The sequence below is a fragment of the Acinetobacter sp. A2 genome (assembly GCF_012371325.1).
In the GTDB taxonomy this organism is placed as follows: Bacteria; Pseudomonadota; Gammaproteobacteria; order Pseudomonadales; family Moraxellaceae; genus Acinetobacter.
The window spans coordinates 1-57,671 of sequence record NZ_JAAZQX010000012.1 but is presented as its reverse complement, the minus strand read 5'-3'; the positions used below and the strand labels follow the sequence as shown (position 1 = coordinate 57,671).

The 57,671-nt window shown below is 43.6% G+C and carries 38 protein-coding genes and 13 pseudogenes (1 of these 51 running past the window's edge); 32 read left to right on the top strand and 19 right to left on the bottom strand.

Going from position 1 to position 57,671, the window contains the following annotated elements:
* The 5 genes and pseudogenes from HHA43_RS06400 to HHA43_RS06380 all read left to right on the top strand — a co-directional run.
* Positions 1–574: the end of a TonB-dependent siderophore receptor gene (locus HHA43_RS06400; RefSeq protein ID WP_168542099.1), read on the top strand. 1,604 nt of this gene lie to the left of the window's left edge; 574 of the gene's 2,178 nt are visible here — the last part of the coding sequence; the start codon falls outside the window, past its left edge; the stop codon is at positions 572–574.
* 99 nt (positions 575–673) lie between these two features.
* Positions 674–949 carry a hypothetical protein gene (locus HHA43_RS06395; protein WP_168461656.1) on the top strand — a complete coding sequence of 92 codons (276 nt, stop codon included), beginning with the start codon at positions 674–676 and terminating at the stop codon, positions 947–949.
* A 98-nt stretch (positions 950–1,047) separates the two neighbouring features.
* Positions 1,048–1,200: pseudogene (locus HHA43_RS06390) on the top strand (transposase); the annotation flags it as partial.
* A gap of 131 nt (positions 1,201–1,331) precedes the next feature.
* Positions 1,332–1,439: pseudogene (locus tag HHA43_RS06385) on the top strand (formate/nitrite transporter family protein); the annotation flags it as partial.
* Positions 1,440–1,501: 62 nt separating this feature from the next.
* The gene (locus HHA43_RS06380) at positions 1,502–3,256 is read left to right on the top strand and encodes a bifunctional protein-serine/threonine kinase/phosphatase (RefSeq protein WP_168418664.1); all 1,755 of its coding nucleotides are present in this window, start codon (positions 1,502–1,504) and stop codon (positions 3,254–3,256) included.
* A gap of 121 nt (positions 3,257–3,377) precedes the next feature.
* On the opposite strand, the gene HHA43_RS06375 is transcribed toward HHA43_RS06380, so the two are convergent.
* Both HHA43_RS06375 and HHA43_RS06370 read right to left on the bottom strand, forming a co-directional pair.
* Positions 3,378–4,055 (bottom strand): type 1 glutamine amidotransferase domain-containing protein, encoded by a 678-nt coding sequence (locus tag HHA43_RS06375; RefSeq protein ID WP_168418665.1) that lies wholly within the window; start codon positions 4,053–4,055, stop codon positions 3,378–3,380.
* Positions 4,056–4,187: 132 nt separating this feature from the next.
* Positions 4,188–5,072: a LysR family transcriptional regulator gene (locus tag HHA43_RS06370; protein WP_104471333.1), complete on the bottom strand. Its 885-nt coding sequence runs from the start codon at positions 5,070–5,072 to the stop codon at positions 4,188–4,190.
* A gap of 176 nt (positions 5,073–5,248) precedes the next feature.
* Here HHA43_RS06370 and HHA43_RS06365 point away from each other — a divergent pair, with 176 nt between their 5' ends.
* The 6 genes from HHA43_RS06365 to HHA43_RS06340 all read left to right on the top strand — a co-directional run bounded on the left by HHA43_RS06365 (position 5,249) and on the right by HHA43_RS06340 (position 12,489).
* Positions 5,249–6,778, top strand: coding sequence for a CoA-acylating methylmalonate-semialdehyde dehydrogenase (locus tag HHA43_RS06365; RefSeq protein ID WP_168418666.1), 1,530 nt, complete (start codon positions 5,249–5,251; stop codon positions 6,776–6,778).
* An 11-nt stretch (positions 6,779–6,789) separates the two neighbouring features.
* Positions 6,790–7,680 (top strand): 3-hydroxyisobutyrate dehydrogenase, encoded by an 891-nt coding sequence (mmsB, locus tag HHA43_RS06360; RefSeq protein ID WP_168418681.1) that lies wholly within the window; start codon positions 6,790–6,792, stop codon positions 7,678–7,680.
* An 83-nt stretch (positions 7,681–7,763) separates the two neighbouring features.
* On the top strand, positions 7,764–9,416 hold the full coding sequence (locus HHA43_RS06355; protein WP_168395992.1) for an AMP-binding protein: 1,653 nt from the start codon (positions 7,764–7,766) through the stop codon (positions 9,414–9,416).
* A gap of 69 nt (positions 9,417–9,485) precedes the next feature.
* On the top strand, positions 9,486–10,613 hold the full coding sequence (locus HHA43_RS06350; protein WP_104470213.1) for an acyl-CoA dehydrogenase family protein: 1,128 nt from the start codon (positions 9,486–9,488) through the stop codon (positions 10,611–10,613).
* Positions 10,614–10,632: 19 nt separating this feature from the next.
* On the top strand, positions 10,633–11,406 hold the full coding sequence (locus HHA43_RS06345; RefSeq protein WP_168389937.1) for an enoyl-CoA hydratase: 774 nt from the start codon (positions 10,633–10,635) through the stop codon (positions 11,404–11,406).
* Positions 11,407–11,427: 21 nt separating this feature from the next.
* Entirely contained in the window at positions 11,428–12,489 is a 1,062-nt protein-coding gene (locus tag HHA43_RS06340; protein WP_168526016.1) for an enoyl-CoA hydratase/isomerase family protein, read from the top strand.
* Positions 12,490–12,571: 82 nt separating this feature from the next.
* Here HHA43_RS06340 and HHA43_RS06335 read toward each other — a convergent pair whose 3' ends face one another.
* Entirely contained in the window at positions 12,572–13,180 is a 609-nt protein-coding gene (locus HHA43_RS06335) for a MarC family protein (protein ID WP_005177911.1), read from the bottom strand.
* 12 nt (positions 13,181–13,192) lie between these two features.
* On the bottom strand, positions 13,193–15,229 hold the full coding sequence (locus tag HHA43_RS06330; protein WP_168542098.1) for a choline transporter: 2,037 nt from the start codon (positions 15,227–15,229) through the stop codon (positions 13,193–13,195).
* Between the two features lie 229 nt (positions 15,230–15,458).
* Between HHA43_RS06330 and betI the strand changes: the two genes are divergently transcribed.
* The 4 genes from betI (at position 15,459) to HHA43_RS06310 (ending at position 20,151) form a co-directional block, all read left to right on the top strand.
* Positions 15,459–16,043: a transcriptional regulator BetI gene (gene betI, locus HHA43_RS06325; RefSeq protein WP_034597681.1), complete on the top strand. Its 585-nt coding sequence runs from the start codon at positions 15,459–15,461 to the stop codon at positions 16,041–16,043.
* Between the two features lie 17 nt (positions 16,044–16,060).
* Positions 16,061–17,536 carry a betaine-aldehyde dehydrogenase gene (gene betB, locus HHA43_RS06320; protein ID WP_171065061.1) on the top strand — a complete coding sequence of 492 codons (1,476 nt, stop codon included), beginning with the start codon at positions 16,061–16,063 and terminating at the stop codon, positions 17,534–17,536.
* A gap of 16 nt (positions 17,537–17,552) precedes the next feature.
* Positions 17,553–19,220, top strand: coding sequence for a choline dehydrogenase (betA, locus tag HHA43_RS06315; RefSeq protein ID WP_168542097.1), 1,668 nt, complete (start codon positions 17,553–17,555; stop codon positions 19,218–19,220).
* A gap of 157 nt (positions 19,221–19,377) precedes the next feature.
* Complete coding sequence (locus HHA43_RS06310; protein WP_168418670.1) at positions 19,378–20,151, top strand: TorF family putative porin; 774 nt, start codon at positions 19,378–19,380, stop codon at positions 20,149–20,151.
* 23 nt (positions 20,152–20,174) lie between these two features.
* Here the strand turns inward: HHA43_RS06310 and HHA43_RS06305 are convergent, their stop codons facing one another.
* Positions 20,175–21,566, bottom strand: coding sequence for an ATP-binding protein (locus HHA43_RS06305; protein WP_168542095.1), 1,392 nt, complete (start codon positions 21,564–21,566; stop codon positions 20,175–20,177).
* Between the two features lie 2 nt (positions 21,567–21,568).
* Positions 21,569–22,239 (bottom strand): annotated as a pseudogene (locus HHA43_RS06300) (response regulator transcription factor).
* A gap of 109 nt (positions 22,240–22,348) precedes the next feature.
* On the opposite strand from HHA43_RS06300, the gene dsbD reads away from it, so the two are divergent.
* The 5 genes and pseudogenes from dsbD (at position 22,349) to HHA43_RS06275 (ending at position 27,326) form a co-directional block, all read left to right on the top strand.
* Positions 22,349–24,331 carry a protein-disulfide reductase DsbD gene (gene dsbD / locus HHA43_RS06295; protein ID WP_168542093.1) on the top strand — a complete coding sequence of 661 codons (1,983 nt, stop codon included), beginning with the start codon at positions 22,349–22,351 and terminating at the stop codon, positions 24,329–24,331.
* Positions 24,328–25,170, top strand: coding sequence for a TlpA disulfide reductase family protein (locus tag HHA43_RS06290; protein WP_168418673.1), 843 nt, complete (start codon positions 24,328–24,330; stop codon positions 25,168–25,170). Before dsbD ends, HHA43_RS06290 begins: the two co-directional genes overlap by 4 nt.
* Positions 25,171–25,182: 12 nt before the next feature.
* On the top strand, positions 25,183–25,923 hold the full coding sequence (gene dsbG, locus HHA43_RS06285; RefSeq protein WP_168418674.1) for a thiol:disulfide interchange protein DsbG: 741 nt from the start codon (positions 25,183–25,185) through the stop codon (positions 25,921–25,923).
* 272 nt (positions 25,924–26,195) lie between these two features.
* Positions 26,196–27,119: pseudogene (locus HHA43_RS06280) on the top strand (Abi family protein).
* A 3-nt stretch (positions 27,120–27,122) separates the two neighbouring features.
* Positions 27,123–27,326 (top strand): hypothetical protein, encoded by a 204-nt coding sequence (locus HHA43_RS06275; protein WP_127801575.1) that lies wholly within the window; start codon positions 27,123–27,125, stop codon positions 27,324–27,326.
* Positions 27,327–27,479: 153 nt separating this feature from the next.
* Here the strand turns inward: HHA43_RS06275 and HHA43_RS06270 are convergent, their stop codons facing one another.
* Positions 27,480–28,487 (bottom strand): OmpA family protein, encoded by a 1,008-nt coding sequence (locus tag HHA43_RS06270; protein WP_168418676.1) that lies wholly within the window; start codon positions 28,485–28,487, stop codon positions 27,480–27,482.
* A gap of 662 nt (positions 28,488–29,149) precedes the next feature.
* Here HHA43_RS06270 and HHA43_RS06265 point away from each other — a divergent pair.
* The 6 genes and pseudogenes from HHA43_RS06265 (at position 29,150) to HHA43_RS06240 (ending at position 34,201) form a co-directional block, all read left to right on the top strand.
* Positions 29,150–30,136 carry a DUF1852 domain-containing protein gene (locus tag HHA43_RS06265; RefSeq protein ID WP_168418677.1) on the top strand — a complete coding sequence of 329 codons (987 nt, stop codon included), beginning with the start codon at positions 29,150–29,152 and terminating at the stop codon, positions 30,134–30,136.
* A gap of 28 nt (positions 30,137–30,164) precedes the next feature.
* Positions 30,165–31,193 carry a methionine synthase gene (locus HHA43_RS06260; protein WP_168542091.1) on the top strand — a complete coding sequence of 343 codons (1,029 nt, stop codon included), beginning with the start codon at positions 30,165–30,167 and terminating at the stop codon, positions 31,191–31,193.
* Between the two features lie 109 nt (positions 31,194–31,302).
* Complete coding sequence (locus HHA43_RS06255; protein ID WP_160232475.1) at positions 31,303–31,794, top strand: flavin reductase; 492 nt, start codon at positions 31,303–31,305, stop codon at positions 31,792–31,794.
* Between the two features lie 41 nt (positions 31,795–31,835).
* Positions 31,836–32,636 (top strand): sulfite exporter TauE/SafE family protein, encoded by an 801-nt coding sequence (locus tag HHA43_RS06250; RefSeq protein WP_168418679.1) that lies wholly within the window; start codon positions 31,836–31,838, stop codon positions 32,634–32,636.
* 352 nt (positions 32,637–32,988) lie between these two features.
* Positions 32,989–33,765: pseudogene (locus HHA43_RS06245) on the top strand (TonB-dependent receptor plug domain-containing protein); the annotation flags it as partial.
* An 82-nt stretch (positions 33,766–33,847) separates the two neighbouring features.
* Positions 33,848–34,201 (top strand): alpha/beta fold hydrolase, encoded by a 354-nt coding sequence (locus HHA43_RS06240; RefSeq protein WP_075168280.1) that lies wholly within the window; start codon positions 33,848–33,850, stop codon positions 34,199–34,201.
* Positions 34,202–34,285: 84 nt separating this feature from the next.
* Here the strand turns inward: HHA43_RS06240 and HHA43_RS06235 are convergent, their stop codons facing one another.
* On the bottom strand, positions 34,286–35,221 hold the full coding sequence (locus tag HHA43_RS06235; protein WP_104492492.1) for an alpha/beta hydrolase: 936 nt from the start codon (positions 35,219–35,221) through the stop codon (positions 34,286–34,288).
* A gap of 250 nt (positions 35,222–35,471) precedes the next feature.
* Between HHA43_RS06235 and HHA43_RS06230 the strand changes: the two genes are divergently transcribed.
* From HHA43_RS06230 to HHA43_RS06220, 3 genes and pseudogenes are all read left to right on the top strand, one after another.
* Complete coding sequence (locus tag HHA43_RS06230) at positions 35,472–36,008, top strand: TetR/AcrR family transcriptional regulator (RefSeq protein WP_168542089.1); 537 nt, start codon at positions 35,472–35,474, stop codon at positions 36,006–36,008.
* Positions 36,009–36,426: 418 nt separating this feature from the next.
* Positions 36,427–37,752 (top strand): ISNCY family transposase, encoded by a 1,326-nt coding sequence (locus HHA43_RS06225; protein ID WP_001280601.1) that lies wholly within the window; start codon positions 36,427–36,429, stop codon positions 37,750–37,752.
* 146 nt (positions 37,753–37,898) lie between these two features.
* Positions 37,899–38,500, top strand: a pseudogene (locus HHA43_RS06220) (ISNCY family transposase); the annotation flags it as partial.
* 71 nt (positions 38,501–38,571) lie between these two features.
* Here HHA43_RS06220 and HHA43_RS06215 read toward each other — a convergent pair.
* Entirely contained in the window at positions 38,572–41,649 is a 3,078-nt protein-coding gene (locus HHA43_RS06215; protein WP_228284160.1) for an EAL domain-containing protein, read from the bottom strand.
* Positions 41,650–41,706: 57 nt separating this feature from the next.
* Positions 41,707–42,108 (bottom strand): annotated as a pseudogene (locus HHA43_RS06210) (IS30 family transposase); the annotation flags it as partial.
* Here HHA43_RS06210 and HHA43_RS06205 point away from each other — a divergent pair.
* Positions 42,099–42,644: pseudogene (locus tag HHA43_RS06205) on the top strand (type II toxin-antitoxin system HipA family toxin); the annotation flags it as partial. The pseudogenes HHA43_RS06210 and HHA43_RS06205 overlap by 10 nt on opposite strands.
* Before the next feature lie 17 nt (positions 42,645–42,661).
* Here the strand turns inward: HHA43_RS06205 and HHA43_RS06200 are convergent.
* The gene (locus HHA43_RS06200; protein ID WP_075167630.1) at positions 42,662–46,009 is read right to left on the bottom strand and encodes a DEAD/DEAH box helicase; all 3,348 of its coding nucleotides are present in this window, start codon (positions 46,007–46,009) and stop codon (positions 42,662–42,664) included.
* 298 nt (positions 46,010–46,307) lie between these two features.
* Positions 46,308–46,703 (bottom strand): annotated as a pseudogene (locus HHA43_RS06195) (DDE-type integrase/transposase/recombinase); the annotation flags it as partial.
* Positions 46,704–46,984: 281 nt separating this feature from the next.
* Here HHA43_RS06195 and HHA43_RS06190 point away from each other — a divergent pair.
* Complete coding sequence (locus tag HHA43_RS06190) at positions 46,985–47,839, top strand: hypothetical protein (RefSeq protein ID WP_168418680.1); 855 nt, start codon at positions 46,985–46,987, stop codon at positions 47,837–47,839.
* Positions 47,840–47,865: 26 nt separating this feature from the next.
* Complete coding sequence (locus HHA43_RS06185) at positions 47,866–49,293, top strand: hypothetical protein (protein ID WP_075695903.1); 1,428 nt, start codon at positions 47,866–47,868, stop codon at positions 49,291–49,293.
* Between the two features lie 43 nt (positions 49,294–49,336).
* On the opposite strand, the gene HHA43_RS06180 is transcribed toward HHA43_RS06185, so the two are convergent.
* From HHA43_RS06180 to HHA43_RS06155, 7 genes and pseudogenes are all read right to left on the bottom strand, one after another.
* The gene (locus tag HHA43_RS06180) at positions 49,337–52,213 is read right to left on the bottom strand and encodes a type I restriction endonuclease subunit R (protein ID WP_168542087.1); all 2,877 of its coding nucleotides are present in this window, start codon (positions 52,211–52,213) and stop codon (positions 49,337–49,339) included.
* A 115-nt stretch (positions 52,214–52,328) separates the two neighbouring features.
* Positions 52,329–53,144, bottom strand: coding sequence for a DUF6694 family lipoprotein (locus tag HHA43_RS06175; protein WP_143218049.1), 816 nt, complete (start codon positions 53,142–53,144; stop codon positions 52,329–52,331).
* Between the two features lie 77 nt (positions 53,145–53,221).
* Positions 53,222–53,968: pseudogene (locus tag HHA43_RS13340) on the bottom strand (restriction endonuclease subunit S); the annotation flags it as partial.
* Positions 53,957–54,475 (bottom strand): annotated as a pseudogene (locus HHA43_RS13335) (restriction endonuclease subunit S); the annotation flags it as partial. The pseudogenes HHA43_RS13335 and HHA43_RS13340, both read right to left, overlap by 12 nt.
* On the bottom strand, positions 54,475–56,043 hold the full coding sequence (locus HHA43_RS06165) for a type I restriction-modification system subunit M (protein WP_168461846.1): 1,569 nt from the start codon (positions 56,041–56,043) through the stop codon (positions 54,475–54,477). The gene HHA43_RS06165 and the pseudogene HHA43_RS13335, both read right to left, overlap by 1 nt.
* 225 nt (positions 56,044–56,268) lie before the next feature.
* Positions 56,269–57,312: pseudogene (locus HHA43_RS06160) on the bottom strand (HNH endonuclease).
* A gap of 2 nt (positions 57,313–57,314) precedes the next feature.
* Positions 57,315–57,671: pseudogene (locus tag HHA43_RS06155) on the bottom strand (SAM-dependent methyltransferase); the annotation flags it as partial.

Genomic DNA, 57,671 nt, shown 5'->3' with positions numbered 1-57,671 from the left:
CTTAAAACAACAGATTCATAACTTTTTATTGACGGCAGCTATTTTTGATTTACGTCAAGACAATCAATACTCTAAGCCGATCTCAGATAAGCGTTATTTTGTTCAAGAAGGTGAGCAACACAGTCTAGGCTTAGAATTAGGACTAAGTGGAGAATTAAGCGATTATTTAGCACTTAGCTCATCTTTAGCATTGACTAGAGCTCGTTTGGATGATGTTGAAGCGGTTGAATATGGCAATCATCAAGCGCAAAATGTACCTAAAATTCGTTTTGCAACGCATCTGACTTATCAAGTACCGACTATTGAAGGTTTTAGAGTACTTGCGGGTGGTCAGTATAGTTCGAGCAAATATGCCAATAAACAAGGTACTGCAAAAGTGAGTGGTTATAGCGTCTTTGATTTAGGCGCTGCTTATCAATTTAAGTTAAATACAACCGATGCGCAGTTACGTTTCAATATCAATAATTTATTGAACAAAAAATACTGGCGTGATGCAGGTGAATTCTATGGCGATGATTATTTATTCTTAGGTGCGCCACGTACAGCAACTTTTTCTTTAAATCTGAATTTCTAAATCTGTCGTATAAAAGCGAAAGAGATTTAGATAGAAAAATAAGTGAAACCCTGATTTTGATTGAAAATTAGTCAAAATTAGGGTTGGGTTAAGATTATAATGCAGCTCACTCAGTTTAATTTAGATCATTTAGATAAGACTTCACTAGATCAACAAGATATTGAATATAAAGAAATTGTTGACTATGAAATAGTCAGAGAAAGTATTTGTAGCTTGATATTCAAATTGAGTAGACAGGCTAAATTAGCTGATCCTGAACAACAAGTTGTATTTCAAAAAAATATAGATAAACTCGTCTACATCAGAGATCATTTGCAAATTCACGATAAAGCATCCATTCAAAACATCATGTCTGAGATTAAATCTCATCAATAACGATATACATGAGTAAGCATCCGGCTAACACAGCCTTACCAAGCGATCCTATAAGCCTTAATTTAGTTCCCACCTAAAAACAAGTGGGGACTTAATCCATGAACATGGATATATATTCAGCAACACCTCCTGTTGCTAAAAAACGCAGAACATACAGCAAAGAATTCAAACTCAGTATTGTCAATGCCTGTAAAAATCCTAATACCTCGATCGCTTCGGTCGCACTGCAACATAGTATTAATGTAAGCGTCCGCTGAACACACCTTCTGAATTCATCCTATAAGCCTTAATTTAGTCCCCACTTAGAAACAAGTGGGGACTTAAACTTATGACTACAAATAATCAGACATCCATCGCATCTCTTGCGAAAAAACGAAGAACATACAATGAGTTACCGGTAGCGCTGGGGAACCTGGTAGGTGGTTTGGCTTTAACTGGTCTTGCACTCTACACCACGCATGTCCGCACTGCACCAAAACGTGAGTTCTAAGTTTTAAGCCCACAGGATGAGTTCAGGAATCAGGGAAGATTCCAGCCAGTTGAGATCAGCGCATGTCCACTTTGCCATCTTCACACCAGACTTCACTTCAAATTCGGCTTGGGCAATATAGTGCTGCCGGCCGCAAAGAGAGCAATCAGGATTTTCATGGTTCGGCTGTTCCGGAGGGCTATCTGGCACAGCAAAAGGGCATTGCCTGCGCCATTGCCGATGGCATTAGCAGCAGCAATGTCAGTCATATCGCCAGTGAAACCGCTGTGTCCAGTTTTCTGGCCGATTACTTTTCGACGCCCGATTCCTGGAGCGTCAAAACTTCGGTCGACCGGGTGATTCGTGCCACCAATTCCTGGCTCTATGCCCAGACCCAGCAAAGTCAGAGCCGTGTCGATAAAGACCGCGGCTATGTCTGCACTTTTAGCGCGCTGGTATTCAAACATGAAACTGTACATCTGTTTCATATTGGTGATGCCCGTATTTACCGCTTGCGTGAGCAACAGCTGGAACAGCTCAGTGTCGATCATCGGGTCTGGTTATCTTCCCGGGAAAGCTATTTAAGCCGGGCTTTGGGCGTGGCGCAGAAAGTAGAGGTGGATTATTTGAGTCTGCCGTTGGCACAGGATGATATTTTCCTGTTGATGACCGATGGTGTATATGAATATCTGTCGGACAGCCAAATTATCGAGGCACTTCACAGCCCCGAAACTTTAGATCTTGACCAGGTAGCAGAAATGCTGGTCCATCTGGCCGATGCGCAGGGCAGTCCTGACAATTTAACCCTGCAAATTGTGCAGGTACAGCAGCTGCCACAACAGGCCCAGTCACAATTTCAGCCAAGTCACAACCAGCTAAGTCTGGCCCCGGATTTAAGCATAGGTCAGCAGTTTGAAGGCTACCGGATTCAAAACGTGCTGCACCAGAACCACCGTAGCCGTTTATATCTGGCTTGGGATGAGACGTGGCAGCAGCAACTAGTCATTAAAATTCCGTCACTGGATTTAACCCACGATGTGCAGGCACTGGAGCGTTTTTTGCTGGAAGAGTGGGTGGCGAAACGGATTCAGCATCCACAAGTTTTAGCGGCCTATCCGCATCAGCGCAGTAAATCTTATTATTTTCAAACCTATGAATATTTATCTGGCCAGACCTTAAATACCTGGCTGCATCAGCAGCGCCAGCCGATTGCGCTTGAAACCGCCATCCAGATTACGGAACAGATCATTAAAGGTTTGAAGGCTTTTCACCGGCTGGACATGCTGCATCAGGATATTCGCCCTGAAAATATCATGCTGAATGCACAGTTAGAGCTAAAACTGATTGATTTTGGTGCAACCCTGGTCAAGGGGATTTCCGAATCACAGCCGCAACATGCCGCGGCTTTGGGCACCTTGGCCTTTATGGCGCCGGAATATTTTTGCTCGCGGCCGGTTTCCACCCGTTCAGACCAGTTTTCACTGGCCGTGGTACTGTATTATGTACTTAGCAAACAGTTACCCTATGGCACCGAACTGGCGCGTTGTCAGACGCTTAAACAGCTAAAAACGGTGCGTTATCATTCAATTTTAGAATATCGGCCAGATATTCCGGTGTGGATTGATGGAGCCTTGCATAAGGCCTTGGCCCTGATGCCAAATGAACGCTATGAGGTATTGTCGGAATTTCTGTATGATCTTAAGCATCCTAACCGGTATTTTTTAAAGCCGGTTCAGTCTTCCTTGCTGGATAAAAATCCTGTTAGATTCTGGCAGGCGGTTTCAGCTATGTTATTTTTATGCTTGCTGTTGTCTTTGGCGTTGATGTTTAGTGTTTAGACATCAGCTTGCTTGAACCGGTGGGCATCATTCTTCAAGAGTTGTTCAATCCGAACAATTTAAAAACTCTTGAATAATCCATTCAGGAGTTTTCTATTAAGCACAAAAACGATGGCTATGCTTATTTCGAGAATTTCAATAACGCTTCTGCGGTCGCCTCTGAGGAGGCCGGATTCTGTCCGGTAATCAGCAAACCATCTTGCTGTACATGCACCTGCCAGTCCTCGGCTTTTGAGTATTGCCCGCCGTATTCTTTCAGCATATCTTCAACTAAAAAGGGCACAACATTGGTCAGCCCAACCGCATCTTCTTCTGTATTACTAAAACCGGTCACAGTCTTGCCTTTGACCAATGGTTGGCCATCCTGTGCTTTGACATGACGTAATACTCCCGGCGCATGGCAGACCAACGCCACCGGTTTATTGGCTTGCAATGTTTGTTCAATCAAAGAGATAGAATCCGGGTCTTCGGCCAAATCCCATAAGGGTCCATGACCGCCCGGATAAAACACGGCATCAAAATCGGCAATCGACACCTCACTGAGTTTGCGTGTCTGCGCCAGATCTTGCATGGCGGCGGTATCCGCCTTAAAACGCTCGGTGGCTTTGGTCTGAGCATCGGGTTCATTACTTTTGGGATCAAGAGGCGGTTGACCACCTTTAGGAGAGGCCAAGGTCACCTCGGCGCCAGCATCAACAAAAGCATAATAAGGGGCGGCCAGTTCTTCCAGCCAGAAACCGGTCTGTTTGCCTGTATCACCCAGACGGTCATGAGAGGTCAGCACGATGAGAATCTTCATATCATTTTCCTGAATGGTTCATATTATTCGGTTCATCGGCTGTTAATTTAGCAAGCGTAATGGGCGCTAAGTGTTGTGATACGTTCAGTTGCTGTATCGGCATGTGTCAATCTCCAGATACTGCAAAGGATTTTAAGTGCCCATTAACAGGGCCTGCTGCACATCGGCCTGTTTGCGCAGGAAATCCCAGACCAGTTTGATTTTCGGCTCATGCTGTAAATCAACTAGGGTCAACATCCAGAAGGTATGGGTAAAACTGACCTGATCGCCCAGAACTTCTTGCAGATCGGGTTTATCATGCACCAGAAATCGCGGCAAAATTGCCAGTCCGGCGCCGGTACTGACCGCAATCTGCTGGGCCAGAATACTGTTACTGCGAAAACAAGCTGTCACTTGCAGCGGCAAACGTTCCAGCGAATACAGCGCCGAGCTATACACCAGATCATCAATATAATCGACAAATCGGTGCTGTTTCAGATCTTCCAGCTGTCTAATTGGTGGGTTTTGCTGTAAATAGCTTTGACTGCCGTACAGTTTTAAACAGTAATTTGAGAGTCGGGTAATGATATAAGGCCCGGATTTGGGCCGGTCAATTGAAATGACAATATCGGCCTCACGATGTGAAAGTTTGATGGTTTTTGGCACCGGAATCAGGTCAATAGTCAGCGAAGGATAATGCTGTGAAAACTCCGCCAGCAGCCGGGCCAGAAACGCCGTCCCGAAACCTTCCGGCGCACCAATGCGTACCCGGCCTTGTAAAGGGTCATGGCGTTTATCAATCTGGATAAAAGACTGTTCCATCTGTTCGACGCGGGGCACCAGTGCCAGACCTTCCGCAGTCAGCTCATAGCCTTTGGCTTCACGTTTAAACAGCTGGGTACCCAAGGTATTTTCCAGCGCCTGAATGCGCCGTGCCACGGTGCTGTGTTCCACTTCCATCAGGCGCGCAGCATTGGTGAGGGTTTTGGCCCGGGCCAAGACCAGAAAAAAGCGTAAGTGATCCCAATCAACTTTCATTTTATGTTTAACATCCTGTTAAATCTCTGTGCAAATTTGCACAATCGTCGTGCGCCAATCTCTATTGGTGCCAAAAGTGTTCTTTGTTAGTCTGCTGAAACAGCGTAAAAATAATACGTTAAAAACAGCCAGTAAAGGCAGATAAAACGACAATAACAAACCAGCACGGAGCGACCATGAACGCGATTCATCATCCCCATTCGAATACCGGCCTCACCACGGCAAAACTGCTGATTAATGGTGAATTTATCGACTCCAGAACCAGTCATTGGCAAGATATTGTCAATCCTGCTACCCAGGAGGTTCTGGGTCAGGTGCCGTTTGCCACTGCAGAAGAAGTCAATGCCGCCATTGCCGCAGCCCAACAGGCTTTTGCCAGCTGGCGTGAAACACCTATTCAGGCCCGTATGCGGATTATGCTGAAACTGCAGGAGCTGATCCGTCAAAACTTAAAAAGTATTGCACAAGTCCTGACCGCTGAACAGGGCAAAACATTAGCAGATGCCGAAGGTGATATTCAGCGTGGCCTGGAAGTGGTGGAACATGCCTGCTCGGTCGGTTCGCTGCAAATGGGTGAGTATATTGAAGGCGTGGCGCGCGGGGTGGATACCTATACCATGCAGCAACCCTTAGGTGTCTGTGCCGGAATTACCCCGTTTAATTTCCCTGCGATGATTCCGTTGTGGATGTTCCCAATGGCCATTGTCTGCGGCAATACTTTTGTCTTAAAGCCGTCGGAGCAGGATCCGCTATCAACCATGATGCTGGTCGAGCTGGCGATGCAGGCCGGTGTTCCTGCCGGAGTGCTGAATGTGGTGCATGGCGGTAAAGAAGTGGTCGATCTGCTGTGTACGCATTCTGATATCAAGGCCATTTCCTTTGTCGGTTCTACGGCGGTGGGTACCCATGTCTATAACCTGGCAGGCCAGCATGGCAAACGGGTACAGTCAATGATGGGCGCCAAAAACCATGTGGTGGTAATGCCGGATGCCGATAAAGAACAGACCTTAAATGCCTTGGTTGGTGCAGCCTTTGGCGCCGCCGGTCAGCGCTGTATGGCCCTGTCTGTGGCGGTGATGGTCGGTGAAAGCAAGCATTGGGTCGATGAGCTGGTCAATAAAGCCAAAACCTTAAAGGTCAATGCTGGCCATGAACCGAATACCGATGTCGGACCGGTCATCTCAACCCGTGCCAAAGCCCGTGTGATTGACCTGATTAACAGTGGTGTCGAGCAGGGTGCAGAACTGCTGCTAGATGGCCGCGAGGTGCAGGTTGCCGGCTATGAGCAAGGCAATTTTGTTGGTCCGACCATTTTTAATCAGGTCACGACCGAGATGCGCATTTATAAGGAAGAAATCTTTGGTCCGGTCTTGGCCATCATTCATGTCGATACGTTAGAACAGGCTATTCAGCTGATTAATACCAATCCGTTTGGTAATGGCGTGGGCTTATTTACCCAAAGCGGCAGTACCGCACGTACTTTCCAGAACCAGATTGATATTGGTCAGGTCGGTATTAATATTCCAATTCCAGTACCGGTACCATTTTTCAGTTTTACCGGTTCCCGTGGCTCCAAACTCGGTGATTTAGGCCCGTATGGCAAACAGGCGGTGCAGTTCTATACCCAGACCAAAACCATCACCAGCCGCTGGTTTGAAGATGATCAGGAAAGCGCCGGTGTGAATACCACCATCAGTCTGCGTTAAGGAGAATGACCATGAAAATTGCATTTATTGGTTTAGGCAACATGGGCGGCTCCATGGCACAGAACTTACTCAAAGCCGGCCATCAAGTGTTTGGCTATGACTTGAGCGAGATCGCTTTAGAACATTTTGCCCAGGCCGGTGGCGTGGTTTGCCAGAGTCCGCGAGATGCAGCCCAACAGGCCAATGTGGTGGTGACCATGCTACCTGCGGCCCAGCATGTACGCACGGTGTATCTGGGTGAACAGGGTATTTTAAACGTGCTGCCGGCTGGCAGTTTATGTATCGACAGCAGCACCATTGACCCGAAAACCATTCAGGACGTGGCCGCAGCCGCACAGGCTCGACAGATTCAGGTCTGTGATGCACCGGTGTCTGGTGGAACCTTAGGCGCCAAAGAAGGCACCTTGACCTTTATGGTTGGGGGCGATGCCGCCACATTTGAAGCAGTGAAGCCGGTACTGAGTGCGATGGGGAAAAATCTGGTGCATTGTGGTGCTATTGGCACCGGGCAGGTGGCAAAAATCTGTAATAACCTGATTCTGGGTATTTCCATGACGGCGGTCGCCGAAGGCATGGCACTGGGAGTAAAACTCGGGATTGATCCGCAAGCGCTGGCCGGAGTCATTAACAGCTCATCTGGGCGCTGCTGGAGTTCTGAAGTCTATAATCCGTGGCCAGATATCTGTGCCAATGCGCCAGCATCTCGTGGTTATACCGATGGTTTTGCCGCACAACTGATGCTGAAAGATTTAGGGCTGGCGGTTGATGCTGCACATCAGGCCGAGCATCCGATTGTTCTGGGCAGTCTGGTGCAACAGCTGTATCAGCAGTTGTGTCAGGAAGGTCATGCACATCTGGATTTCTCCAGCATCATGCATCATTATACCGCGCCAACAGCGTAAAAAAATAGCAACATGATGGAGCAGGGACAGGCTACATCCATACACCTTGTCAGTAATAACGATAAATTCAGGCTGAGGTACATATGTTAAATTATCAAAAAACGGTTCAGGAATTTGATCTCAATACGGTTGCACGCCAGTATCTGTCTGGCACCATGCAGGCACTTAATGCCTGTTTTGAATGCTGCGACCGCCACGCCGGTTCAGATGCGATTGCCTTGTACTGGCATGGTAAAGATGGCCGCAAAGAGCAGTACAGCTTTGCCGAGCTAAAAAAATATGCCAGCCAGTTTGCCAGCTTTTTAAAAGCGCAGGGTGTGCAAAAAGGTGACCGCGTTTCTGGCTTATTGCCACGCACTCCGGAACTGATCATTACTATTTTGGCCACCTGGCGGATTGGGGCAGTGTATCAGCCGCTATTTACCGCCTTTGGACCCAAAGCCATTGAACACCGTATTCAGCTGGCTCAAAGCAAGCTGGTGGTCACCGATTTGGCCAATCGCGATAAATTGGTGGATATTGCGAACTGTCCAGACATTGTGACCGTGCATGCAGAGCGCCAGGCCGATGCCTATCCGCAAGATTTCAGTTTCTGGAGCGTATTGAAGGGTCAGGACGAGCACTGTGAACTGGAAATGCTGACGATTGATGATCCATTTTTATTGATGTTTACTTCGGGCACCACCGGGCCGGCCAAACCGCTGAAAGTGCCACTAAAAGCCCTGATTGCATTTGGCGGCTATATGCAAAATGCCATTGGCCTGCAACCGGAAGATGCGTTCTGGAATATTGCAGATCCGGGCTGGGCGTATGGTCTGTACTATGCCATTACCGGGCCATTGCTACTGGGGCATTCGACCCTGTTTTATGAAGGTGGTTTTAATGCCGAAAGTGTCTGCGAAATTGTTCAGCAATATGGCATCACCAATCTGGCCGGTGCCCCGACGGCGTACCGGATGATGATGGCTGCCGATCAGGCACAGATGGCACAGCTACGTGGCAAATTACGCGTGGTCAGCAGTGCCGGCGAACCATTAAATCCAGAAGTAATCCGCTGGTTTGAACAGGTACTGGATGTGCCCATTTACGACCATTATGGCCAGACCGAAGTGGGGATGGTGGTGTGTAATCATCATGCCTTGGAGCATCCGGTGCGTTCAGGTTCAGCCGGCTTTGCCAGCCCGGGCTATACCATTGCCGTGGTTGATGAGCAGGGTCAGGCCTTAGCAGCAGATACTGCGGGCATTCTGGCGATTGATATCCGTCAATCACCAATGATGTGGTTTGGCGGTTATGAAGAAAGCCGTAAATCACCATTTGTTGGAGATTATTACTTAACTGGCGATACCGCCGAAATTCACGCCGATGGCAGCATGAGCTTTGTCGGACGTAGTGATGATGTCATTACAACGTCAGGCTATCGGGTTGGCCCATTTGATGTGGAAAGCGCCTTGCTGGAACATGATGCGGTGATTGAAGCCGCCGTGATTGGTGTACCGGATCCGGAGCGTACCGAAGTAATTAAAGCCTTTGTGGTGCTGGCCCAGCAGGTACAAGCCACGCAACAACTTGAAGAAGAACTGGGACAGTTTGTCAAAAAACGTCTGTCTGCACATGCCTATCCACGCCTGATTGAATTTGTGACTGAACTGCCGAAAACCCCAAGTGGCAAAATTCAGCGCTTTTTACTGCGTAATCAGGAAATCAGCAAATTACAGCAGGCCAAAACTGCATAAAACGGTAAAAAACGAAAACGCCAACAGATCAAGAAAGACATCTCAATAAGAAGATTAAGGGAAGCAGGTATGCAATTTACGGAAGAACAACAGCTGATTCAGGACATGGCCAAAAGTTTTGCCCAGGAGCAGATTAAACCGAATGCTGGCGAATGGGATGAAAAAGGCATTTTCCCGAAAGAGGCTTTGGCCCAAATGGGTGAACTGGGCTTTATGGGAATGCTGATTCCGGAAGAATGGGGCGGTTCAGGCACGGGAACGCTGGCCTATGTGCTAGCCCTAGAAGAAGTTGCCGCAGCCGATGGTGCGACATCGGCCATTATGAGCGTGCATAACTCAGTTGGCTGTGTGCCCATTCTCAAATTCGGCACCGAGCAGCAAAAGCAGCAATATTTAAAGCCACTGGCTCAAGGTCAAATGATTGGCGCTTTTGCCTTAACCGAACCACATACCGGCTCGGATGCTGCTGCTATTAAAACCCGCGCAGTTAAAGATGGCGATCATTATATTATTAATGGTGCCAAACAGTTTATTACCTCGGGCAACAATGCCGGCATGATTATTGTGTTTGCCGTAACTGATCCAAATGCGGGCAAAAAAGGTATGAGCGCCTTTTTAGTGCCACGTGATACGCCCGGTTATGAGGTCATCCGGGTGGAAAATAAACTGGGCTTACATGCTTCTGATACCTGTCAGATTGCCTTAACCGATGTACGCATTCATGAAAGTTTAAGGCTGGGCGCCGAAGGTGAAGGCCTAAAAATTGCCCTGGCCAATCTGGAAGGCGGCCGCATAGGCATTGCCGCACAGGCGGTAGGTCTGGCGCGCGCCGCTTTAGAAGAAGCCAGCCGCTATGCGCATGAGCGTGTGGCCTTTGGCAAACCGATTTTTGAACAGCAGGCCATTTCTTTCCGGCTGGCCAGCATGGCCACCGAAATTGAAGCAGCACGGCAGCTGGTGCATTTCGCGGCCCGTAAAAAAGAAGCTGGTGAAAGCTGTTTAACTGAAGCCTCCATGGCCAAACTGTTTGCCTCAGAAATGGCAGAACGGGTTTGTTCCAAAGCCTTACAGATTTTTGGCGGCTATGGCTATTTAAAAGATTTTCCAATCGAGCGTATTTATCGGGATGCGCGTATTTGCCAGATTTATGAAGGCACCAGCGACATTCAGCGTCTGGTGATTGCACGTAGTTTATAATTGAACAGGGAGATTGATCATGCAATGGGAAACAATTTTACTTGAACAGCGTAACGGGGTTGGACTGATAACCTTAAACCGCCCGAAAGCTTTAAATGCCCTGAACCATCAGCTGATTGCCGAAGTCAATCAGGCGCTGGACCGGCTGGAAAAAGACCCGGATATTGGCTGTATCGTGATTACCGGTTCAGAAAAAGCCTTTGCTGCCGGCGCCGATATTAAAGAAATGGCAGATCTCACATTTCCACAAATTTATCTGGATGATTTTTTCAGTCTGGCCGACCGCATCGCCCAGCGCCGTAAACCGTTAATTGCCGCAGTCAGTGGCTATGCCTTGGGCGGTGGCTGCGAACTGGCGCTCATGTGTGACTTTATTTACTGTGCTGATAATGCCAAATTTGGCCTGCCTGAAGTGACTTTGGGTGTATTGCCGGGCATTGGCGGTACCCAGCGTTTAACCCTGGCAATTGGTAAGGCCAAAGCCATGGAAATGTGTCTGACGGCCCGCCAGATGGGCGCGCAGGAAGCTGAACAAAGTGGACTGGTGGCACGGGTGTTTGCCAAAGAGGAATTGTTAGAGCAAACTCTGCAAGCCGCAGAAAAAATTGCCGAAAAATCCCTGCCAGCAGTGATGATGATTAAAGAATCCATCAACCGTGCTTTTGAAGTCAGTCTGGCCGAAGGCTTGCGTTTTGAGCGACGTATTTTCCATTCCATTTTTGCCGGTCAGGACCAGAAAGAAGGTATGCAGGCCTTTGTCGAAAAACGCCCGGCCCAATTTAGCCATCAATAAAAATCATAATAGGAAAAATAAATGAGTACGGACAATAATTTAGCCATTTGTGTGCAGGGTGGTCTGGGCATGATTAGCCTGGACCGGACCAGCCACTTAAATGCTTTAACCTTACCGATGATTCAGGGTATTCAGGCACAACTGGAGCAATGGCGTGAGGATGCTGCGGTACAGGCCATCCTGATCAATTCCAACAGTCCGAAAGCCTTTTGCGCGGGCGGTGATATCCGTTATCTGTATGACAGTTATCAGGCCGGCAATACCCAATATCAGGATTTTTTTGCCACTGAATATCGCATGTTAAGCAACATCCGCAATTTTCCAAAAACCGTTATGGTGATGCTGGATGGCTATGTGCTGGGCGGCGGTTTTGGTCTGGCGCAAGCCTGTCATATCAAGATCAGCAGTGAAAAATCCCGCTTTGCCATGCCGGAAACTGCAATTGGCTTTTTCCCCGATGTCGGTGCCACCCATTTCCTGTCACGGCTAGATGATGTTGGTGTATATATGGCGCTGACCGGTGAACAGATCAGCAGCAGCGATGCCTTGTATTTAGATTTAATTGACTATCATGTGCCGAGTGCGCGCTTTGCTGAATTAGAAGCAGCGTTAATTGCAGCGCCGCTACTCAACCCGATTGAAATCCGCAAAATCATCAGCAGCTTTATTACCCATCCGGCAGAAAGTGAATTGCAAAAGCGTATCGAGCAGATCAATGCCCATTTCTCTTATGCAACGCTGGATGATATTGAACACAGTCTGGCTCAGGCAGGTACCGGTCCAGATCAGGAATGGGCGCAGAAAATGCTGGCTATTTTGCAGCAGCGTCCAGTAATGGCCAAACAGGTCAGCTTAAAGCTGCAACAGGTCGGGCAAAACTTGTCGCTGGAAAAGTCAATGCAGCTGGAACGCAATTTACAGGATGTCTGGATGCAGCAAGGTGATTTTATTGAAGGTGTACGCGCTTTAATTGTCGATAAAGATAAAAATCCGCAATGGCAAACTGACAATACTGCTTTTGAAAAAGTGCTGGAAACTTTGTGGCCGGTCTGGAATACGCAGCCGCTGGAGCAGATTTCTTAAACAGCTAAACATTCAAATATCAATAAAAAACCCTCTTTCAAATTGAAAGAGGGTTTTGGTTTAGAGCATCTAAAATGGACGTTTAGCTCTGCATAATTCCGCTGACACCGGTCACAATCATATCAATGGCAATGGTCCCAATCAGCAAGGCAGCCAGACGCCCGACAATATCGACATACAAATCAATATAATTGGAATGTTTATGCTGCAAATGATCATGCGCATATTTCATTAAAATAAGCAGGCTACAGGTCAGAAATAGCGTCACAAAAATCACCAGCACCAGTTGCCACAGGCTTAGCTGAATTCCGGTAATGACCGCGGCGCTGATGGTTCCCGGGCCAATCATAAACGGCATGGCAATGGTGCCGGCCAAATGATGTGGCGCACCGCGCATCACCCCAATGGTATCGGCGCCTTCAAACACATAGCGATAACCAATCACCAGAAAAATAATCCCGCCAAAAATCTGGAAAGATTCAAAACGGACATGCAGGACATCATGAAAAAAGGCTTCACCGGTTTTGGCGAAAATAATAAACACCACAAAGCTGATTAAACTGCCCTGAATCAGGGCGCGATTAAACACTCGGGCCTCGGAATTACGGATAATGCCGAGCATATAAATACTCATTAAAAACGGGTTTAATAATGAGAAAAACAGTGCAAAGGCGTGAAGCGATTCAGACATCCTACAGATTCCTTATTGATCCGGGGCTGGAAAGAGCGGGCGCTTGCCTGGACTAATCCGGTTGATGTGCAAGAACATCAAATGGCGCTCGTATTTATCCAGAATGTCGTTAATGATCTGTTCCTTGCTATAACCCACCAGATCATTGCCTTGCGAGCCTTCAAACAGATAGGTTTCCAGACGGTAATAGTATTTCTTGGTGCGTTTGCCGCGTGAACTGAAGTTGGGTGTGTCATAACGGATTGGCCAGATCTGGTAAACGAAGTTTTCTTCTTCATCCAGCTGAATGGTTAAATCCAGATGTGACAGTTCCGGTTCATCATCCAGGGCTTTTTCCGCCAGATCGACCTGAATGCCTTTGTTGATGAATTCTGTGGCCACCGCCTGCATTGCCGGTTTACAGACCTCTTCCAGCATTTGCTGGGTTTGCGATAAATTGGCATGCAGCATTACCCGGCTGAGGCGTTTTTTCCAGTTAAAGATGTCGACATTGCCGACCACGGGTGCCGCATTCATGCTGGTACTGGCCTGACGGAAATCTTCCAGTCTTAATGACTTGTACAGACCCGCCATCACAAAGAAAATCACAAAGCTAAAAGGCAGCCCCATAATAATGGTGGTGTTTTGCAGTGCAGTCACGCCATTGGCCATCAGCATGGCCAAAGTCAGTAAACCAATCGCCAGTGCCCAGAAGACATTTAACCAGCGCGGCGAATCATGTTCAATATTGGTAAATTTGGTGGTGAAATTCCCCAGTACCAGTGCGCCTGAATCGGCAGAAGTCACATAAAACAGCAAACCGGTAATGGTAGCGACGCCGGCCAGAAATGGGAACCACGGATATTGGGCAAGCAGGTCATAGAAACCATGTGCCGGATTGGCCAATACGGTGGTGGCCAGCTGGGTATTGCCATCAAAAATTACGCTGTGCAGGGCGCTATTTCCAAAAATTGACAGCCAGGTCAGGGTAAACAGCAGGGGAATAATTAAGGTACCGGCCACAAATTCACGGATGGTTCGGCCACGGGAAATTCGCGCCAGGAACAGGCCGACAAATGGCGACCAGGCAATCCACCAGGCCCAGAAAAACAGGGTCCAGCTGTTCATCCATTCTTTAGGCTGCTCAAAAGGAAAACTGCTTAAAGAGAGTTTCGGGAACTGACTGAGATAATCACCAAAATTCTGAATTAGAGCCGCTAATAAAAACTCTGTATTTCCCATAAAGAGAATAAAGAGCAGCAACCCGATTGATACATAGATATTAATTTCAGACAGAACCCGAATACCTTTATTGACACCCGCAGTCACGGAAATAATAGTAATAATGACTGCAACGGCAATCAGCGCCGACTGGATCAGCAGGTTTTCTGGCACATCAAACAGTACATGCAGGCCGTAGTTGAGCTGAACCACACCAATCCCGCAGGTGGTGGCAATACCAAAAATGGTGCCCAAAACGGCCGCGGTATCAACACTATGTCCAATCCAGCCATTAACACGCTTGCCAAAAATCGGATAAAGCGCCGAGCGGATGGTTAGCGGCAGGTTATAACGATAACTAAAATAACCCAAAGCCACGCCAACCAAGGCATACATGCTCCAGCCAGTTAATCCATAGTGGAACAGGGTCCAGACCATTGACTGGCGCGCAGCCTCAAAAGTCTGACCTTCGCCGACAGGCGGATTCATATAGTGAGACAGCGGTTCGGCCACCGAGAAGAACATCAGGTCAATCCCGATTCCGGCCGAGAACAGCATTGCCGACCAGCTCAGCAGGCTAAATTCCGGCTTGGAATGTTTGGGACCTAATTTGATATCGCCATAACGCGACAGGGCAATAAACAGTACAAAGACCAGATATAAGGTGGCCGCCAGCAGGTAATACCAGCTAAAGGTCCGGCTGACCCAGTTCAAGATTTGGGTAATGAGCTGATTCGCCTGGTCATTAAATAAAATCGTAACCAGCGAAAACAGCAGGATGAGTGTTGCCGAAAGAAAAAAGACAACTTTGTTCAGACTATCGGTCGTCTGTTCAGTTTTCTTTTGCATAAATCTGTGACCATATTTTTTTAATTCGGATCTACAGCGCAGTGTGTTTTGGCTTAACCAGACTATAGGCATGGCTCTCATTACAAACATTTGCAAATGAAAAACAAACTGAGCTGTACATCAGGAAGCAGACGGGACTATAATTTATTTTAATTGAACGTTCAATTAAAATAACGTTTTTATATGTTACCTTGCCTTGTGCATGATTTTTATTAGTCAGGTCGATCTTATGCCTAAAGTTGGTATGCAACCGATTCGTCGTCAACAGCTAATTGATGCCACCTTATCTGCCATTAATGAACTGGGTTTTGCTGAAGCATCTATCAGCCAGATTGCCCAGCGGGCAGGTGTGTCTACAGGCATCATCAGTCATTATTTTCAGGGCAAGCATGGCCTGATTGAAGCGACCATGCGTTATTTGCTGCAACAGCTGGGCGATGCCATTTCTGCCAGTTTAAACGCCGCAGAAAACACCCCGGAGCAGCGCCTGATTGCGATTGTGCGTGCCAATTTCTCGGCCGAACAGACCGATAAAGCCGCCATGAAAACCTGGCTGGCATTCTGGGCCAACAGTATGCATCAACCTGACTTGCACCGTTTGCAGCAGGTCAACCATTATCGCCTGCATTCCAATATCAAGCATGAGTTTGCCAAACAGCTGGACCGCGAGCAGGCTGAACGCGCCGCGCAGGGTCTGGCCGCACTGATTGACGGTTTCTGGTTACGCGGTTCCTTAATGACCACTGAACTGGATGCCGATTTACCTATTCAGATTTGTGCCGACTATATCCGTCAGCAACTCAATATTCACTAAATTGCGAGGAGAACCAATTGATGCAATTCAATACACAACGACCTTATATTCACGGTCAGTTTGTCGATGCTTCATCCTCTGAAACATTCCAAAGTATTAATCCGGCCAATGCTGAGGTGTTGGCCACCATTCAGGCATGTAACCAGGCCGATGTTGATCGGGCAGTACAGTCTGCCAAACAGGGACAAAAAGTCTGGGCAGCCATGACCACCATGCAGCGTTCACGCATTTTAAATCAGGCCGTAGCCATTTTACGGGCACGCAATGATGAGCTGGCAGAAATTGAAAGCCTGGACAGTGGCAAGCCTTTAAGTGAAACCCGGAGCGTCGATATTGTGACCGGGGCAGATGTGCTGGAATATTATGCCAGCATTTTACCAGCGCTCGAAGGCCAGCAAATTCCATTAAGAGAAAGTTCTTTTATTTATACCCGCCGTGAACCGCTGGGTGTGGTGGCCGGTATTGGCGCTTGGAATTATCCAATCCAGATTGCGTTATGGAAATCTGCACCGGCCTTGGCCGCAGGCAACGCCATGGTGTTTAAAGCCAGTGAAATTACCCCACTTACCGCGTTAAAACTGGCCGAAATTTATAGTGAAGCCGGAGTACCAGACGGCGTCTTTAATGTGGTGACCGGTGGTGGCGATGTGGGTAGCTACCTCACTGAGCATCCAGAGATTGCCAAAGTATCCTTTACCGGCGGTGTGAGTACCGGTAAAAAAGTAATGGCACAGGCGGCGGCGTCCAGCTTAAAAGAAGTCACCATGGAACTTGGTGGAAAATCACCGTTAATTATCTGTGAAGATGCCAATCTGGATCTGGCTGCCGATATCGCCATGATGGCCAATTTCTACAGCTCTGGACAGGTGTGTACCAATGGAACCCGGGTGTTTATTCCTGCTGCTTTAAAAACTGCTTTTGAAGAAAAGATTCTGCAGCGCATTCCTTATGTGCGGATGGGGCAGCCTTTAGACCCGAACACCAATTTTGGACCACTGTCCAGCTTTGCCCATATGGAAAAAGTATTGCATTACATTGAGCTGGGCAAGCAACAGGGCGCCCGTCTGTTAACAGGTGGACAGCGCGCAGCGGCAGCTGAGTTTGCGCACGGGGCTTTTGTTGAACCCACGGTATTTACCGACTGTCATGATGAAATGCGCATTGTCCAGGAAGAAATTTTTGGCCCGGTTATGAGCATCTTAAGCTATGACAGTGAAGATGAAGTAATCCGCAGAGCCAATGCCACCACCTATGGTCTGGCTGCTGGTGTGGTCAGTCCGGATTTAAGCCGTGCCCATCGCATTATTCATCAGATTGAAGCTGGGATTTGCTGGCTGAATACCTGGGGTGAATCTCCAGCAGAAATGCCGGTTGGTGGCTATAAACAGTCAGGCGTTGGCCGTGAAAATGGTCTGGTGACCTTACAGCACTATACCCAGACCAAATCGGTTCAGGTGGAACTGAGTCCTTTCCAATCTGTATTTTCAGCTTAAGGGAGGATCATGCTGCATGAATTATGACTATATTATTATTGGCGCAGGTTCTGCCGGGAATGTGCTGGCGGCTCGATTAACCGAAGATTCAGAAACGACGGTGTTGCTCCTGGAAGCAGGTGGGCCGGACTACCGGCTGGATTTTCGTACCCAGATGCCTGCCGCGCTGGCTTATCCCTTACAGGGCCGGCGTTATAACTGGGCCTATCTGACCGATCCGGAACCGTATATGAATAATCGCCGCATGGAATGTGGTCGCGGTAAAGGCTTGGGCGGGTCCTCCCTGATTAACGGCATGTGTTATATCCGCGGCAATGCGATGGATCTGGAACAATGGGCCAGTTTGAAAGGACTGGAACATTGGAGCTATGCCGACTGCCTGCCTTATTATAAAAAGGCCGAAACCCGTGATATTGGCGGCAATGACTATCATGGCGACAGTGGTCCGGTACAGGTCGCCACCCCGAAAGCCGGAAATAACGAGCTGTTTCATGTCATGGTCGATGCTGCGGTACAGGCTGGCTATCCACGTACCGATGATTTAAATGGCTATCAGCAGGAAGGATTTGGCCCGATGGACCGTACCGTAACCCCACAGGGACGCCGTTCCAGCACGGCGCGTGGTTATCTGGATATGGCCAGACAGCGCCCGAATTTAACCATTCGCACCCATGCCATGACCAATAAAATTCTATTTCATGGCAAGCAGGCGGTGGGAGTTGAATATTTTCAGGGACAAAGTACCGCGCAGCCACAGCAAGTCTTTGCTGAAAAAGAAGTGCTGCTCTGTGGGGGTGCCATTGCGTCCCCGCAAATTCTGCAGCGTTCCGGTGTCGGTAATGCCCAGCATCTAAAAAGCCTGGAGATTCCGGTGGTTCATGATTTACCGGGCGTGGGTGAAAACCTGCAAGATCATCTGGAAATGTATTTACAGTATCAGTGCAAAAAACCGGTCAGCTTATATCCCGCCTTAAAATGGTATAACCAGCCAAAAATTGGCGCAGAATGGCTGTTTTTAGGTCAGGGTGTGGGTGCCAGTAACCAGTTTGAAGCCGGTGGCTTTATCCGCACCTCCGATGAGTTTGCCTGGCCAAATATCCAGTATCACTTTTTACCGGTCGCCATTAACTACAATGGCAGTAATGCCATTCAGCAGCATGGTTTTCAGGCGCATGTTGGTTCTATGCGCTCTCCATCTCGTGGGCGGGTCAAACTGCGCTCCAAAGATCCGTTTCAGCATCCAAGTATCCTGTTCAATTATATGAGTACCGAACAGGACTGGCGCGAGTTTCGTGATGCCATCCGCATTACCCGGGACATCATGCATCAACCGGCTTTAGATGCCTATCGCGGCGAAGAAATCAGCCCGGGCAAACAGGTACAAAGTGATGCCGAGCTGGACGAATTTATCCGTAACCACGCTGAAACTGCGTTCCATCCATCTTGCAGCTGCAAAATGGGTGAAGATGATATGGCGGTGGTCGATGGCTACGGGCGGGTACATGGGCTGCAAAACCTGCGTGTGATTGATGCTTCGATCATGCCGCTGATTATTACCGGCAACCTGAATGCCACCACCATTATGATGGCCGAAAAACTGGCCGATCATATTCGCGCCAAACCGGCGCTGGCCAAATCTACGGCGCCATTTTACCGGGCCAATACGCCAGTCCGGTCAATCTAGCCGCAACAGAACGCTTTGATCTCTTAGATCATTTTGATGTGCATTTTTATACACATCCTTTTTTCTTAGTTAAAACCACATATCCAACCATCCGCACAGCTCACGGTCGGATGGTTGGCTGGGATTTTTACATTCAATCAGGTTAAATTTTAAAACAATGATTCCATTTACAAGAACGGTGGTCGCCGCCGGGTGTCTGTCATGTATCAGCATGTCCAGCTGGGCCAATGATGCATCCTCTTCCTCTATTGATGTGTCTGGTCAGCTGACTGCAGTATCCAAATATGTGTCACGCGGTCTGACCAATGCACCAGAAAATGAAGACTTGGCTTTGCAGGCCTCTTTAACCTTGGGTTATGGAAATTTTTATGCCGGTTATTGGGGCAGTACACTGGGTTATTCATACCGCGATTTACAGAAAGGTCGGCAATACAGCACCGATAAAATGGAACATGATTTTATTGTCGGGCATGTGTCAGATTTTAAAGGCCTGACTTGGGATCTGTGGAATGCGACCTATTATTATCCGGGTGGGGACAGCACCACCTCCAATGAACTGGGCCTGCGTGTCAGTAAAAACCTGAATGAGCAAGCTACACTAACCTTCGGCGTGTCGACCTATTTATATGATGTGGTGTATATGAATCAGGGCGATACCTATGTCAGCCTGAACTATGCCCATCAGCTCAGCGACAAATTAACTGGAAATCTGGCCGTTGCCGGTTCATATTTTAATGACTCCGGCAAATATGAAGGTCAGGAATTTTTAGATACCCAGACCGATACCGCTTTTCGTTTTGCCTCGGTCGGCCTGGATTATGCAGTTGCGCCGAATGTGAATGTCTTTTCCGACTTCATTCTGGGTGGCTATGACCGCAGTAAAATCAAACAGAAAAATCAGACGGTTTGGGGCTTAAGATATAGCTTCTAATCTAGTCCCCAAGCATCAACCCTTTAATTGAGCGTGGAAGAGGGTTGCTCCGGCCGAATGCGAATGCTTAAACCCTGAGGCGGGTTCAGGCTTAAATCCATCTGGTAGTGATGATGTTGGAGCAGCGCTTTCACCAAAGCCAGCCCTAAACCATGACCCTGTTGCTGGGCAGATTTACGCCAGAAGCGCCGGGTCATCTGGGTCAGTTCAGCGGCAGTCAGCCCCTGACCATCATCTTGTACCAGCAGTTGCTGATCATGCATGGCAATTGCAATCCGGCTTAAGCCTTGGGCATGTAACAGGGCATTTTCCAGCAGATTTTTCAGGATGGTCTGCAAGCTCAGCGGTGGTAGTTGCAGGGTCTGCAGATTTTCCCAATCGACCTGCAATACGCTATTTAAATGCGGATAAACCGGACTTAATTCTTCTATCACTTGTCTTAAAACCGGCGCGACTTCGGTGGTATCTGAATCTGGGGCAGCTTGCGCAGCGTCATGATCGGTCTGGCTCAGTAATAACAATTGTTCCAGCAACTGCTGATAGCGCCAGATACTGTTTTCGGCCTGTTTCAGGTTTTCAATCAGCTTGCTGGCCTGCGCCGGATTTTGCTCGACCATCATCCGGCTGAGTTGTACATGGGTTTTAATTGCAGTTAAAGGACTACGCAGTTCATGCGCGGCATAGGCGGTAAACAGTTTTTCATTTTCCAGACTATGGTGCAGGTTCTGAATCAGCTGATTGGAATTATCGACAAAAGGCTGGACTTCTTTGGGAATTTTACGCGCATCTAGATGTTGCAGATAATGCGCCGCATCTGACAGCGAATGCTGTTTATCTGCCAGTTGCTGGGCCATATCATCTAAAGGGCGGAATTCTTTACGCAGAATATGAATCACCAGCGCCATACAGATCAGTAGCGATAACACCAGTGGAATCAGCACCGATTGCAGAATCTGTTGCAATAAAGAGGCTCTAAGCACCAGCCGTTCTGCGGCCACCACCTGAATATCACCTTTACGCAGCACATAACTGCGCCATTCCACACCATTTTCCTGCCAGGTACTAAAGCCCGGTTGCTGTCCGGTTAGCTGCACCGGCGCACCGCGGGTGCGAGCCACCACATACGGCCCCAAGGTAATATCCGAGCTAAACACCGACACCTCACAGGCAATCAGGTTTTGCGCATGATACTGTTCGGCCACCTGTTTTAAGGAATCGGGATTAATTTCCTGGAGCGGCAAATGCTGAATCAGCCGCGCCACCATTTGTGCAGAGGCAAACAGGCGCTGATCCAGCGTATCTTGCAGCCGCTGCTGCAAATCATAATACAGCCAGCAAAACACCAGACTCCACAGGCTAAGAAACACCACCATAAACATGCTGACCAGCCGCCATTTTAAACTGTAGTTCTGCATATTCAGCTCTCGGTTTCCGGTACTTTAAACATATAGCCCACACCACGAATGGTCTGAATCAGCTGCGGCTCTAGTTTCTGGCGTAAATGATAAATATGCACATTCAGCGCGTTGCTCTCGATACTGTCCTGATAGCCATACAGTTTATCGAGCAGCTGTTCATTTTTTAAAATCTGGTTGGGATGGCTCATCAGGGTTTCCAGCAGGCTGTATTCACGCCGTGACAGAGTCACCGGCTGCTGCTGGAACGTCACTTCCTGGGTATCGCGGTTTAACTGCAAATCGCCCAGTTGTAACAGATTGGAAGAAAAACCTCGATTACGCCGTGCCAGCGCATGAATACGGGCAATCAGCTCATCCAGTTCAAAGGGTTTGGTCAGGTAGTCATCGGCCCCCAGATTTAAGGCTTCTACACATTGCCGGGTTTGATGCCGGGCGGTAAAACCAGTACCGGCAGATGAATTTCATCCTGGCGCCACTGCTGCAGCAGTTCCAGACCATCCTGATCGGGCAGGCCCAAATCCAGCAGGCACAAATCGACCGCACTTTGCCGGATAAAATAATCGGCAGCACGCGCAGTAGCCACATGCTCGACTGAAATATTTAAATAGTCCAGCGCTGAACAGATACTTTGGGCAATATAAGGATCATCTTCGACCAGAACCACAAACATAGTTACTCTCCACCTGAAATCCTATTTTATAAATAATGAGCTATGTTAATGTTCTCTTAATTTAATCTTTTTAATAATGAATCGGGTTTTCTACAGAAAAATGGACGTCATGATTACGCGTGTAAGTGCTTTGCTTGTGGTTCTTTGTGCATTCTGGCCAGTCTGGTCACAGGCGCAGGAGTTCTTGGCACCCGATCAGGCGTTTCAGTTTCAGGCGCGTTCTATTAGCGATGATCAGGCGGAACTGCGCTGGACCATCGCCGAGAATTATTATTTATATCATGATCAGCTGCAGGTGCGTAGCGATGCCGGTGCGCTAAAATTACAGCTGCCGGTGCCGGAAGATAAGAATGATCCGACCTTTGGCCAGACCAAGGTGCATTATCATCAGGTCAAGACCACGATTACGGTCGCGCCAAACCAGCAATTTAAAATTCAGTGGCAGGGCTGTGCCGAAAGCGGTTTATGTTATCCGGTGCAACGCGCCAGCATTCAGACCGATGCGCAAGGCTTGTTGCCCCAGTCAGATGCATCTTCAAGCGAACGGCGTTTATTAAGCGCTGCCAAACCGGTCGCGCTGGATGCACCGGCTAAAATTGAAGCGGCACCAAGTAAACCTGAAAAAACAGTACTGACAACCACACCAGCTGTAGTAGAAGCAAATGTAATTGAAGATGACGCGATTGCCGCAGTAGAGAATACAAAGCCGACAAAACTCACTGATGCTGTCGCGGCTTCAGAAATTTCAGTCGTAGCGTCTAATCCGGTGCCGGCCAGTGAAATCGCAGGCGAGACACAAACGGCAGCCGCCGCGTCATTACAATCTGAATGGAACAACGACCAGTATTTTTTCAATTTACTCTCGGAACATCATTTATTTGTTAATCTACTGATTTTTTTAGGTTTTGGTATTTTACTGGCCTTTTTACCTTGTTCTTTGCCACTGATTCCAATTTTGTCTGGCATTCTGGTACAGCGTCATCGTGGTTATCGTGCTGCGTTGATTGCGCTGGCTTTCGTACTGGGTATGGCCGCAGTGTATGCGGTGATGGGACTGGCGGTTGCACAACTGGGCTATAGTTTCCAGCGCTGGTTCCAAAGCCCGATCTTTATTGGCATTTTTGCGGTGCTATTTATCTTGTTTGCCTTGAACCTGTTTGGGGTGTATCAGCTGTCCTTACCACAAGGTTTATTACAACGACTGGACCGATGGCAGCAAAAACAGCAGGGCGGTACGCTGGTCGGTGCTGCGTTAATGGGGATGATTTCCGCGCTGATTGTAGGTCCGTGTATGAGCGCGCCTTTGGCTGGTGCTTTGCTGTTCGTATCGCAGTTGGATCAGCCGGTACTCGGCGCGACCTATCTGTTTGTACTGGGTCTGGGCCTCGGGATTCCTTTATTTATTGCCGCTGTATTTGGCGCCAAATATTTACCGAAACCGGGTATGTGGATGGACCGGTTGAAATTCAGTTTCGGCTTTTTAATGCTGGCGCTGGCGGTTTATTTCGCCCGCCCATTGCTGCCGACTGTGGCCTATTTCCTGTTGATGGGCATTATTTTCCTGGCACTGGCGATTTACTGCTTCGATTTAATCCGCAGACATCTGCAAGGCAAAATCTCGCGTGTTGGCGTTATTGTACTGGCGCTGGCCATGACCGCTATTAGTATTTGGCATATTCAACATGGCCTTCAGCAGATGGGCGCAGTCCATGCCCAACAAACACTCAGCTGGCAAAAGGTGCATACCCAGCAGGAACTGGTACAGCTGCTACAGCAAAACAGTGGACGCAGTATCGTGATTGATGTCTATGCCGACTGGTGTGTGGCCTGTCAACCGGTAGAAAATGAAGTCCTGCCCCGTACCGATGTACAGGCAGCCTTGCAGGATGTGGTACGGATTAAACTGGATTTAACCGAGTATCATCCATCTCAAGATGAATTACTGCGTGACTGGCAGATTCTTGGTCCACCGACCATGATTTTCCTGGACAGTCAGCAGCAGGAACAGCGTACTTTACGTTTAACTGGTACCTTTAGCGCGACCCAACTTATTCAGCGCTTACAGCAACTTCAGCAGGCAAAAACACCATGATGGTTTCTGCAACGGCGCTGCATATAGGCCCACTGATGTTGCCGTGGCAGATTGTGCTGCTGCTCACCGGATTAGTGCTGGTGTATGGGGCAGGGCGATATTTCAGACACAAACAGCAATGGCCTGAACCTAGCTGGTGCATCTTTAGTGACAGCTTGTGGACATCATTGTGGGTGGGATTAATTGCCGCACGACTGGTTTTTGTGCTGATGCATGCCGATCTTTATCTGGCGACACCACTGGATATAATCAAGATTCAGGACAAAGGCTTTCATTTTTATGGTGGATTGATTGCCGGCATTGGGTGGTTTTTATGGAAAAACCGGGCATTGGCCAATCTGCCTAAAGCGATATTGATCGCGCTATTTGTTGCGATCCAGCTTTGTCTGAATTGGGGTATTCAAACGGTCTTGCCACAGCAGAATCAGTATCCTGATCTGCAATTTCAAAATTTACAGCAGCAACAGGTGCCACTACAGCACTGGGTCAGCAAACCGACCGTCATTAACCTGTGGGCCAGCTGGTGTCCGCCGTGTCACCGGGAAATGCCGGTTTTACATCAGGCCCAGCAGGATTATCCGGACATTCATTTTGTAATGCTGAATCAGGGCGAAACGACTGACACCGTACAGGATTATTTGCGTCAGCATGGTTTTAATTTCCAGCATGTCCTGTTTGATCCTCAAGGTGACATGGCCACCCAGATGAATATGTATGGCTTGCCAAGCACCTTGTTCTTTAATGCACAAGGACAGCTCGTGCATCGGCATATGGGCGAACTGACCCAGCCGATGCTGCGTCGCTATATCAATGATCTTTCTGCTCCATCTTCAAAATAACAGGAAATTCTCATGAAAATGATCTATCCCGCTGCGTTGTTCCTGCTGCTGTTAAATACGACAGCATTTGCCCAGACTGATCTGAAAAAACAGATTGAGCAGGAAGGCTTTAAATTTATCAAACAGATTGAAGCGCCAGAAAAAATGACCGGATGGGCCGGGCATATGCAGCAAAGTCCGGCGACCGTGTTTATTTCCAATGACCAGAAATATTACATTATTGGCGATTTGCACAATGCCAAGGGTGAGAACCTGACCATCAAAGCGCTTGAAACCCATGTCAAAGACGCCGTGCTGGATGATGTCTGGAAAAGTCTGGAAAACTCCACCTGGATTCAGGACGGACAAAAAGATGCGCCGCGGATTGTATATGTATTTTCAGACCCGAATTGTCCGTATTGCCATACCTTCTGGCAAAAGGCACGTCCGTGGGTGAAGGCGGGGAAGGTACAGCTTAGACATATTCAGGTGGCAGTCATTCGTGATGAGAGTCGCGGGCAAGTGGCAACCATGCTGATGGCTAAAAATCCACAGCAGGTGTTTACCAGTTACAATGCTAACAAAGGGCAAAACAAGTTAAAAATTACCAAGAATATCCCTGCTGATATTGCTGCAAAAATAGATGCCAATCAGGAACTGATGGCTAAATATGGTTTCTTTGCCACTCCGTCGATGGTGTGGAAAAACCAGCAAGGCGAGTTTAAGTCCGCCCAAGGGATGATGGAGGATTTAAGAGAGATTTTTGAGAAGTAAAAGGTTCATGAACAATGGCAGATGTTGTTTAGGTTAGCGCTTGGGGCGTAAAAAATCTTCCCCTTGTGGAATGCTGTTCCTCACCTCTTTAATAAAGAGGGGTTAGGGGAGATTAGATATAAAAAAGACTGTCGCTAAGGGCAGTTTTTGATCATAACTTGCTAATAATGACAATTGTCGCTATTATGTACTTAATACAGCCGCCACGCTTAGTTCTTCTTTTGAAGTCCGCGCAACCTTGGCGGTTTTTTATGCCTCGATTTTAGTGAATTATGTTAAAACCTTATAATAAAAAGCCTTTATCATATGCTGAGCAAGTGCATCATCTACAGTCTAAAGGATTGAGTATTCATAATGTTGCTTGGGCTGAAGGAATATTGGCAAAATATGGTTATTATCGCTTAAGTGCATATTGGTATCCTTACCGAATAAGGTCAGGAAATAATGTCTTAGATCGATTCAAGCCGGGCACTTCGTTTGAAAAAATTGTGCAATTATATGAATTTGATACTGAATTACGATTACAAATATTCGGTGCTATCGAAATTATAGAAACGTTTTTACGAACGAAATTAACGTATTATCTCGGTCATCAATATGGTGCATTTGGTATCTACAATGCACAAAATTTTTATCCCAAATTTAACCATAGAAAATTTTTAGAAACATGCAACAAAGAAGTTGGACGCTCTAAAGATACGTTCATCTAGCATTTTCAACAAAATTATGATGGTTTTCCTCAAATCCCAATCTGGATGCTGACAGAAGTTTTAAGTTTTGGTTCATTGTCATTTTTATATAGTGGTTTAATAAATAATAAGGCTAACAATAAAGAAGATAAGAAAGCAATCGCACAGCATTTTTCTTTGCATCATGAAAAATTAGCTGAATGGTTGCATATATTGACCTATGTGAGAAATATTTGTGCCCATCATGGACGGTTATGGAATAAAGAATTAGCTATTAAATCTAAAGCCGACAAAGATCCAAATTGGCAATCACCGATTACACCGACGAATAAACGTATCTTCTATGTACTCTTAATCTTAAAAACCTTGCTAAGACCGACAGGATTTGATTCAGAGTGGTGCTATCAATTGAATAAACTCTTAAAACCTATTGTGAAAGATGAAAATTGGCGTGTTGCGATGGGTTTTCCTGGTAATTGGGAAGAACATCCTATTTGGAGCTTATGAAATATGGTAAAAAAAATACCAGAATTTTTAGAAGGTCGTAGCCCTGATCGTCAAAATCGCATTTTGGAAAATACAAAAATAATCTTAAAAGATTGTGTTATGGATGAGGTTTATTTATTACAACTAGCAGAAAAAGCGAAAAGTGAAGAAACTATCAGGATAACTTTAGCTGACTTAAGAGTTCGAGTTCACAAAAACCGCACTTAAAAGTTTGATAAGCTGAAACCGCGTATCGCTTAGTCTATCAAGTCATTGACGCCAAAATTGTGGTGCTTGTTTTAGACGTTGACTGCCGTGACACCATTTTTAAAAAGATGTAAAAAAGACCGCTATATTGCGGTCTTTTTAGTATTTAGACTTTTATAATTTCACCAACTCCACCCGACGGTTTTTCGCCTTACCATCTTCAGTCGCATTATCTGCAACAGGCTGAGTATCCCCAAAACCTTTGGCTGTCAGACGATTTGTATCAATGCCTGCTTTGGTTAGAGCAGTCACCACAGCTTGCGCACGTTGCTCAGACAATTTTAAATTATGCGCCGCATCGCCTGTATTATCAGTATGTCCGTAAATGCCAAGTTTTAAATCATCGTTATCTTTCAGTAAAGCAATAATCTGATCTATTTGTTCTTGTGAGTCTGGCAAAATATCGGCTTGATCTGTGGCAAAGTTAATTTGCACACTCACTTTACTGTCCTGATCCAGACTTTGTTTCAGTGCACCTGAAGTCAGTGCTTTGGCAGTGATATTTAAGGGCTGACTTTCCGCTACCATTAAACCCATATAGTGGCCAGATTGTGCCAAATGGAACCAAATATTTTTATCCGCTTGTCGAATCACATACGTTTGCGCAGGGTAATTATAAATATCAGCCAAACCTGAACCATGTTGCACCCGAATGGCATCAGGCAGACTGTTGGCAAGCTCTTTGGGGATTTGACTATTGGCAACTTCTACACCACCAAGCTGTTTAATTACCGCATCAAGATTACGCTGTATTTCTAAATAACTGCCTTCTTTATAATCTGATTTAGCGGTAATACCCGAACTAAACAGTTTTCCCTCAACCCAGTGAAAGTCATGTCCTGTCCAAAACGGCACACGTTCAAAATTTCGTTTTTCATCATTCTGATAGCGATAGCCCTCTGGTAATGCAATATAAGGAAACTCACCAAGCACTGCGGTCGAAATGGGGATGTTATTCAGGTCAAAATCAGAGCTGGCTTTGGCAGTTTCATTTGCATCTGATGTGATTTCAGAAGTACTGACTTCAGTTTCAGCCTGATCAGAAGTCGGTTTGGCACAGCCATACATAAGTGCCAGTACACAACTTAAACTTAGCCCCAAGATTATTTTTTGAAAAGTCATCGGATATTTCCTTATTTTACTGATCTTAATATTCTGCTTGTATTTTAAGCAGTATAGCTGAGCCGGTTTAAATTTTCATTTTTTATAGAGGCTGAGCGTCGCTAAGTCGTTTCTCAAGGAAATTGGGCTACAGGAGATCGTTGCATCCATTCGTTCAATATAAAAGGTAAATCACTGATCATTTACAAGCTTAACGCCTTGATTTTTCCTCATCTTCAACTGAGCCAAATTCATGTTGATGCTTTTATAGATATTTTTATATAAGCGCCGTTTGACCTAAACAGACCAGATCCAAATATTTAGGCGAGCCAATTTTTTATTCCATCAAGAAGCTCATTTTCTTCAACAAAATGTGAAGATACTTAGCTAAAATAAAAATTATAAATAATTGTTTTTTATTATAATTTTAAAATTTGTTTTGATTTTAAATCTAGCATTGCTTTGACTTTTTCCTGCTAGAAAAAAAGGACTCGAGTGACAACTAATAGGGCAGTCTATTTTTCTGTTCTCTTTCCTTAAATAACGATATTAAAACCTCAACATGAATTTTATTCATTATTGACTTAGATTAAATCATTTTTATTCATCTTAGGGTTCACGTATAACTAAAACCAGAAAGACATTCAGATTTTTATTTTTAGATATTTAAAGCGGTGGAACAGATGAGTCAACAGTTTGCATGTTCAATTCAACGTATTCGTTTTGATGAAAACTATCAACCAGCGGACAGTACCCGTTTAACAACCAACTTTGCCAATCTGGCGCGTGGCGAAAGCCGTGAACAGAACCTGCGTAATACGCTGCGCATGATCAATAACCGTTTTAATGCCTTGGCACATTGGGATAATCCGAAGGGTGACCGTTATTCACTGGAAATTGATATTGTATCTGCAGATCTTGATGTCGAAGGCAATGGTAACGCCTTTCCAGCCATTGAAATGCTGAAATCGACGATTGTTGATCATCGTACCAATCAGCGTATTGAAGGCATGATCGGAAACAGTTTTTCATCGTATGTACGTGATTATGACTTTAGCGTGCTTTTATTGTCCCAAGGCCATAAAGCCGGGGAAATGCCTGACAACTTTGGTGATTTGCACGGCAAGCTGTATCAGTACGTGGTGAATTCCGAGGCGTTCCAGTCACAGTTTAATAAACAGCCGGTGATCTGCCTGAGCGTATCGACCACCAAAACCTATTATCGTACCGCCAATGTTCATCCGGTGCTGGGTGTTGAATATCAGCAAAATGAATACTCAAGAACAGATCATTATTTCGCAAAAATGGGTTTAACCGTTCGCTATTTTAAACCGGAAAATAGTGCTGCACCTTTGGCGTTCTATTTTAGCGGTGATTTATTGGCAGATTATACCGATCTTGAATTAATCAGCGCGATTAGCACCATGGAAAGCTTCCAGAAGATTTATCGTCCTGAAATTTACAATGCCAACTCGACTGCTGGTCAGGTCTATCAACCTAGTCTTGAGTACTCGGATTATTCCTTAACGCAAATTGTCTATGACCGTGTCGAGCGTAGCCAGCTGGCCGTAAAACAGGGCAAGTGGACAGAAGAACACTTTATCAAACCGTATCAGCACATTCTGGAACAGTGGGCTGCCAGCTACACCGTAGAAACCAACGCTGCTTAATTCAACGTATAGAGATAGAAGATTAAAGATGAGCATTTTACTCCCAACTTCAACCGCAGGCAGCTTACCGAAACCGTCTTGGCTGGCAGAACCGGAACAACTCTGGTCGCCGTGGAAACTTGAAGGCGATGCACTACGTGAAGCCAAACAGGATGCCTTGAGCCTGTCACTGCATGAACAGTTACTGGCCGGGATTGATATTGTCAGTGATGGTGAACAAACCCGTCAGCATTTTGTCACCACCTTTATTGAACATCTCGAAGGTGTGGATTTTGAAAAACGGGAAACGGTGCGTATCCGTAACCGTTATGATGCCAACGTACCTTCGGTGATCAGTGAAGTAACCCGGAAACAGCCAGTGTTTGTGAAAGATGCCAAGTTTTTACGCAGCCAGACCACTCAGCCAATTAAATGGGCTTTGCCGGGTCCAATGACCATGATTGATACCCTGTACGATGGTCATTACAAAAGCCGTGAAAAACTGGCCTGGGAATTTGCCAAAATCCTGAATCAGGAGGCAAGGGAACTCGAAGCGGCTGGGGTCGATATTATCCAGTTTGATGAACCTGCTTTTAACGTGTTCTTTGATGAAGTCAATGACTGGGGCGTGGCCACACTGGAACGCGCACTGGAAGGACTGAAATGCGAAACCGCCGTGCATATCTGTTATGGCTATGGCATTAAAGCCAATACCGACTGGAAAAAAACCTTAGGCTCTGAATGGCGACAATATGAAGCCGTATTCCCGAAATTGCAACAATCCAAAATTGATATTGTATCGCTGGAATGCCAGAACTCGCGCGTACCGATGGACCTGATTGAGCTGATCCGTGGCAAAAAAGTCATGGTTGGCGCTATTGATGTGGCCACCAACCAGATTGAAACCGCAGAAGAAGTGGCCAATACCTTGCGTAAGGCCTTGCAATTTGTCGATGCCGACAAGCTTTATCCATCGACCAACTGTGGTATGACGCCGTTATCACGTCAGGTGGCGCAAGGTAAACTGCGTGCTTTAAGCGCTGGCGCCGATATTGTGCGTCAAGAATTGAGTGCTTAACGCGCAGGTACATCATGTGGCAGAGCTGATGGGAATGGATGGAAAACATCTGGCCCATCCGCTTAACAACCATTTCAAGCATAACCCAAGAAAATGAAGGAATCCGGTGATGATTGAAGCAGCAGACTTTAGAAATGCCATGTCTTTGCTCAGCAGCGCGGTCAATGTGGTGACCACGGCTGGGGCATCTGGTGTGCATGGATTTACCGCATCTGCCGTGTGTAGTGTAACCGATACACCACCGACCTTATTGGTTTGCATGAATCAGACCTCACGTTCACACGCCCATTTTATTGAAAATAAAGTCTTGAGCGTGAATGTGCTAGGCGCGCAGCATCAGCAGATCTCCAATGTCTTTGCTTCCAAAATGAAGTCTGAAGAGCGCTTTCAATATGGAACCTGGACCGAACTGGAAACCGGCGCACCGGTGTTAACAGATGCCTTGACCAGCTTTGATTGCGAGATTGAGCAGATTCAGCAGGTGGGTACGCATAGCATTTTTATGTGCCGTGTGCTGGCCATTCAGCACAGTCAGCAAGAACATGGTCTGGTGTATTTTAATCGTGCCTATCATCAGGTTGGTGAGCTGGAACTTGCTTAAGGCGCCTTGTCTTTAATTTCAAATTATTCAGTCAGTATTTCGTGGAAATTATCATTTTTTTAATTATCGGGGCATGCGCAGGTTTTGCCGCTGGGCTGTTTGGGGTCGGTGGCGGAACAATCATTGTACCACTGTTATATATCGTGTTTATGCAGATGGGTTATAGTCCGGATGTGATTATGCATTTGGCTTTAGGTACATCGCTAGCAACTATTGTGATCACCTCTATCAGTTCATTGATGGCGCACCATAAGAACGAGGCAGTGCTGTGGCCAGTCTTTAGACATCTAGCTCCGCCTATGGCCATTGGATGCTTTTTCGGTGCAGGGATTGCCGGTTTAATTTCGGGCTTACATTTGCAGATTGTGGTAGGAATCTTTCTGATCTGGGTGGCGTATACCATGTTTACAGGTAGCAAAAAGCCGGCAGAGCAGGGGCGAACCTTGCCCTCAACCGGTCAACAAATCGCTGCAGGTTCGGGAATTGGTTTTGCTTCAGCCATCTTTGGGGTTGGCGGTGGCAGCTTGACCGTACCGTATCTCAACCGTTATGGCGTGGTCATGCAACAGGCAGTAGGCACATCTGCAGCCTGTGGTTTCCCCATTGCAGTTGCCGGTGCTTTGGGATTTATGATTTTTGGGATGCAGGCGCAGGTGAATGTGCCCAATACTATTGGCTTTGTTCATATTTATGCTTTTCTTGGTATTAGCATTATGAGTTTCTTTACTGCCAAACTTGGGGCGAAAACAGCACATGCATTATCGCCACAAATCCTGAAAAAATGTTTCGCCGTGTTATTGGTGATTGTGGGCTGTTTCTTTCTGGTTAAGGGTTTGGGTTAAGCTGAAGGCAATTGGAAGATAACGAATACGCTCATAATAGTGGTTTGATTATAGAGCGTATGCTTCTTAGCAGATTCATGATCTAAATAATTATCTTTAGAAGGAGCTTCCTGTTCAATTTGGATTACTTGATTTACTTAGAAGAAGTCGGTTACCTCAATTAAAAATAGATCAATAAATATTAATTTTTTTCATTTCAAAGCAGTGTTCATTGTCTGTTTTATGAAATTTTTCCTGTGAAGTTTCAAGCCAGGAAAGTACTCAATAAAATTTTTAAATAATAATTTTACATCATTAATAATAATGATTATCATTTGCCGCAAAATTAACAATTGCAATCTAGGGAATGAAAATGCGGCGATCTCAATTTAATCTTTGTCTTCTCACAATCGCTATTTCTATGCATCTTTATGCAAAAGAGAGTAGCCCAGCAGCTGCACCAGAAAAACCGGATATCACTCAACTTTCAACAATGGTGATGACCGCCACACGTACACCTAAAACAATCGCCGAGATCGCAGGGACAGTACAAACCATTCATGGCGAAGCAATTGTTCAACAAGCTGGCGCAGGTCGAAAAGTCGCGGATATTTTAGCGCAGCTTGTACCATCTTTAGCACCTAGTAGTGGAACTACAAGTAATTATGGTCAGACCATGCGTGGACGTAATGTACTGGTCATGATTGATGGAGTTTCACAGACAGGTTCACGGGATATTGCACGTCAACTGAATAGTATTAGTCCAAATATGATTGACCATATTGAGGTGGTTTCCGGCGCATCCAGTATTTATGGTTCAGGTGCAACTGGCGGTATTATTAATATTATTACCAAACGCACAGATAAATCTGAACCCGTAAGTTTTCAAACCAAGCTGGGCATCACATCAGCCGATAATTTCCGCCGTGACGGTTTAACTTACCAAGTGGGTCAAACTGCCTCATTTAGTAATGATCAAGTGGATGGATTTTTAGGCCTAGATTATACCCGCCGAGGTTCTCGATTTGATGGTCGAGGAAAGCGTATTTCATTAAGTCCTTGGCAGGGTAGCACAATGGATACCGATACCCTTGACATCAATGGCCGCTTAAACTTTGACTTAACAGATACGCAAACTTTCAGTGTAGGGTTACCCTAAACGTTATCTTTTGCCTGCAACCTATTTAACAATCACTGACTTATTCTATAGTCTATTTGGTAAGGCAAAATTGATGAAGGTCGTGGCAAAAAGTCGGTTTGCAGTCCTATCAGGTTCGGATTGTTATCAGGGTTATTATTCATTAGTTGAGGAAAACCAAAACTGGGATAACCAAGTTCCTGCACGAATCGTCCTCACTATTCCATTTTATCGCCCCATTTCCGTAAGTCATAAAATTCAGACCCCCACCTTAATGATTGGAGCAAAGCAAGACTCTTTAATTCCAATATCAAGTACACGCAAAACGGCGCAACAATCAAAGTCAATCCGCTATTTAGAAGAAGACTGTGGGCATTTTGATCTGTTTCATGCACCCTTTATCGATCGCATCCAATCGCAACATATATCATTTCTACAGCAGCTTTAATTTAAAAATTTTCTATCGATCGCTTTAAAGAAATAGCCTTATCCAGGGATAAGGCTATTTTAGCTGTTATAAGCGGTATGGCATTTATACGTGTGCTCTTGAAGACTTTAAGCTGTTTAAAAAGTCCAACTGATAACTTAAATTTTGTGAGAAGTATGGTTCAAAATAAGGGTCAAAATGGTCCGCTTCAATTTTCTTCATTTGAATGAAAGGATTTTTTACCTTTTCAATCTTTTTAGCTACGAACGGAGCGACGGTATCTTGAGTTGCCCCTACAATCAACATAGGTACTTTGACCTGCTTTAAACGTTTCCATGGGCGATAGAATCCCATAGTCAAAAGCGAACGTGCAGTAACACGATTATCATAGTCTATATTCAATTTCTCTTTAGCAAGTTCCATGGCATTCCAGGCCTGATCACGATCCATCGCTCCTAATTGACCCGGTTGTGACACAGTTGGAATGCAAATTCGTTCACCTGGTTTAATTCTGTCCGCTAAACCATACCCTAAAAATTTAAACATTTGGGGTAGAGGTACAGAACGTACTGTACTGATGCCATCTAGCATAGGAACTTGAATAATGGCACCTTTTAATTCAGGGTGTTCTGCTACTAGATCCACCACATGTCCACCACCAAATGAAGTACCCCAGGCAATAATATTGTCAGCATCCACCTGAGGCATAGACTTCAAATGGGATAATGCTTTATTAACGGTTTTTACTCTCTTCCACGGATTAATATCCTGACGCGGCAGACCTCCACTTAATCCCCAGCCTGGATAATCAAATTCCATCACAGCATAACCTTGGGTAACAAAGTGATTGATGAAAGAATCGGTCAATGCACCTTGAATACTTCCCCAACCACCTACCATTAAAACAGCAGGCAGCTTTTGTGTTGCTGACTCTTTAGGTACATGTAATGTTGCTGAGCACATATCACCTTCAGTTAGGAAGTTAGACTCATAGACTGATTTTTCAATATGTGAGGTATCAGGATATTTACGGTTTGACATATATTTTGGCCTGCTCTTAGATTTCTTGATGGCTGCCTTCCATCTTATTTCTTGTTAAAAATGCACCAGAAAATTAAATTTATTTTGATCAATCAGTAGTGCATTATTATTCTTTTACATTATCTTGAATGTTGTTCAAGATAGTATGATTTAACTATATTCTTGAATAGCATTCAAGAAGAATTTACGATACTGCTTTGATCCGTTTTATGTGATAGCACCTTAATTTTTAGTAGAGTAGGAAAACTGAATGGCCCGTAATAAACGTGTACAAGATCGGGAAGAAAAACAACAAGAGATCATTGATGCTGCACATTCGTTGTTTTTAACCGAAGGGTATGATGCGACTTCCATGAGTCGTATTGCTGTTGAAGCTAGAGTTGCCCCAAATACCATTTACTGGTATTTCAAAAATAAAGATGAATTATTGGTTAGCATCCTGAATGCTGAGTTAACCAAGCATGTAAATGAATACATGTTGCAATCATCAAAGGATCTTTCTGAACGTTTAATCTGGGTAGTGGATCAACTGCAATTAGTTGATCGCTTGGTGAGTACTGTGCATGCTAGACTGAAATTTTCGACAGAACTAAAGGAGTGGCATGAGAGATTCCATGTCATGGTGGAGGCATTGTTTCGTTTAGAGCTACAGAAGATAGGAATGTCCGCTGATCAAATTGAGCCTAGAGTAAAAATAGCTGTATTCACCATTGAAGGTCTTTTAGCTCATCAGTTATCTGAACCAGAGAAGCGGGCCGTTTGTGCAGCATTAGTTGCGAGTGCTTAAGTTAAATATGCTGATATAGAACCGTCAGACCCAATTCTTATTTAGTTTTAATTTCTAAGGAAAATTTCAAAAGGCTTGACAGTTGACATAAGCAATTTAATGGCTTACAGCCAAAGTTAGCTAAGTAATTCATTGCGAAAACTTTCAAAGGAATACTCCTAGGGCTATCAAATCCTCAAGGAAGCTATATTCAAAGCCGGCAAGATTCATAAGTTTTGGTGAATAGCCAATTCAGGTGAGAGTAAGATAAATATGAACTTATTGTATGGTGAATGGTATTTAACATAATATTGATTATACGCAATTGCGTTTGTAACTCCAAAATAGAAATGTCCGGTTTCTCCAAAGTAAAAATGTCCGCTTTTAGAATATGCACTTTTGCAATTTCGTTAGCGGACGGTTTGATATGTTGGTGTCTATGTCGGATAAAGAACTTAAACGATTGTCGGTCTTGCAGGAAATCTGCGATCAACGCATAACTCAATCCCAGGCTGCTCAGCTACTTCATATTTCAGAACGTCAGATCAGACGCTTACTGCAGAAATACAAAGCTCAAGGTCCCGCTGCATTAGCCCATGCCGGTCGTGGCCAAATCAGCAATTCCAAACTTCCTGAAGAACTCAGACTCAAGTGCCTCAATATTGTTTCTGACCAACTCCATGGTTTCGGACCCACTTTAGCGCATGAAAAGCTCACCACCGTACATGGATTCGATCTTTCAGTAGAAACCCTGCGTTCCTGGATGATTGCAGCTGACTTATGGATTCCTCGATCCAAGCGCCTGAAACGCCCGTATCAGCCTCGTTACAACCGGGATTGCTTTGGTGAACTGATCCAAATTGATGGCTCATATCATGACTGGTTTGAAGGACGCGCTGCTAAATGCTGTCTGCTGGTGTTTATCGATGATGCTACAGGAAAATTGCAGCATTTACGCTTCTGTGAATCAGAATCAGCCTTTGATTATATGATTTCAACACGCTTGTATGTTGAGCAGCATGGTAAGCCGTTGGCATTTTACAGCGACAAACATTCAGTCTTCAGGGTGAATCAAAGCAGCAAGAAAGACACCAAGATTACCCAGTTTGGACGCGTACTCAGTACCCTGAATATCGATATCATCTTCGCCAATTCACCACAGGCCAAAGGCCGTGTGGAACGTGCCAACAGAACCCTTCAGGACCGTCTGATCAAGGAGATGCGTCTGGAAGGTATCAGCTCGATTGAGCAAGCTAATGCCTGGCTACCCTGCTTCATTGAGCAGTTCAATCAGAAGTTCGCCAAGATGGCTTTTAATCCTAAGGATCTACATCGGCCTATCACTGAAACAGCCGAAGAATTAGATGATATTTTTACTTGGCGTGAACCCCGCAGAGTCACGAATAGCCTGACGATTACTTATGATAAATGCGTATATCTCCTGGAAAACACCGAAGAAAATCAAAGGTTGATCGGTAAGTATCTTGAGTTCCTGGAATACCCGGATGGTACTGTAGCCCTCATGCATGATGGCCGAAAGATCAATTACAGCCTCTTCGATAAATTAAGTCAGCTGAATCAGCGAGAGATTGTTGAGAATAAACGGTTGGGTGCTGTTCTGAATCATATCCAACAACAGCATGAAGAACTGGAACAACAAAACAAACGCAATCGTTCTCAAAAGATGCCAAGCAGACGTGCACAGAAAATAGCAATCAAAGAACGAAATCTAAATCCTGTGCTTGACTTGGAATTGTCCATATAGGACATTTCTATTTGGTTATTAGGTAGGACATTTCTACTTAGGAATAACATGCGTTGTTAGAACCCATTCAAAATGTCTATATTCTCACCAATAAAAATGTCTAGTTTATGATGGCTTAAACATCATGGACTGGATATGAAATATAGATGCTGATCACTATGTCTGACAAAGAAATTCAACGTCTTGCTGTTCTGCAAGACGTTCGAGATCAACGTATTACCCAAGTCCGTGCTGCTGAAATCCTTAATCTTTCAACCCGTCAAATTACCTGGTTATTACAGAAGCTCAATCAAGATGGTGTTTCAGGTATGGCGCATGCCAGTCGTGGTCAACCTGGCCATCGTCGCCATGATGATTTATTAAAATCAAAATGTCTTTCCATTATTTCTGAACATCTGCTGGGATTTGGACCTACCTTGGCCCATGAAAAGCTCACTACCATTCATGGATTCAACAAGTTTGTATGTCGAACAGCATGGTAAGCTTTTAGCGTTTTACAGCGACAAACATTCAGTCTTCGGGGTGAATCAAAGCAGCAAGAAAGACACCAAGATTACGCAATTTGGGCGCGTACTCAGCACCCTGAATATCGATATTATCTTCGCCAACTCACCACAAGCCAAAGGCTGTGTAGAACGGGCGAATAGAACCCCTCAGGATCGTCTGATCAAAGAGATGCGCCTGGAAGGCATCTGTTCGATTGAGCAAGCGGAATGCCTGGCTGCCCTGCTTTATAGAGCAATTTAACTAACTGTGCGAAATTCCCCATCTGTAATCTTTGATTTAGGTGGGGATAGATAGCACGACTTTGGGACTTACTCATATCCTTCTTGGTTTTGTATGTACTTTTGAAAGATAGTATTGCTCAAGCTCATCAATAGGCATCGGTTTGCCAAACAAATAGCCTTGATAATGGTAACAGCCCTGTTTTTCTAATATATCTCGTTGGGCTTCAGTTTCAACTCCCTCAGCAATTACAGAAATTCCCAAAGTTTTAGCCAAAACAATAATCATTTTCACAATTTCGGCATCATTACTACTCACCACGATATCACGAACAAAACCTTGATCAATTTTCAACTGATCAATTGGAATACGTTGTAAATAAGCCAGAGAAGAATAACCAGTCCCAAAGTCATCTAGAGAAAATATCACTCCATAACGTTTAAGAATGGTCATTTTTTCAATAATATCTTCTATACGCATGACTAGGGCACTTTCGGTAAGTTCAAGTTTGAGCAAGTGTGCCGGAGCTTGGGTACGCTCCAGAATTTCGAGTACGTCTTGAACAAACTCCTCACGCCTAAACTGACTTGCACTGACATTCACGGCGATGCTGAGATGAGCTGTTTTCGGGTGTTTAGCCCATTCTCCTAATTGCTGGCAGGCACTTTCGAGTACCCACTGACCCAGTGAAATCATAAAGCCATTTTCTTCTGCTATAGGGATAAAACGGGCAGGAGAAATCATTCCTTTAACTGGATGACGCCAACGTAACAAGGCTTCTACTCCTATCATCCGCTCTGCACCATTTACTTGTGGCTGGTAATGCAACATAAGCTGATTTTTTTCCAACGCTTGACGCAAGCCGGCATCAATCTCGGCACGTTCCTCAACCTGGGATTGAATCCGTAGATCAAAGAAGCGATAGGTATTTCGGCCATAATTCTTTGCTTCAAACACTGCCATTTGGGCACGTTTAATTGGATCCTGTAGGTTTTCCTCTGCATCTTGACCAAACAGGCTAATCCCGATACTTGCTGAACTACGGTACTCAGAGTTAGTGAAAAAGTATGGTTGAGCGAGTCTTTGCAAAATATCTTTTGCAGTTTTTTCTGCTCGTTGGATAGCCTCCATCTCGGAGTTTCCAAGCTGATCAAGCAGTACCACAAACTCATCACTCGTAAATCGAGCAACCATTTGATTTGCTTCTATGTATTCTGACAGGCGCGTTGCGACTTGCTTTAATAAGCGATCGCCAGTCTCATGACCTTCTGTATCATTCAATACTTTAAAGTGATCCAGATCAATGCACAGAAGTGCTCCCCACCATTTTTTATTTTCCGCTTCTTGTAGGCTCTGTTCAAGATGCTCGAGAAACAGGCTACGGTTAGGTAATTGGGTCAGAGAATCATAGAATGCAAGCAAGCGTACTTTTTCTTCTGAAGCTTTGTAGGCAGAAATATCGGTAATAGAAGACACATAATGCGTCGTTTCGCCATTCCTATCACGTACAGCCGCAATCAAGATGTGCTGTGGATACAATTCTCCATTTTTACGCTTATTCCATATTTCACCTTGCCAAGATCCTGTGGTACGAATAAGCTCCCACATGGTGGCATAGAATTTTTTGTCGTGCCTGCCCGATTGAAAGATTTTTGGTGTATTACCGATCAACTCTTGCTGGCTATAACCGCTAATTTCTGTTAATGCACGATTGGTCCGTAAAATAACTCGCTGAGAATCTGTAATCATCATTCCAACCTGGGATTCAAATGCAGTTGCAGCGATACGCTGATTTTCTTCAGCTTTTTTACGTTCAGTAATATCACGTGCCGAGCAGAAGAAAACCTCTTCATTATCAAGATGCACTAGAACTGAACTGACTTCTACTGGATAACACTCACCTTGAGCATTCTGATAATAAGTTTCGAAGCGAATACCTTCTGGATTTAAAACACCTGTATTGATCAAATCTTGAAGATCTGTTTCATTATAGCCGTTATCCCAATAACTCAGCGTTTGTCCTACAACTAGTCGTGGAGTGCTGCCTATCATACGAAAAAACGAATCACTCCCTTCAATGAGCCGGCCTTGTCTATCTAGTATATGAATACCATCTTTAGCATTCTGCAACAGCATCTGACTACGACGATTACTTAATATATTGGCCCGGATTTGATACCAAACTAAGTATGTTGTAATCGCAGTAACTACAAGAAAGAGCAACCCAAACAAAATAGCTTTAATTAGTTCATGATACCATTGAGCCAGATAGTCTTCTTTTGCATAAGCAACAACAACAAAAACAGGCATAGTGCTTAATCTACGGAAGTGTCCCATACGTGGGACTTTATCTATTGTTTGTTGACTATAAATACTACCAAACTGTGCTCTGGAATGAACCAGTTGTGACAGTTCTGGTGGTGCACTTACAAAACCCACTAGGCCTTTCGGAGTTTGGAGCACGGGATTGCGGGCGATAATTCGCATATTCAGGTCTTGCACCAACAGCACCCCTTTAGGGCCTACATCCAGATCTGCAATCAGATGATTAAAGTAACTAGCAGGTAATGTAGAGACGATCATACCTGCAAAAGTTCCATCCGGCTGGTTGTAACGTCGTGCAAATAGATGAACCCAGCCTTGACCATTAGGATCTCTTATTAGTTTCGTAACAAACAGTTGATCTGTATCATTCTGTTGAACATCTTTAAAAAAACGATAGTTGGCGTAATTCCAAGTCTCATTACTAATATCACTATCGCCAAATTGGACTTGACCTTTGATATCGGTGATATGAATTCGTGTAACAGAACCGATCCAGTCTTTTTGTTTTTGAATAAAGCTAGAAATATCTCTATCATTTATTTGTTTTTTTTCACGTAATTCTTTTTCTACATAAGCTTGTAACGTATGTAAAGATAAATCAATTTCTTTTGAGCTACTGCTAATTCTTTTTTCAAGAAGTAAAGTTAAATTTTCTATATGAATTCTAACTTCAGCTTCTTCGCGCTCATGTGAAGTATATAAGGTATAAGCAAATAAACTAATCATGAAAATATTCACGATTACAAATGCTAAAAAAAGAAAGATAAAAATTGATTTGTTTTTTGACAACATATTCGCTCTGTAAGATATAAGTTCTCTTTGCGCTGCCAATGCAACGCCCCCCAAGATTCAATCTTTTAAGCAACAAATTAGATTACAAATCACTTAAAATATAAGGCGGATTCAAGCGGCAAGTGCAACAGTATAAAAACCACCCATAACTTCACTCGGTGTATGCCAACCTAGTGTTTTTCTAGGACAATGGTTGAGTGCAAATTCTATCTGCTCTATTTGTTCGTTTGACACGTCATCAAACGATGATGATTTTGGCAGATATTGCCGGATTAAACCATTTGTATTTTCATTCCTTGCTCGTTGAATAGACTTGTAAGGATCAGCAAAATAGGTCTCTATCCCGACATCAGTAATTCTTTTGTGTTCGGCAAATTCCTTGCCATTATCAAATGTCACACTATAAGCATGGCTCATCCATAAACGATCTAATGCACAAGTAATCATTTTAGATGAAGTTCTCGTCTTTCCTAAATGAACAATATGTACGCACAGGCTCTTTCGATCAACGAGAGCTTATTCACATCGAAGATTTTGCTCAGATCTTCGGCGCATATCCACATCAGAAATACAGCACCACAAATTATGAGCAGATAGGAAAGATCATTTATCAATTTTCAGATAACAAAATTATTGATATTCAGCAATTTGCCAGCCGTTTACTCGTCAATATTTTACTCGCCAATGGAGATGCGCACTTAAAAAACTGCAGTATGATTTATCATGATAAAAGTGCACCCAGATTATCTCCCGCATACGATATATTAATGACTAGTGTATATATTGAAAATGAGCATCATTTCGCATTAAATCTTGCCAAAAATAAAGATTGGTATTTAGCTGAGATGAAACACTTTGAAGAATGGGCTGAAAAAGTCGGTGTTCCATGGCGTGTTATTGAAAAACAACTTCACGCGATCATGGACAAAGCACGGTCAGTATGGCCAGTGCTATTACTAGACTTACCTATGATTCCTGCTCATAAAGAAAAATTAAGAGAACATTGGAAAAAATTGCATCCAGACTTTCAGATACTTACAGATGATTAGGGTAATCTGAAACCAAACTAAAATTTCTCAAACAAGTTCATCACGTCATTTTCCGTCAGTTTCGCTTCGCCCTCATGATCGGTACTTAGAATAGAGTGTGCCAGTTCTGCTTTGTTTTGCTGTAAGGCAAGAATTTTTTCTTCTATGCTTTTATTGGTAATCAGCTTATACACAAATACTGGCTTGTCCTGTCCAATCCGCCATGCACGATCTGAAGCTTGATCTTCAGCAGCAGGGTTCCACCATGGATCATAGTGAATGACCGTATCTGCGGCAGTTAGATTCAAACCGACCCCTCCTGCTTTCAGACTGATTAAAAATACCGGCACTTGTCCAGACTGAAACGCTGTAATGACTTCATCTCGCTTTTTGGTCTTTCCAGTCAGCTTCACATAGCCAATTTCTGCGTGATGGAACTGTTGTTCAATCAGTTCCAACATTGAGGTAAACTGAGAGAAGATAAGAATTTTTCGCCCCTCTTCCACCATTGGAACGACCATATCCATCAACTGTTCAAGTTTGGCAGAATGCGCCTGCCCAATTTTCACTGAATCCAGCTTTAGTAAGCTAGGATGGCAGCACACCTGACGTAGCTTCAGTAAGGCATCTAAAATTTGAATTTGACTACGTTTAAAGCCTTTTTCTGCCACAATTTTCTGAATGCTTGCCTGCATCGTGGCACGAACAGCCTCATATAACTTGGATTGCTGGTCATTCATATCAATATTGACTTCAATCGTGGTTTTTTCTGGCAACTCTTTGGCTACGTCAGTTTTCAAGCGACGTAAAATGAAGGGCTTAATCCGGTTGACCAACTTTTGTCTTAACTGCTCATCACCGCGCTTTTCAATCGGATGACGGTACTTTTTATTAAAAATTTCTTGTGAATATAAAAATCCTGGCATCAGGAAATAAAATAGTGCCCACAGCTCACCCAAATGATTTTCCATAGGTGTACCGGTTAGACATAGACGATGTCGCGCTGTTAATTGCCGTACTACCTGTGCAGCTTTGGCGCGCGGATTTTTGATATTCTGCGCCTCATCCAAAATGAGTTGATGATATTCATATTGCTTTAGTTGCTCTTCATCTCTCGCCAGAAGCGGATAGGTGGTTAACACAATATCATAGTGCGGAATCTGCTCAAAATACTGATGGCGATCGGGCCCCTGTAGCAGCAATACCTTGAGCTCTGGGGTAAATTTCTCCGCTTCTTTGAACCAGTTATGCATCAGCGATGTGGGTGCAACAATTAAGGCGGGACTATCCTGCAAATATCCAGCCTGCTTTTCCATGAGTAAATGGGCTAAAGTTTGTGCTGTTTTCCCCAAGCCCATATCATCTGCCAGAATCCCGCCATGCTGGGTTTCCCTTAAAAACTGTAACCAGCCTAAGCCCTGCTGCTGGTATAGACGCAACTCCCCCTGAAAACCTTGTGGTGTTGGCAGTTGTTGCTGATAGCCTTGTTTGAATTTATGTACAAATTTCTGCAGGCGATCACTGACCTGCCATGTCATCCCAAGATTATGCTGCAATTCTAATAATTGACTCGCATCATAGCGATCAATACTGCGCTCTTCTTGCTGTAAAATGCTCTGCAGATGCAATAATACCGGCTTAATATCCCTAGCGGATAGCGCCAAATCAGGTTGATCAACTGCAGTTTTCACGGTGAAAATTTGACTGTCATGCAGATGAATAAAAGTCCGCGGATCAAGTAAATCAGGATTTACTCGCACCAAAGCTACGAGCGCATCAAGTAAATTATAAGAATTGCCTGCACTGTCTTGAACCGTCGCCCCGATATTGAACCAGTCCTGCTGGCCTTCAGATTCAGTGATAGAAATATTTAAATTTTCAACATATTGCAGGTTAAAGGGGCTGTTTTCCAGATGCTCTATCTGCCAGCCCATCAACTCAATTTGATTGATGGGCATCAGCTGTTTGATCCAGTCTCCATAGAAAGCAAAAACCATAGAATCGAGACGTTGTTTATCCAGTTTTAATTGCTGGTCATAACTAAGATCTTTCACCCACTTCAGTGATTCGACCAATAGCTGTAAACGCTGGATTGACTGTTGTTCCTGAACTAAGTCCCGAAGCTGTCGCACCATTTTGTCATGCTGCTCACCAATGAAACTGTCACCTGATGTACCTGCTTTAATTCGCCCGCCTGCATAGGAGAATTCAATTTCAGCACAAACAGACTCCTCCCATTTCCAATCAAATTTATCTAAAACACCGAAGCGTAAAATTGGCTGGGGATTACCCTGTAAGACTTCAATCTCTTGAAGAAACCCAGGTTTCGGCAAGTTATGTATCGTTGTAGATTGATGGGTAAGCTGCTCAAACTCAGTCAAAACCGTCGCAGGCATCTCTGGCATCCGCCAAAGGTAGTACAGTAAATCCGATGTATATTCACTATAGAGTTGCCCTACCGTATTCTTGTGAATATCGATATAACAAAGTGGCTGACTTACAAGAATTTGAAGATGTGGATTCGATTTTAAATTGAGTCGAACATTTCCATTGACCAACTCAAAATCTAAGTGCTCAGTCTGTTTTTCAATGCTCTTTTGCCAAGAAAATTCAAGCTGATAGCTTTGTTCTGACCATGTAAGTGGAGCATCACTTTTTTGTTTCCAATAGACATCACCACTCTGAATGAAAGATTTAAAATGCTCTAAGACAATGCCTGATATATCAAGACTATTTCCATAAGAAAACTCATTCTGATTGAGCTTGGCATAATAATAAATTTGATTAAATAATTGTCGCTTCCCATCAGGCAAAGACAGACGTTTTTTTAGAATATTGCCATATTCAGTATAAGAACTGACACCTGTGATCGTCCCACTTTTATTACGTCTACCTTTGCGAACCTCAAGTTTTAACCCGAATAGACCTAAAGGCTGATCTAAATAATAAAGTAAATAATTACTCGTTGTCTTTTGCTGCTCTAACTGGGTATGTTGTAAATACTGCTTAAACTCACTTAACCAGCGTTGTGCTTGATTAATTGCAACCCGATCTTTTTGAGTGTGAGATGATGACTGAGAGTCAACATAGCTCTTCAGATATCCTTCTCGATATTCTTGATAAAATAATTTGGCTAAAGCAGCAGCATGTTTACAGTTATATCCAACCGGACAAGTGCAGTCGTCATCAATTAAACGGTCCTTTTTAAGATTATAGGTAATTGCAGTATCGTAATAATCTGTCCCTTCAATTTGGGCATACATCGTGACATCGTCATTTTCCTCAAAGAACTCAATCGTTTTCCTATCAATGTGTTTAGCATAGCTCTGGCTGCGCTGAAGAGTTGCAGTACTAAAGCGAGATAGAAAATTGATCAATGAGGACATAATTACCAGACACTAAAAATGTTTATACAATTATAACGGACAAAGCTGTCATTTCAGAACAGTAGCCGAACTGCTCAACCTGAGCACAGATTCGACTCACTCAATAGGAATATTGTGAATAAAGACAATCAAATTCGAGAAGTTAAACAGTTCATTGAGATCGAAAATATCCTGATAGAAAGTGATCATTTCTTCACAACAGTTAATTTTAAACCAAATGGGGTCAAAAGTTTTAGCATTGTTTCTATGAATAAAATACTTAAATAAAAATTCTCCGACAAACTCGGTACGGTTCACAGTCTACCCAGTTTAATGACGCAAGTTGTACATCCGTTAAACCTTGCCAATCTGCTTTTAAATATTCAATCACCTCTGTTTTGTATAAGCCATTCACCGTTTCAGCCAGAGCATTATCATATGAATCACCAGTTGTACCGACTGATGCTCGTAAATTTGCTGCTTCTAAACGATTGGTATAATGAATGGAAAGATATTGCACACCTCTGTCGGAATGATGAATCACGTTCTTTGGCAAGCCTCGATCATACAATGCTTGCTCAAGTGCATCGAGCACCATGTCTGTATTCATACGTGTTGATACTTTCCATCCAACAATTGCTCGTGAGAACACATCAATAATAAAGGCGGTGTAGACCCAACCTGAATTGGTTTGAATATACGTAAAGTCACTGACCTGAGATACCGTCTTGGTAGTCAATCAATAATTGAACCGCTCTTTCTCTGATTTCAGGGGTATATTTTGGTTTTGTCATCGGGACACTACGCTTCGCTACGTCTTGCGAAGCAATGCTTCTTGTATCTCAAGAAAGTTGGTCTCCGAAAAACCTGATACGGTTCACAACTTATTATTAAGATTTATTATGTCTTTATAACAGTATATTCAAGGATACTTAATTTATATATATTAGTGACTTAAAAACATTAAATCACAATATAAATGCTAGAGGGTGCAAAATGTTAAATGGGGATTTAAAAAAGAATGCAATCGAAAAATTTGAAAATGCTAAAAATACCTACGAAAAACTAGGTATAGAAGTTGGTAAAAAATCTGAAAAATTAATGAATCTTCGTAAAAATGATGCTCATAACATTATTACTAGAATCGAAGCCCTTTTTAGTGGTATCGCCAACAAACCCAAAGAATTCGATAAAACGTTTAGTGAATATAAAGCTGAATTTAAAGTATTTAATGATATTCTCGATCAAATTAAGGAAAATGCACGTCAAATTGATATACAAGCAGGCAGTACTGCCGGAGCTGGAGTAGCTGCTGGGGCTGGTGTTGCAGCTTTCGCCCCAACTGCAGCTATGGCAATTGCAACTACTTTTGGTACAGCATCTACAGGTACTGCCATTTCTGCTTTAGGTGGTGCAGCAGCTACTAATGCAGCATTAGCTTGGTTAGGTGGAGGAGCCCTTGCTGCAGGTGGTGGTGGTATGGCTGCAGGTAATGCTTTATTGGCACTTGCAGGACCAGTAGGCTGGGCCATTGGCGGTACAGCATTGGTCGGAAGTGCACTTTTTGCGCGCAGTAGAAATGAGAAAATCGCTAAAGAAGCTGATGAAAAAAGAAAGGAAATTGAAGTTCTAAATAGACAATTTAAAGCAGCCTCTTTAGAAGTGGAAAAACTTGCGGAAGAAACACAGAAGCATATTATGGGGATGCAATACCAATTAAGAACACTAGATTCAACACTTACTACACTTAATTATAATCAATTAGATGATGGCCAAAAAGCACTTATGATTTCATTGAAGAATCATGTAGAGAGCTTATGTCTACTTATGAAAAAGAAAGTTGAACTCTAATTTTATTTAATAATCAGGCAATATTAATGCAAACAACTTCAGTACAAGACCAGATTTCTAGTGCCATAATCGATGGCATTAATGTTGCTAGACTGCAAGATGAAATTTCACAACTTAATCTGCAGGATCAATGCTTTATTAATTCAATGAAGCACGTCGATAAAGTCCGAGAATTTATTGGTACACCTGAAAATATTTTAGGTAGCGACCTTACTAAACATGGAGAAATTGCTGAACATGTTGAAGTAGGTATTCGTAATGCAAGAGATGCTCTTGCAGGTGATACTGTTAGAGCCACCTTTGAAGGAGTAGGACGGACTGCACCTGAAGATTATTTGATTGATGGAGTTCAGGTTCAATCAAAATTTATTAACGGTTTGGGTAACAATCTTGATCATGTGCTTAAACATATGGACAAATATGAAAATTTCGGTCGTGACGGATCCTATTATCATATTCCAAAAGATCATTATGAATTGATTTCTAAAATTCATCGTGGTGAATCCATTGAAAGTTTAAGTCAAAAGACGATCAATTCTGTTCAAGCAAAAATTGAAGAAATCCAAACCAAGTCTGGACAGCCATTTAATGAGGTAGTTCGTCCTGGGGTATCTGATTATGCTGAAGTTCAACAAGGTCAAGTGCATGAAACATTAAATAAGCACAGTACTGACCTCGAACAACAAAATGAAAAAATGAAGGATATTATTCATGATAAACATCAAGCTACTTTAACAGAAGGGCTAAAAGCAGCGGGAGCTGCTGCAGCTGTCGGTGGTGCTATTTCCTTAAGTTCCTCTTTATATCTTAAATATAAAAATGAAGGAAAAAATTTATTTAAGGGTGAGCTTACTAAAGAAGATTGGAAGGAAGTTGGATTAAATACAGCTAAAGCATCCGCCTTAGGTGGTGTGACTGGTGCTGCAGTTTATGGTTTGACTAATTGTGCAGGGTTAGCTGCCCCCTTAGCTGGTGCATTCGTTACTGCATCTAAAGGGGTAAGCTCATTGGTAAATGACTTTTACCAAGGGAAATTAACTTTTGAAGAATTTCAGATGAATTCAATTTTTGTCTGTGCAGATAGTGCAGGTGTTGGTCTTGCTGCGCTAGCAGGACAAACATTTATCCCTATACCTGTTTTAGGTGCTGTTATTGGTTCAATCGCAGGAAAGTTTGTATGTGAAATTTTATTAGGTGAAGATAAAAAGCTTGCACAACAAATGGAAGTTTCTATGCAACTTTTTCTAGCTACGGTAGATGAAGTTTATATAAATGTCGTAAATAAAATTAATACTGAATTTGAAAAAATTGCTGATTTAAGAAGTAAAGCTTTTGACTTAAATACTAATATTTCAATCGTAGAGTCCAGTATTGCATTGGCTCGTGCTCATGGAGTAGAGGAATCTAAAATATTGAGAAATGAAGCTGATCTACGAAATTTCTTATTCGATTGATTTTAAAGTAAAGCACCACCAAGTGCTTTACTTCTTTAGCAATTTAAAACCCTACATAAAACTTTTCAATCAACTTTCGTGTCTTGACCATCAAGTGAGTGAACACATTATCCCGCTCAAACAGCTTAACCTTATAGTTTGGTAAGTCCTTCAACTCTTCTTTACGTGGTAGGCGTTTGGTGAACTCATAATGCTCCAGAACCTGCTTCATCGCTTCTGGTTTCAGGTTTTCTTCTTTGCAGAGATGCTGATAGGCCTGTTCTTTTTCAGCATCCCAGAATTCAGCAAAAGCTGTTTGGACGCTTTGGCCGTTGATCATCTTCGGCATGTTTTCTTCAATGAATTTTTGAATCAGGTCTTGCTTATCGTGCAAGCTAATATCGCTACTGATTAAGTCATAAATTTGCGCTTGGTACTTCTGACGTTTGTCCTCTGAGTCTGTATCAACAACAAGCTGTAGCAGGTTGATGATATAACCCACATTAATGCGGTCACTGTGCAGCAAGTCCAGCTGAAAATCGACATCGTCCAGTACCGACACTTTTTCTTTCTTGGTGGTCTTTCTAACGGCACGACATAAGTCAGCATACTTAGAGGCGAAGTTTGCAAAGTGCTGCTTATCAAGTTGTGTTTGGTCTTGATCGTATTCAATAAAAGTTTGTAATTGCGCGTTATAGCGCATCACTTCACGGAAAGCTTTAATAAATTCGAGTTGCTGTTCTTCAGTGACAAGATCATCGACTGATTGGTAATTGGGCGTTAAGGCAAACAATTTGCTCACCGCTGCTTGGTAATCCTGTTCGATTTCCGCATAGCTGGGAACAAGTACAATCTTGGTCGTTTCTTTATTGGAAAATAGTGCCAGTGCTTCATCTGTTGCACGTTTTAGGTTGCGGAAACAGATGATATTGCCAAATGGTTTTTTATCGTTATAGACACGGTTGGTGCGTGAGAATGCTTGAATCAAGCCATGATATTTTAGGTTTTTATCGACATACAAGGTATTTAACGGCTTAGAGTCAAAGCCCGTGAGGAACATATTGACCACGATTAGAATATCAATCTGTCTGTTTTTTACGCGCTGTGCAATGTCGCGGTAGTACGCATAAAATTGATCACCTGAGTTGTAGTTAGTTTTGAATTGTCGATTGTAATTGGCAATGTAGCGATCCAGCTTATCCCGACTGGATGAATTGACCTGACTTGGAATATCTGCGGCTTCTTCATGAATCAAGCCAGTTAAGTCATCAGTCGGTACAGCCTCATTTGCCGCATAAGAAAAGATAGTGGCAATGGTCAACGGTTTAAATATCCGACCTTGTGCTTCATCTTCAATTTGCTTTTCAGCCTGCACCTTTTCAAAGAGGTCGTAATATTGGGTCAGTGTTTCGACCGAACTGACACAGAACATTGCGGTAAATTCACGATTACGGGTTTTGGTATCGTGGATATTGACAATGTAGCGGGCAATCATTTCTAGGCGTTGCGGGTTGTCATACAGTTCTTTGGTATCGATGCCTTCTACATCTTCCTCATAACTTTCATTCGTCGCCATGCCTTTGGCGGTGTATTTGCCACGATAATCAATCTGGAACTGCAAGACGTTACGATCACGGATGGCATCGACAATCACGTATTTATGCAAACACTCATTAAACAGGTAATCTGTGGTGAGTTTTAAACCTGCTTTGCTTTGGCTGTTCTTTTCAAAAATAGGCGTACCGGTAAAACCAAACATTTGTGCATTGCTGAAGAATTTTTTGATGTTCTGATGGGTCTCACCAAATTGACTGCGATGACATTCATCAAAAATAAACACCACTTTTTTATTTTTAAGATAATCAATCGATTCTAAATAACGGTCGGTACTGATAGCTCGATTGAGTTTTTGGATGGTGGTCACAATCAGTTTGTCGTGGCGTTGATCCAGCTGTTTCACCAAGGTCGATGTGTTATCGGTGCTGTCCACGCTGTCGGCTTTAAAGGCATTAAATTCACGTGAGGTTTGCGTGTCGAGGTCGTTACGATCCACCACAAACAGGACTTTTTCTACATCAGGCATTTGCATGATGATTTGACTGGCTTTAAAAGATGTCAGGGTTTTGCCTGAACCTGTAGTATGCCAGATATAGCCGTTCTGATTGGAGTTTTGCACATGCTGCACAATTTTCTGTACTGCATAAATCTGATAGGGACGCAGCACCATCAGGCTTTTGGTGGTTTCCAGCAGTACCATGTACTGGGTCAGCATTTGGGTTAGATGCTGCTGATTTAAAAAAGCTTCGGCAAAGTCGACAATTTCATTGATGTGTTTATTGCTGACATCTGCCCAGGGAAAGGCAAACTCGATGCCTGTGGTGCCGTTGGAGTAATAACGGGTATTGGCACCATTACTAATGACAAACAGCTGAATAAAACCAAACTGCCCTTGCCCTGCCCAATAGGCTTCACGAATATAGCGTTGCGTTTGATTAAAAGCTTCGGCGATTTCCATGCCTCGTTTTTTTAGCTCGATCTGTACCAAAGGCAAACCATTAACCAAGAGTGTGACATCAAAACGGCTGGTTCTGCCATTATAGTCGCGGTGGTCGATAGTGATTTGATTGGTGACCTGATAAATATTTTTGCTAGGATCATCAGACAGGAAAAAAAGGTGTTTACTGGTACCATCATCAAATTTGACTGGAAATAGATCACGCAGATTTTTGGCCCGTTCAAATACTGTTCCGGTATTTAAAAAACTAATGACCTGTTTCCATTCCGTTTCTGACAGGGGCGCAAGTCCATTGGCGCGTTCGACTTGGGTTTTTAGGTTAGACAGTAGTTGGCTTTCGTCCTTGATGGTCACCGCAGCATATCCCAATTGCTTGAGCTGGCTAATCAGTTCATTTTCAAGTTGATATTCGCTTTGTACTGTCATTTCACCCTCAAAACCATTTTATCGATATGCTGTTGCTTGATTTATTCAATTATTAACATGCTAAACACCATACCTAGATATGATGTTTAATTGCTCTTGCTTTTAATAAACTAAATTATTTAATCATTTTCTCAGCATTTATGATTAAATTCTTCTCAGCCTCATACGCTTTTAATGCTTTTGGAACGTTTCCTGTGATTAGATTTTCTTCTGAAAAATCTTTAGCAGAAGTTGGAATAACAGTAACGGCTATAGATTTTTTCTTAGCATTTTGTGCTTTTAAATCAGTCCATTTTTTTGCATTGTCATTAAAACCAAAGGTATCGATTGCAATTGAACGATGTACAGTTTCACCTGCTCTTAAACCATTTTTCTTACTACCATAGGTATAGCTATCTATACCTGTATAAGTTGAATAAGGTTCTTGCTCATCATCTAAATAAAGATCGATTTCCCACTGGATTGAGGATAAATCCTGTTTGCTTCCATTATGCACATCAAAAGAAACTAAAGGCTTGCCACGAGTAAAAAACTCACTGCTTGTACCTAAACTTATATTACTCGCTTTAATTTTAGATAAGTCATTATAGATATCAGTCCAATCTTTCTCGATAGACTTCAACCGTTCATATTCATCAAAAACTGCTTGCTTGCGATTATCTACAGCAAGTTTCACAATTTTTCGATAAGTAATATCAGCACCATATTGCTCTTTAAATTTTTCAATAGACTCTACTGTACCTATATTCAGCGTGTTAATAGCCCATTGAACAATTTCTGACTCTTGTTCTGGCAGTTCATCATGTATTTTACTTGATGAATCCGTTAATGTTTGCAAGTTAGTCAAATCAAAAGTAGTATCCAATGGCCCCTTACTACATCCACTAAGTAATACTGCAGCAAACACTGAAGCAATGATCAATTTTTTCATGTTAACCCTCTTATAATACATGATGCTTTTAATAAGCAAAAAGCCAAACCCACTTATGGATTTGACTATCAAAAAATTTACACAAACATCTGCTGCAACAAGCCTTTTTTCCACTGTTTGGCCTGTTCAATTTGCTGTGCAACCACTTCAATTTTCTGGTCAATGGCAGATAAGAAATTGGCGATTTTGGTTTGTTCTTCTAAACACGGGACTAAAACATCCAAGTTAGCAAGTTGCCCAAGTGAAAAATTTGCTTGAGCTAATTGCACGCTTTCAGCATCAATAATTTTTTTCACATAATCTGAATTCAAAAAATAATAGATGTAACGTGTAATTTTTTTATCTTTCAATCTAATAATCGCTAATGCTTGATTAGTATTAGCAGGTAAATAATCTCTTGAAATTATTGCTACTCTGCCTAATGCTCCAGCAATAGAAAATAAAATATCATCATGCTCTAACTTTGATCTAGCTAGCTTGTTATGAGTATTCTCATCAATATAGGCAAACTTATCTAAAAGAAACTTACCATTTGAAGATAAGCTTTCTATTTTTATAAAATTAATCCCAGATTCTTCATATTTTTCACCTAATGAGCTAGGTGTAGTGCCTTTTGTTATTAATGTAGTTAATTCGCCGAGCTTAGAATCCTCCCACTCCCCAAACTCACTACCATTATCCGCTTTAAATCGAAGCTGCTGACTAAACAGCTTTTGCATCATGCCCTGTTTATATTGGCTGAGTAGCTGATGTTTTTGCGTGAGTTGACTAACCTTTTCATCTACAGCGGAAAGAAAAGAAGCGATTTTGGTTTGTTCTTGTTTTGATGGGGCACTTAATTCAAAGTTTAGTACATCAGACTTAGTAATATTCTTCATACTATTACTTGTGCCTGTTGCCATATCTCTTAGTTTTATTAGAGTAGTTTCAGATGATAAATGAAACGACAACCATCTAATATCAGCCTTATCATTAACTTTGATTTGCCACAATTTATCTGATAAATATGTATTTTTCGGAGCTTTCTTAATAAACGCAGATGATCCAACCAATAAAGGTGTATTACTACGATTCATAACAAGTGAATTATCTAGTAAAGGCTCTTTTAGTCTTTGAATCTCGTTTTCTAAATTAACTAGTTTTCGTTCATTTGCATTAAAAACACCTAAAGAAACACAGCTCGTTTTCAGAACAGAAAAATCATCTTCAGTGACATCTACATCTTCACCATTTACAGAAACGCCCGCATCTAAAGATATCACCAATTCTTTTAACTTAACCTTAGACCAGTCACTATCAAACTCTTTAAATCTTAACTTTGGCGCAGTCATTACTTCACCTCCGTAAAAGGCGAAGCAATCCCAAGCTCTTTGCAGAAATCCGCAATTACCGCATCGGTCTTTTGGCTGTCTTGTTCCAAAGCCTGTAACTGCTGAGCAATTGCATCCAGATCAATCTCGGCTTCCGCTTCAAAAGTATCCACATAACGCGGAATATTTAGGTTGTAATCGTTATCTTTCACTTCTTGCAAAGTCGCCACATGCGCATATTTTTCAATATTTTCACGCTTTTCAAATGCCGCAACAATCTTATCCAAATGCTCAGGCAATAACTTGTTTTGATTCTTCTGCTTTTCAAAATCATTGCTGGCATCAATAAACAGAATATTGCCGCTCTGCTCACGGTTTTTCTTCAACACCAAAATACAGGTCGGAATAGACGTGCCATAGAAAATATTGGCGGGTAGACCAATAATGGCATCCACCACGTTCAACTGTTCAATCAAATACTGACGAATCACACCCTCACTCGAACCACGGAACAAGACGCCATGCGGTAACACCACCGCCATCGTGCCGTTGTCATCCAGTTGATACAGCATGTGCTGTACAAACGCCATATCCGCTTTAGAACTTGGCGCCAGTTTGCCATACGCAGCAAAACGTTCATCTTGTAAAAATAACGGATCGGCAGACCATTTTGCAGAAAATGGCGGATTCGCCACCACCGCATCAAACTTTTTATTTAAATGCTGCGGACGGGTTAAAGTGTTTTCCTGCTTGATGTCGAACTTGGCAAAATGCACATCATGCAGAATCATGTTCATGCGTGCCAAGTTGTAAGTGGTACGGTTCATCTCCTGACCGTAAATCATATCGACATCTTTCACTTCACGTTTTACCCGAAGCAATAACGAACCTGAACCGCAAGTCGGGTCATAGACTGAACGTAAACGCTCTTTGCCTTGGGTGACAATCTTTGCCAGTAAGGTCGATACCGTTTGCGGCGTATAGAATTCCCCCGCTTTTTTGCCCGCGCCTGAGGCAAATTCACCAATCAGGTATTCGTAAGCATCCCCGAGTACATCGGCTTCGGTATTACTAATATCAAAATCAATATCATCTAAATGACTGAGGACTTTCGCCACCAGTGCATTACGATCACTGGCATTATTGCCGAGCTTGGTCGAGTTTAGATCTAAATCTTCAAACAGGTTGGCAAAGTCATCGGCAGAGTCGGTGCCTAAAGTGCTTTGTTCAATCGATTTTAAGGTCGCAGTTAAATCATCCAAAATGAATTCGCCCTGACGACCACGCTCGGCTAAGGTATGGAATAGCTGTTTTGGTGTAAGCGCATAACCCACTTCGGCAATGGCATTCTTTTTAATTTCTTCGATGTACGGCACATGCTCAGCATTATTTTCATCTAATTCTAAAAAGCTGACCTCCTCACCATCGAGCAATTCATTGGCAAAGTTCACCGATTTTTCTGATAAATATTTAAAGAAAATAAAACCCAGAATGTAATCACGGAATTCATCGGCGCCCATGGTGCCACGCAAAGTATTGGCAATATTCCAAAGTTGTTTTTGTAATTGTTGCAGTTGTACGTGGGTCATTGTTATAGGAGTCCAAATAAGTAAATCATTAATAAAATGATTTTACCTAAAATTCTAAATTATGCAGCAGTAAAAAGGTGGACAAGGACATGAATTGTCGTGGTCAAGCGATGTAATCTGTCAATTCAGGCGCTAGATAGAGACATAATCTAAACTATATAGCAGCCTACTCCAGTAATCTTCACTACAGAAAAATAAAGACATTAAAGTACTCCAGATATGGGACTAAACACCTAATATATGTTTATCTTTTCCACCTAGCCAGACTAAATATTCATTCTCTATTGCCTGCTTATACGCCCAGTCGGCAACCCGATGCGAACGTTGCAGATCGGTTAAAAAACCTAATTGAGAAATTTCCCGAACAATAGATTAATCATGTAGATAGTTCCGCTCCTGCCACTGTTGCAGAAATTGTTCTGACGCCAAATAATTACTTTTTTGTGAGTTGCACTTTTCATCCGCCAGGACAAAATTATGTCCGGTATCGGCAGGATATAATGACCATGGAATAAAATGATCCACGGCATATTTTGAGTTTTTTAGGCTTTTGCCACAGTAAAAACACTGGCATTGCTGTAAGTCAATTAAGAAGTCCGCGACCTGCCCCAATTGATTACGACTTGGAGCAAACATGAATTCATCTAGGTCAGGTAACCCATCTAATACAACCAAGTTCTGCTTATTCAGCCGGACAAAATCAATCCAGCGCTTCTGGCAAAGCTCTTCAATAATTTCACTAAACTGTCTCAAACAATACATCACTTTGGGCAACAGCTTGAGGGACTGCTTGGAATCTTCAAGACTATAGAGAAACTCTATGGTTTGACCATTCAAATTCTGCAAATACACCACCGGCATTTGCTTTACCGTTGTTGCAACTGCTCGCTTCAACCTGTTCCAGTAAAGTACATCCTTTCTCAACGCGGCCAAGGTCTTGAATTGTTGCTGTGCTTTCTGGATTTCACTGATGATCTTTGCCTGCTTACCAGTGCTTTGATGAATAGTAAAAGGCTCATACTGGTTAAACTGAAACGGCAGTGACTGTTTCCAGTATAAGTCAATAAACTTTTCAGCAATATCCTGATATTCTAAATGCAAGGCAGCACCAGTATCTTGCCCCTGTTCAATCGCCAGACGCGTGATACTTATCAGCAAAGCAAACTTATATGTCGAAGTAAAAGTCCCTGACTGCAAAATCTGCTGAATATGCTTTAAGAATTTCAACTGTTCTTGAGGGGTTGGTATTTCGGCTATACTGAATAACATATCTAAGCCTGCACTTTTCTAATCAGAATATTCATCCACTCTTCTGTACGCTCTGGACGTTTATCTACAGTAATCCATTGTTGTAACAGTAAAGCCTGATCGATCTGCTTAAGTAAGTCATGAGCTTGCTGTTCATTCAAGTCAGTAAAGCTACGCCCCTCTATCTCACGGTCTGTATTGCCATACTTAAAAGACATATAGCAAACACCATTTGGCTTTAATGCTTTAAATATGCGCGCCAGCACTTCAGTCAGGTGATCTCTTTCACAATGTAAAAGAGATGCACAAGCCCAAATCCCATCATACTTAGCTACTTCATTCAGCTCATAAAAACTTTGCTGACGTACCTCGATGCCTGT

What these genes read in the sequence shown, in the direction of transcription:
- HHA43_RS06190 (WP_168418680.1), top strand. Translation starts at nt 46,985, where the DNA reads ATGTTAAATGGGGATTTAAAAAAGAATGCAATCGAAAAATTTGAAAAT.
- HHA43_RS06175 (WP_143218049.1), bottom strand. Translation starts at nt 53,144, where the DNA reads ATGAAAAAATTGATCATTGCTTCAGTGTTTGCTGCAGTATTACTTAGT.
- dsbD (WP_168542093.1), top strand. Translation starts at nt 22,349, where the DNA reads ATGATTACGCGTGTAAGTGCTTTGCTTGTGGTTCTTTGTGCATTCTGG.
- HHA43_RS06375 (WP_168418665.1), bottom strand. Translation starts at nt 4,055, where the DNA reads ATGAAGATTCTCATCGTGCTGACCTCTCATGACCGTCTGGGTGATACA.
- HHA43_RS06310 (WP_168418670.1), top strand. Translation starts at nt 19,378, where the DNA reads ATGATTCCATTTACAAGAACGGTGGTCGCCGCCGGGTGTCTGTCATGT.
- HHA43_RS06265 (WP_168418677.1), top strand. Translation starts at nt 29,150, where the DNA reads ATGAGTCAACAGTTTGCATGTTCAATTCAACGTATTCGTTTTGATGAA.
- HHA43_RS06370 (WP_104471333.1), bottom strand. Translation starts at nt 5,072, where the DNA reads ATGAAAGTTGATTGGGATCACTTACGCTTTTTTCTGGTCTTGGCCCGG.
- HHA43_RS06305 (WP_168542095.1), bottom strand. Translation starts at nt 21,566, where the DNA reads ATGCAGAACTACAGTTTAAAATGGCGGCTGGTCAGCATGTTTATGGTG.
- HHA43_RS06235 (WP_104492492.1), bottom strand. Translation starts at nt 35,221, where the DNA reads ATGTCAAACCGTAAATATCCTGATACCTCACATATTGAAAAATCAGTC.
- HHA43_RS06255 (WP_160232475.1), top strand. Translation starts at nt 31,303, where the DNA reads ATGATTGAAGCAGCAGACTTTAGAAATGCCATGTCTTTGCTCAGCAGC.
- mmsB (WP_168418681.1), top strand. Translation starts at nt 6,790, where the DNA reads ATGAAAATTGCATTTATTGGTTTAGGCAACATGGGCGGCTCCATGGCA.
- HHA43_RS06380 (WP_168418664.1), top strand. Translation starts at nt 1,502, where the DNA reads ATGTCCACTTTGCCATCTTCACACCAGACTTCACTTCAAATTCGGCTT.
- betA (WP_168542097.1), top strand. Translation starts at nt 17,553, where the DNA reads ATGAATTATGACTATATTATTATTGGCGCAGGTTCTGCCGGGAATGTG.
- HHA43_RS06350 (WP_104470213.1), top strand. Translation starts at nt 9,486, where the DNA reads ATGCAATTTACGGAAGAACAACAGCTGATTCAGGACATGGCCAAAAGT.
- HHA43_RS06240 (WP_075168280.1), top strand. Translation starts at nt 33,848, where the DNA reads ATGAAGGTCGTGGCAAAAAGTCGGTTTGCAGTCCTATCAGGTTCGGAT.
- HHA43_RS06180 (WP_168542087.1), bottom strand. Translation starts at nt 52,213, where the DNA reads ATGACAGTACAAAGCGAATATCAACTTGAAAATGAACTGATTAGCCAG.
- HHA43_RS06395 (WP_168461656.1), top strand. Translation starts at nt 674, where the DNA reads ATGCAGCTCACTCAGTTTAATTTAGATCATTTAGATAAGACTTCACTA.
- HHA43_RS06270 (WP_168418676.1), bottom strand. Translation starts at nt 28,487, where the DNA reads ATGACTTTTCAAAAAATAATCTTGGGGCTAAGTTTAAGTTGTGTACTG.
- HHA43_RS06260 (WP_168542091.1), top strand. Translation starts at nt 30,165, where the DNA reads ATGAGCATTTTACTCCCAACTTCAACCGCAGGCAGCTTACCGAAACCG.
- HHA43_RS06335 (WP_005177911.1), bottom strand. Translation starts at nt 13,180, where the DNA reads ATGTCTGAATCGCTTCACGCCTTTGCACTGTTTTTCTCATTATTAAAC.
- HHA43_RS06225 (WP_001280601.1), top strand. Translation starts at nt 36,427, where the DNA reads ATGTCGGATAAAGAACTTAAACGATTGTCGGTCTTGCAGGAAATCTGC.
- HHA43_RS06165 (WP_168461846.1), bottom strand. Translation starts at nt 56,043, where the DNA reads ATGACCCACGTACAACTGCAACAATTACAAAAACAACTTTGGAATATT.
- betI (WP_034597681.1), top strand. Translation starts at nt 15,459, where the DNA reads ATGCCTAAAGTTGGTATGCAACCGATTCGTCGTCAACAGCTAATTGAT.
- HHA43_RS06345 (WP_168389937.1), top strand. Translation starts at nt 10,633, where the DNA reads ATGCAATGGGAAACAATTTTACTTGAACAGCGTAACGGGGTTGGACTG.
- HHA43_RS06330 (WP_168542098.1), bottom strand. Translation starts at nt 15,229, where the DNA reads ATGCAAAAGAAAACTGAACAGACGACCGATAGTCTGAACAAAGTTGTC.
- HHA43_RS06185 (WP_075695903.1), top strand. Translation starts at nt 47,866, where the DNA reads ATGCAAACAACTTCAGTACAAGACCAGATTTCTAGTGCCATAATCGAT.
- HHA43_RS06290 (WP_168418673.1), top strand. Translation starts at nt 24,328, where the DNA reads ATGATGGTTTCTGCAACGGCGCTGCATATAGGCCCACTGATGTTGCCG.
- HHA43_RS06365 (WP_168418666.1), top strand. Translation starts at nt 5,249, where the DNA reads ATGAACGCGATTCATCATCCCCATTCGAATACCGGCCTCACCACGGCA.
- HHA43_RS06355 (WP_168395992.1), top strand. Translation starts at nt 7,764, where the DNA reads ATGTTAAATTATCAAAAAACGGTTCAGGAATTTGATCTCAATACGGTT.
- HHA43_RS06200 (WP_075167630.1), bottom strand. Translation starts at nt 46,009, where the DNA reads ATGTCCTCATTGATCAATTTTCTATCTCGCTTTAGTACTGCAACTCTT.
- HHA43_RS06275 (WP_127801575.1), top strand. Translation starts at nt 27,123, where the DNA reads ATGGTAAAAAAAATACCAGAATTTTTAGAAGGTCGTAGCCCTGATCGT.
- HHA43_RS06340 (WP_168526016.1), top strand. Translation starts at nt 11,428, where the DNA reads ATGAGTACGGACAATAATTTAGCCATTTGTGTGCAGGGTGGTCTGGGC.
- HHA43_RS06230 (WP_168542089.1), top strand. Translation starts at nt 35,472, where the DNA reads ATGGCCCGTAATAAACGTGTACAAGATCGGGAAGAAAAACAACAAGAG.
- dsbG (WP_168418674.1), top strand. Translation starts at nt 25,183, where the DNA reads ATGAAAATGATCTATCCCGCTGCGTTGTTCCTGCTGCTGTTAAATACG.